Origin of the sequence: Streptomyces sp. NPDC050485 (assembly GCF_044458185.1) — a bacterium.
Lineage (GTDB): Bacteria > Actinomycetota > Actinomycetes > Streptomycetales > Streptomycetaceae > Streptomyces.
Genome location: NZ_JBITHR010000004.1, coordinates 111,232 through 166,489, shown reverse-complemented (window position 1 = coordinate 166,489; position 55,258 = coordinate 111,232). Strand labels below are relative to the sequence as shown.

At 70.5% G+C, this 55,258-nt stretch carries 53 protein-coding genes and 1 pseudogene (1 of these 54 cut by a window edge); 33 read left to right on the top strand and 21 right to left on the bottom strand.

Annotation, left to right across the window (positions count from 1 at the left end; all coding sequences use genetic code 11):
- Positions 1-124 precede the first annotated feature (124 nt).
- Entirely contained in the window at positions 125-373 is a 249-nt protein-coding gene (locus ACIBK6_RS10030; RefSeq protein WP_399050441.1) for a hypothetical protein, read from the top strand.
- Positions 374-401: 28 nt separating this feature from the next.
- On the opposite strand, the pseudogene ACIBK6_RS10025 reads toward ACIBK6_RS10030, so the two are convergent.
- Positions 402-524: pseudogene (locus tag ACIBK6_RS10025) on the bottom strand (IS5/IS1182 family transposase); the annotation flags it as partial.
- Positions 525-682: 158 nt separating this feature from the next.
- Between ACIBK6_RS10025 and ACIBK6_RS10020 the strand changes: the two are divergent.
- On the top strand, positions 683-1,246 hold the full coding sequence (locus ACIBK6_RS10020) for a dihydrofolate reductase family protein (RefSeq protein WP_399050439.1): 564 nt from the start codon (positions 683-685) through the stop codon (positions 1,244-1,246).
- 67 nt (positions 1,247-1,313) lie between these two features.
- On the opposite strand, the gene ACIBK6_RS10015 is transcribed toward ACIBK6_RS10020, so the two are convergent.
- On the bottom strand, positions 1,314-2,108 hold the full coding sequence (locus tag ACIBK6_RS10015) for a glycosyltransferase (protein ID WP_399050976.1): 795 nt from the start codon (positions 2,106-2,108) through the stop codon (positions 1,314-1,316).
- A 235-nt stretch (positions 2,109-2,343) separates the two neighbouring features.
- Between ACIBK6_RS10015 and ACIBK6_RS10010 the strand changes: the two genes are divergently transcribed.
- Positions 2,344-3,177 carry a DUF4142 domain-containing protein gene (locus tag ACIBK6_RS10010; RefSeq protein WP_399050974.1) on the top strand — a complete coding sequence of 278 codons (834 nt, stop codon included), beginning with the start codon at positions 2,344-2,346 and terminating at the stop codon, positions 3,175-3,177.
- 26 nt (positions 3,178-3,203) lie between these two features.
- Positions 3,204-3,986, top strand: coding sequence for a sortase domain-bontaining protein (locus ACIBK6_RS10005; RefSeq protein ID WP_399050437.1), 783 nt, complete (start codon positions 3,204-3,206; stop codon positions 3,984-3,986).
- A 63-nt stretch (positions 3,987-4,049) separates the two neighbouring features.
- On the opposite strand, the gene ACIBK6_RS10000 is transcribed toward ACIBK6_RS10005, so the two are convergent.
- Complete coding sequence (locus tag ACIBK6_RS10000) at positions 4,050-6,347, bottom strand: LPXTG cell wall anchor domain-containing protein (RefSeq protein WP_399050435.1); 2,298 nt, start codon at positions 6,345-6,347, stop codon at positions 4,050-4,052.
- Positions 6,348-6,543: 196 nt separating this feature from the next.
- Between ACIBK6_RS10000 and ACIBK6_RS09995 the strand changes: the two genes are divergently transcribed.
- A complete protein-coding gene (locus ACIBK6_RS09995; RefSeq protein WP_399050433.1) occupies positions 6,544-7,044 on the top strand; it encodes a hypothetical protein in 501 nt (166 codons plus the stop codon).
- 152 nt (positions 7,045-7,196) lie between these two features.
- A complete protein-coding gene (locus tag ACIBK6_RS09990; protein ID WP_399050431.1) occupies positions 7,197-7,721 on the top strand; it encodes a VOC family protein in 525 nt (174 codons plus the stop codon).
- Between the two features lie 91 nt (positions 7,722-7,812).
- Here ACIBK6_RS09990 and ACIBK6_RS09985 read toward each other — a convergent pair whose 3' ends face one another.
- Positions 7,813-9,402 (bottom strand): MFS transporter, encoded by a 1,590-nt coding sequence (locus ACIBK6_RS09985; RefSeq protein ID WP_399050429.1) that lies wholly within the window; start codon positions 9,400-9,402, stop codon positions 7,813-7,815.
- Positions 9,403-9,552: 150 nt separating this feature from the next.
- On the opposite strand from ACIBK6_RS09985, the gene ACIBK6_RS09980 reads away from it, so the two are divergent.
- From ACIBK6_RS09980 to ACIBK6_RS09965, 4 genes are all read left to right on the top strand, one after another.
- Positions 9,553-10,572: an Lrp/AsnC family transcriptional regulator gene (locus ACIBK6_RS09980; RefSeq protein WP_399050972.1), complete on the top strand. Its 1,020-nt coding sequence runs from the start codon at positions 9,553-9,555 to the stop codon at positions 10,570-10,572.
- Between the two features lie 121 nt (positions 10,573-10,693).
- Complete coding sequence (locus tag ACIBK6_RS09975) at positions 10,694-12,241, top strand: MFS transporter (RefSeq protein ID WP_399050427.1); 1,548 nt, start codon at positions 10,694-10,696, stop codon at positions 12,239-12,241.
- A 162-nt stretch (positions 12,242-12,403) separates the two neighbouring features.
- Complete coding sequence (locus tag ACIBK6_RS09970) at positions 12,404-12,589, top strand: DUF6381 family protein (RefSeq protein WP_399050425.1); 186 nt, start codon at positions 12,404-12,406, stop codon at positions 12,587-12,589.
- 180 nt (positions 12,590-12,769) lie between these two features.
- Positions 12,770-14,425 (top strand): protein kinase, encoded by a 1,656-nt coding sequence (locus tag ACIBK6_RS09965; protein ID WP_399050423.1) that lies wholly within the window; start codon positions 12,770-12,772, stop codon positions 14,423-14,425.
- 164 nt (positions 14,426-14,589) lie between these two features.
- Here ACIBK6_RS09965 and ACIBK6_RS09960 read toward each other — a convergent pair whose 3' ends face one another.
- Complete coding sequence (locus tag ACIBK6_RS09960) at positions 14,590-15,159, bottom strand: PadR family transcriptional regulator (protein ID WP_399050421.1); 570 nt, start codon at positions 15,157-15,159, stop codon at positions 14,590-14,592.
- An 86-nt stretch (positions 15,160-15,245) separates the two neighbouring features.
- Between ACIBK6_RS09960 and ACIBK6_RS09955 the strand changes: the two genes are divergently transcribed.
- From ACIBK6_RS09955 to ACIBK6_RS09945, 3 genes are all read left to right on the top strand, one after another.
- Complete coding sequence (locus tag ACIBK6_RS09955; RefSeq protein WP_399050419.1) at positions 15,246-15,677, top strand: nuclear transport factor 2 family protein; 432 nt, start codon at positions 15,246-15,248, stop codon at positions 15,675-15,677.
- 290 nt (positions 15,678-15,967) lie between these two features.
- Entirely contained in the window at positions 15,968-17,338 is a 1,371-nt protein-coding gene (locus ACIBK6_RS09950) for an FtsW/RodA/SpoVE family cell cycle protein (protein ID WP_399050970.1), read from the top strand.
- 119 nt (positions 17,339-17,457) lie between these two features.
- The gene (locus ACIBK6_RS09945; protein ID WP_399050417.1) at positions 17,458-18,111 is read left to right on the top strand and encodes a hypothetical protein; all 654 of its coding nucleotides are present in this window, start codon (positions 17,458-17,460) and stop codon (positions 18,109-18,111) included.
- 86 nt (positions 18,112-18,197) lie between these two features.
- Here the strand turns inward: ACIBK6_RS09945 and ACIBK6_RS09940 are convergent, their stop codons facing one another.
- A complete protein-coding gene (locus tag ACIBK6_RS09940) occupies positions 18,198-19,673 on the bottom strand; it encodes a condensation domain-containing protein (protein WP_399050415.1) in 1,476 nt (491 codons plus the stop codon).
- A 539-nt stretch (positions 19,674-20,212) separates the two neighbouring features.
- Between ACIBK6_RS09940 and ACIBK6_RS09935 the strand changes: the two genes are divergently transcribed.
- From ACIBK6_RS09935 to ACIBK6_RS09925, 3 genes are all read left to right on the top strand, one after another.
- Complete coding sequence (locus ACIBK6_RS09935; RefSeq protein WP_399050413.1) at positions 20,213-20,470, top strand: chaplin; 258 nt, start codon at positions 20,213-20,215, stop codon at positions 20,468-20,470.
- Positions 20,471-20,593: 123 nt separating this feature from the next.
- The gene (locus ACIBK6_RS09930) at positions 20,594-22,480 is read left to right on the top strand and encodes an ABC transporter ATP-binding protein (protein WP_399050411.1); all 1,887 of its coding nucleotides are present in this window, start codon (positions 20,594-20,596) and stop codon (positions 22,478-22,480) included.
- 404 nt (positions 22,481-22,884) lie between these two features.
- Positions 22,885-23,994 carry an alpha/beta hydrolase gene (locus ACIBK6_RS09925; RefSeq protein WP_399050409.1) on the top strand — a complete coding sequence of 370 codons (1,110 nt, stop codon included), beginning with the start codon at positions 22,885-22,887 and terminating at the stop codon, positions 23,992-23,994.
- Between the two features lie 73 nt (positions 23,995-24,067).
- Here ACIBK6_RS09925 and ACIBK6_RS09920 read toward each other — a convergent pair whose 3' ends face one another.
- Positions 24,068-24,724, bottom strand: a complete 657-nt coding sequence (locus ACIBK6_RS09920; RefSeq protein ID WP_399050407.1) for a peptidylprolyl isomerase — start codon at positions 24,722-24,724, stop codon at positions 24,068-24,070.
- 238 nt (positions 24,725-24,962) lie between these two features.
- On the opposite strand from ACIBK6_RS09920, the gene ACIBK6_RS09915 reads away from it, so the two are divergent.
- The 4 genes from ACIBK6_RS09915 to ACIBK6_RS09900 all read left to right on the top strand — a co-directional run bounded on the left by ACIBK6_RS09915 (position 24,963) and on the right by ACIBK6_RS09900 (position 29,421).
- On the top strand, positions 24,963-25,352 hold the full coding sequence (locus ACIBK6_RS09915) for a hypothetical protein (protein ID WP_399050405.1): 390 nt from the start codon (positions 24,963-24,965) through the stop codon (positions 25,350-25,352).
- Positions 25,353-25,542: 190 nt separating this feature from the next.
- Positions 25,543-26,613, top strand: a complete 1,071-nt coding sequence (locus ACIBK6_RS09910) for a permease (protein ID WP_399050403.1) — start codon at positions 25,543-25,545, stop codon at positions 26,611-26,613.
- A gap of 5 nt (positions 26,614-26,618) precedes the next feature.
- On the top strand, positions 26,619-27,356 hold the full coding sequence (locus ACIBK6_RS09905) for a TIGR03943 family putative permease subunit (protein WP_399050968.1): 738 nt from the start codon (positions 26,619-26,621) through the stop codon (positions 27,354-27,356).
- 337 nt (positions 27,357-27,693) lie between these two features.
- Positions 27,694-29,421: a TIGR03767 family metallophosphoesterase gene (locus ACIBK6_RS09900; RefSeq protein ID WP_399050401.1), complete on the top strand. Its 1,728-nt coding sequence runs from the start codon at positions 27,694-27,696 to the stop codon at positions 29,419-29,421.
- A gap of 10 nt (positions 29,422-29,431) precedes the next feature.
- Here ACIBK6_RS09900 and ACIBK6_RS09895 read toward each other — a convergent pair whose 3' ends face one another.
- Both ACIBK6_RS09895 and ACIBK6_RS09890 read right to left on the bottom strand, forming a co-directional pair.
- A complete protein-coding gene (locus ACIBK6_RS09895) occupies positions 29,432-30,790 on the bottom strand; it encodes a cytochrome P450 (protein WP_399050399.1) in 1,359 nt (452 codons plus the stop codon).
- 244 nt (positions 30,791-31,034) lie between these two features.
- Positions 31,035-31,580: a DUF4232 domain-containing protein gene (locus ACIBK6_RS09890; RefSeq protein WP_399050397.1), complete on the bottom strand. Its 546-nt coding sequence runs from the start codon at positions 31,578-31,580 to the stop codon at positions 31,035-31,037.
- Between the two features lie 533 nt (positions 31,581-32,113).
- Here ACIBK6_RS09890 and ACIBK6_RS09885 point away from each other — a divergent pair.
- Both ACIBK6_RS09885 and ACIBK6_RS09880 read left to right on the top strand, forming a co-directional pair.
- On the top strand, positions 32,114-33,289 hold the full coding sequence (locus ACIBK6_RS09885) for an alanine--tRNA ligase-related protein (protein ID WP_399050395.1): 1,176 nt from the start codon (positions 32,114-32,116) through the stop codon (positions 33,287-33,289).
- A gap of 162 nt (positions 33,290-33,451) precedes the next feature.
- Complete coding sequence (locus ACIBK6_RS09880; protein ID WP_399050393.1) at positions 33,452-34,072, top strand: L-threonylcarbamoyladenylate synthase; 621 nt, start codon at positions 33,452-33,454, stop codon at positions 34,070-34,072.
- Between the two features lie 83 nt (positions 34,073-34,155).
- On the opposite strand, the gene ACIBK6_RS09875 is transcribed toward ACIBK6_RS09880, so the two are convergent.
- Both ACIBK6_RS09875 and ACIBK6_RS09870 read right to left on the bottom strand, forming a co-directional pair.
- Positions 34,156-34,374: a ferredoxin gene (locus tag ACIBK6_RS09875; RefSeq protein WP_399050391.1), complete on the bottom strand. Its 219-nt coding sequence runs from the start codon at positions 34,372-34,374 to the stop codon at positions 34,156-34,158.
- A 5-nt stretch (positions 34,375-34,379) separates the two neighbouring features.
- On the bottom strand, positions 34,380-35,570 hold the full coding sequence (locus tag ACIBK6_RS09870) for a cytochrome P450 (protein WP_399050389.1): 1,191 nt from the start codon (positions 35,568-35,570) through the stop codon (positions 34,380-34,382).
- 111 nt (positions 35,571-35,681) lie between these two features.
- On the opposite strand from ACIBK6_RS09870, the gene ACIBK6_RS09865 reads away from it, so the two are divergent.
- Complete coding sequence (locus tag ACIBK6_RS09865) at positions 35,682-36,278, top strand: TetR/AcrR family transcriptional regulator (RefSeq protein ID WP_399050387.1); 597 nt, start codon at positions 35,682-35,684, stop codon at positions 36,276-36,278.
- A 450-nt stretch (positions 36,279-36,728) separates the two neighbouring features.
- Positions 36,729-38,213 carry a UDP-N-acetylmuramoyl-L-alanyl-D-glutamate--2,6-diaminopimelate ligase gene (locus ACIBK6_RS09860; protein WP_399050385.1) on the top strand — a complete coding sequence of 495 codons (1,485 nt, stop codon included), beginning with the start codon at positions 36,729-36,731 and terminating at the stop codon, positions 38,211-38,213.
- A 197-nt stretch (positions 38,214-38,410) separates the two neighbouring features.
- On the opposite strand, the gene ACIBK6_RS09855 is transcribed toward ACIBK6_RS09860, so the two are convergent.
- Entirely contained in the window at positions 38,411-39,082 is a 672-nt protein-coding gene (locus ACIBK6_RS09855; protein ID WP_399050383.1) for a DUF305 domain-containing protein, read from the bottom strand.
- A 99-nt stretch (positions 39,083-39,181) separates the two neighbouring features.
- A complete protein-coding gene (locus ACIBK6_RS09850; protein ID WP_399050381.1) occupies positions 39,182-39,607 on the bottom strand; it encodes a hypothetical protein in 426 nt (141 codons plus the stop codon).
- A 361-nt stretch (positions 39,608-39,968) separates the two neighbouring features.
- Between ACIBK6_RS09850 and ACIBK6_RS09845 the strand changes: the two genes are divergently transcribed.
- The 3 genes from ACIBK6_RS09845 to ACIBK6_RS09835 all read left to right on the top strand — a co-directional run bounded on the left by ACIBK6_RS09845 (position 39,969) and on the right by ACIBK6_RS09835 (position 42,106).
- On the top strand, positions 39,969-40,886 hold the full coding sequence (locus ACIBK6_RS09845) for a MurR/RpiR family transcriptional regulator (protein ID WP_399050379.1): 918 nt from the start codon (positions 39,969-39,971) through the stop codon (positions 40,884-40,886).
- 313 nt (positions 40,887-41,199) lie between these two features.
- Entirely contained in the window at positions 41,200-41,604 is a 405-nt protein-coding gene (locus tag ACIBK6_RS09840; protein WP_399050378.1) for a hypothetical protein, read from the top strand.
- Between the two features lie 334 nt (positions 41,605-41,938).
- A complete protein-coding gene (locus tag ACIBK6_RS09835) occupies positions 41,939-42,106 on the top strand; it encodes a hypothetical protein (RefSeq protein WP_399050377.1) in 168 nt (55 codons plus the stop codon).
- Between the two features lie 196 nt (positions 42,107-42,302).
- On the opposite strand, the gene ACIBK6_RS09830 is transcribed toward ACIBK6_RS09835, so the two are convergent.
- From ACIBK6_RS09830 to ACIBK6_RS09820, 3 genes are all read right to left on the bottom strand, one after another.
- Entirely contained in the window at positions 42,303-43,139 is an 837-nt protein-coding gene (locus ACIBK6_RS09830; RefSeq protein ID WP_399050376.1) for a helix-turn-helix domain-containing protein, read from the bottom strand.
- A gap of 194 nt (positions 43,140-43,333) precedes the next feature.
- On the bottom strand, positions 43,334-43,738 hold the full coding sequence (locus ACIBK6_RS09825; RefSeq protein WP_399050375.1) for a nuclear transport factor 2 family protein: 405 nt from the start codon (positions 43,736-43,738) through the stop codon (positions 43,334-43,336).
- A gap of 117 nt (positions 43,739-43,855) precedes the next feature.
- Entirely contained in the window at positions 43,856-44,662 is an 807-nt protein-coding gene (locus ACIBK6_RS09820; protein ID WP_399050373.1) for a maleylpyruvate isomerase family mycothiol-dependent enzyme, read from the bottom strand.
- A 357-nt stretch (positions 44,663-45,019) separates the two neighbouring features.
- Here ACIBK6_RS09820 and ACIBK6_RS09815 point away from each other — a divergent pair, with 357 nt between their 5' ends.
- Positions 45,020-46,159, top strand: coding sequence for a PP2C family protein-serine/threonine phosphatase (locus tag ACIBK6_RS09815; protein ID WP_399050372.1), 1,140 nt, complete (start codon positions 45,020-45,022; stop codon positions 46,157-46,159).
- Positions 46,160-46,283: 124 nt separating this feature from the next.
- Positions 46,284-47,072 (top strand): class I SAM-dependent methyltransferase, encoded by a 789-nt coding sequence (locus ACIBK6_RS09810; RefSeq protein ID WP_399050371.1) that lies wholly within the window; start codon positions 46,284-46,286, stop codon positions 47,070-47,072.
- Positions 47,073-47,136: 64 nt separating this feature from the next.
- Here the strand turns inward: ACIBK6_RS09810 and ACIBK6_RS09805 are convergent, their stop codons facing one another.
- Complete coding sequence (locus ACIBK6_RS09805) at positions 47,137-47,475, bottom strand: thioredoxin family protein (protein WP_399050370.1); 339 nt, start codon at positions 47,473-47,475, stop codon at positions 47,137-47,139.
- A gap of 235 nt (positions 47,476-47,710) precedes the next feature.
- On the opposite strand from ACIBK6_RS09805, the gene ACIBK6_RS09800 reads away from it, so the two are divergent.
- Both ACIBK6_RS09800 and ACIBK6_RS09795 read left to right on the top strand, forming a co-directional pair.
- A complete protein-coding gene (locus ACIBK6_RS09800; RefSeq protein WP_399050369.1) occupies positions 47,711-48,337 on the top strand; it encodes a hypothetical protein in 627 nt (208 codons plus the stop codon).
- 252 nt (positions 48,338-48,589) lie between these two features.
- Positions 48,590-49,624 carry a hypothetical protein gene (locus tag ACIBK6_RS09795; RefSeq protein ID WP_399050368.1) on the top strand — a complete coding sequence of 345 codons (1,035 nt, stop codon included), beginning with the start codon at positions 48,590-48,592 and terminating at the stop codon, positions 49,622-49,624.
- A 76-nt stretch (positions 49,625-49,700) separates the two neighbouring features.
- Here ACIBK6_RS09795 and ACIBK6_RS09790 read toward each other — a convergent pair whose 3' ends face one another.
- A complete protein-coding gene (locus ACIBK6_RS09790; RefSeq protein WP_399050366.1) occupies positions 49,701-50,972 on the bottom strand; it encodes an MFS transporter in 1,272 nt (423 codons plus the stop codon).
- A 101-nt stretch (positions 50,973-51,073) separates the two neighbouring features.
- Entirely contained in the window at positions 51,074-52,180 is a 1,107-nt protein-coding gene (locus tag ACIBK6_RS09785; protein WP_399050364.1) for a phosphodiesterase, read from the bottom strand.
- A 228-nt stretch (positions 52,181-52,408) separates the two neighbouring features.
- Between ACIBK6_RS09785 and ACIBK6_RS09780 the strand changes: the two genes are divergently transcribed.
- Positions 52,409-53,107 (top strand): hypothetical protein, encoded by a 699-nt coding sequence (locus ACIBK6_RS09780; protein ID WP_399050363.1) that lies wholly within the window; start codon positions 52,409-52,411, stop codon positions 53,105-53,107.
- A gap of 104 nt (positions 53,108-53,211) precedes the next feature.
- Here the strand turns inward: ACIBK6_RS09780 and ACIBK6_RS09775 are convergent, their stop codons facing one another.
- Together ACIBK6_RS09775 and bla are read right to left on the bottom strand one after the other, a co-directional pair.
- On the bottom strand, positions 53,212-53,556 hold the full coding sequence (locus ACIBK6_RS09775; protein WP_399050361.1) for a LuxR family transcriptional regulator: 345 nt from the start codon (positions 53,554-53,556) through the stop codon (positions 53,212-53,214).
- Between the two features lie 213 nt (positions 53,557-53,769).
- A complete protein-coding gene (bla, locus tag ACIBK6_RS09770; RefSeq protein WP_399050359.1) occupies positions 53,770-54,759 on the bottom strand; it encodes a class A beta-lactamase in 990 nt (329 codons plus the stop codon).
- Between the two features lie 297 nt (positions 54,760-55,056).
- Between bla and ACIBK6_RS09765 the strand changes: the two genes are divergently transcribed.
- Positions 55,057-55,258, top strand: partial view of a DUF4956 domain-containing protein gene (locus ACIBK6_RS09765; protein WP_399050357.1) — the start only. Its footprint extends 431 nt past the window's final position; only the first 202 of its 633 coding nucleotides appear in the window; its start codon is at positions 55,057-55,059; its stop codon lies beyond the right edge, outside the window.

Below are 55,258 nucleotides of genomic sequence, written 5' to 3'. Positions count from 1 at the left end.
ACGACGGGACCGACGGCACCGCCCCTCTCCCGCGGACGGCACCCCCTCCCCGCTACCAGCCTTTCGACAAGGCGGACGCGGGAGTTGATCGTTTCATCGCGACCATCTGGGTGATGGGGTGCGTGTGCACGTTGCCGCGTGGCCCGACGTGACGTTGCACAGCTTCCAACCAGCCATGCAGAAAAGGGTGATCATGGAACGCCGCATTCTCCGCGCCGCAGCCATCGCCATCGGGGCCGCCGCGCTCATTGGACTCATGGGTCCGTCAGCCAACGCCGCTGGTCTCGGCGGCACCGACGGCACGATTAATTCCGTGCGCGCCTTCGCCGACGGCACGATCGATGCCGTGGGTAACCTCGCCGGCCTGCGTTGAGGGCCAGGGCTGACACCCGTTACTCCCATGTCAGCTCGACCTCGTTCCCGCGCGCGCACTGTGAAGGGACGACACTGGTGGGCCGGCCGCCGTGACTGCCACGGCGCCGGCGGTTGGCCCGCTGGTCCCTCCGTTCTCGGAGGTCATGTCGTTAGGGGTTGTCGGCCGAGGCGTACCAGTCCTCACTGAGGTTTTCTCAACGAAACGATCTCGTGAGGTGACTCGGCCCAGGGGATCCCGCGAGCCTCGATGAGTCCTGCGGCGTCCGGCGGGTCGTACTGTCGAACCCGGTCCCGAGGAGGACTTCTGATGCGCAGCGTGACCTATTCGATGGGCGTCTCACTTGACGGCTACATCGTCGGGCCGGACGGCGACTTCAACTGGACGGCGCCCGACGAGGAGGTCTTTCGCTTCGTCACCGAGGAGATTCGAGAGGTCGGCGTCCACCTGTTGGGACGACGGCTGTACGAGACGATGCTGTACTGGGAGACCGCCGACCAGGATCCATCGCTCGGCGACTCAATGCTCGAGTGGGCCGCCATCTGGAAGCCGCTCCCGAAGGTGGTGTTCTCCACCACGCTGTCGGCGGTGCGGGGCAATGCCCGCCTGGCCTCCGGCAGCCTGGCGGAGGAGATCGAGCGGTTGCGGGCCGAGCCGGGGGAGGGCGACATCGCAATCGGCGGCGCGACTCTCGCCGCCGAGGCGGCCGCGTCGGGTCTGATCGACGAGTACCGGGCCAGGGTCTACCCGGTGCTGGTCGGCGGTGGCATTCCGTTCTTTCCCCAACGCGAGCGCCGGGTGGATCTCGAACTCGTCGAGACCCGCACCTTCAGTTCGAGTGTCGTCTACCTCCGCTACCGCGTGGCGCGCTAGCCGGCTCGACCGCCGAGCCCAGGGGGCGTCCGGCGGATCAGATGACCTCTTTGCCCTTGTGGCTCGTTCAGCAGCAGCACCTTCGCCATCGAACTGGGCACGTTTCAGGTCGAGACCGTGAAGTCCCGTAGCCGGGTGGGCAGTTGGCGGTCGGGGAGGCGGGGCCATCGGTACCCGGCGACCTCCAGGCCGGCGCGCCAGTCGCGGGGCCGCGGTACGACGAGCGGGCTGTAGCCGTGCAGGACGGGCCGGTGACGGCGTTCGCGCTCTCGGCGCTGGGCCCGCAGGCTGCGCGGGGGCAGTCCCAGCCGAGCGGCGCATCTTCCGTGCGGCCGGCGCGTACACGTGGTCCAGAGCCAGGTGCACGCCGTGCCCGGATGCCCTGTTGGCCAGTGCGCCCCCCGGTGCCGCCACCGGTCATCGGCGGAGCGAAGGCGCCTGTCGCGTGGATGGGCTGCAGATTGAGTCCGGCACTCGGCAGCCCGAGCCCGTCGGCGATCGCGTAGCCCAGCGGAGTCACCGAGCCCGCCAGGAGGAGCACGTCGCTGGCCTGCGCGGCCTGGAGGAGGTCGTCCGCCATCTCCCCGGCCAGTGACCTCGCCAGGGACACCACCCGGGCGAGCATTCCCGGACCGGTCCTGCTGTGGTGCAGCACCTGACCGCGAGCCGAGCGCAGTTCGGCGCGGGGGTCGATCGGAAGCGGGTGGAAACCGGCCGGTGAATCGGAAAGCGGGGGCTCGAAGCAGGCGTGCGTCACCACCGTGACGTGATGACCCCCCGCTACCAGCCCGTCCGCGAGGCCGGCGTAAGGAGCCGCATCGCCCCGAGAACCGACCGTCGTGATCGCCACTCGCACGGTCATCAGTATGCCGTCCACGACTCCTTCCGATCCGTACATCGCACCAGCGGGCTGCGGGCCGCCTGCCGGGAATTAACGGATCGTCACCTGTCACTGGCGGCCCCGGGCGCCGATCCCGCGTCCCGCGCCTGCCGCCGGGGGGCGGTACGGGGCGGCCGGGGTTCGGGAGCGGCAGCACGGCTCGGTGCGGGTCCGTCGGCAGGGCGAGCGCATCGCGGCGCTCCACGACGCCCTGGCGATGGACCGCGTTCAGGGCCAGGTGGGTGAATCCGCGCTCCGCGTGCGCAATGCGGCGTGTCGCGGTGGGACGTATCCCCTGGGGTGCTATTGCGGCGCCTGCGGGATCCGCCCGGCCGATGTCCGGCGGGCGCGAAGGGAGCGAGTTGTGATGCGTACTCGGTTGATGTCACTCGTTGCGCTGGCGGGTGCGGCGTCCGCGATATGCGCGGCGCCCGCGGCCGCTGCCGTGAGTGATCAGGACACGATGTTCGTGAGGTCGATTCATGAGGGCAACCTCGCGGAGATCGCCGCCGGGAACGACGCGCAGCAGCACGCGGCGACCACATGTGTGAAGACGGTCGGGTCGGTGCTGGTACGCGACCACAGCAAGCTCGACACCGGCCTGAAGGCCCTCGCCGGCAAGCTGGGCACCGAGTTGTCCGCCACGCCGACCGCGGCGCAGCAGCAGGATCTGGACTCCGTTCGGGCCCGCGCCGGGACCGCGTACGACTCCGCCTGGCTGAAGGTCCAGGACGACGCCCACGTCGGCGCGCTGGCTCTGATCGACAAGGAGATCTCGTCGGGCCGGAACACCGAGGTCAGAGCTGCGGCCAAGGCCGCGCGGCCGGTCGTGGCCATGCACCTGGCCATGGTGCGCGGCGGCACCTGTCATACGAGCAAGGACCCCGGAACGGTCCGGGCCGGCACCGGCGGCTACCTGGCCGCACCCACACCCGACACCGACACGTACCGAACGCTCGGGGCGGTGAGTCTGGCCGTCGGCGGCCTGCTCGCGGCGATCGGGGCCGCGTGCATGGTCCGCAGCCGCCGACGCACGGCGAAGAAACGCTGAACCTCGACCTCGAAGCGGGAGATGACGTGGCGAGGCCGAGAGGCGTGGCACCAGGCCGGACCACCGCCAAGGCCGCGATCGCCCTCGGGGCACTGGCGGCGGCTGCCGGATGGGCCGCACTCAGCCCGGCGGGGCCGGTGCGAGAGCTGGGCGAGGCAGGCGAAGTACCGCCCGTGTCCGCCGCCCTCACGGCACCGGTCGCGGGCGAAGTACCGCCCACGCCCGATACCGGCACGGCACCGGTCGCGGCCCGAGTACCGCCCGCGTCCGCTACCGCCTCAGCGCCCGTCTCGGGCGAAGTATCACGCGCGTCCGCCGCCCTCACGGCGCCGGTCGCCGACGTCGACCCGTCGCCGCCCGTGGAGATCCAAGGGCCGGCGGGCTGGCGCGCTCCGGTCGTCCCCGTCGGCGCCACGGGAGACGGCGCCTTGATCCTTCCGCAGGACGGGCGCGTCGGTGGGTGGTGGGCCCTCGGCGCACCCGTCGGCGCCGCCCGGGGAACCGTGCTCGTCGCAGGGCACGTGGACACACGCGCGGGGCTCGGAGCGTTCGCCACCCTCCACGGGCTGCCCCTGGGGACGAAGATCGGCATCCGCGCCGCCAACGGCCGCACCTACCCGTACGTGATCACCGCCCGCCGCATCTACCCGCAGCGCGGTCTCCCGCCCGACCTGTTCACCCGCGACGGCAGCCACCGCCTGGCCCTGGTCACGTGCGCGGGAAGGTACGACCGCGAGCGCGGCGGGTACGACAGCAACCTCGTGCTGTACGGCACTCCGGCATCCAGAGCCCTTACCCGGTCGGGCTGAAGGGGCGCCCCCGCCGGGCGGCGCCCCTTCAGGTTTCAGGACGGCGACGGCCGTCAGAGGGTGTTATGCGGCGTCGGCCGCCTTGTGGCGGCGCCACCATACGAGACCGGCGCCGGCCGCGAGGAGGGCGAGGGCCGCGGCTGCGATCTCAATGATCTGGGTACCGGTGTTCGCGAGGCCGCCGCCCCCGCCGTTGGCGCTCGGCGGCGCGGTGTGGCCGCCCTGGCCGGTGGGTCCGGGGTTGGGGGTGTGGCTCGACGGGGGTGTGGAGGGCTCACCGGTGTGGGTCGGGGTGGGTGTCGGGGTGGGTGTCGGGGTCGGGCCGCCGCCCGTGCCGGTGTGGCCGGCCGTGTTGCCGCCGAGGGCGAGCAGGGCCTTGTTCTCGGCGTCGTCCGTCATCGCCTTGACGGAGATGTCGGTGGTGCGGGGCAGGTTCTTGTGCTCGGCGGTGAACTTGGCCGGACTGACGTTCTGCTTCGGGGACTTGGAGAAGTCCACGCCGCCCATGACGCAGGTGCCGGGCTGGCCCGCCTTCTGGCACGGGTAGCTGTAGTCGCCCTGGGTGAAGGACTTCACGTAGTCCTTGTACGTCTGCTCCGGGGTCCAGGACGCGTTCTTCCCGCGCAGCGGCCAGTCGGCCACCCGGTTGCCGTTGATGATCGCGTGGTAGTCCGTCGGCGACTTCGCGTCCTGCTGGCGGATCCACTCGGCCGCGACCCGCGCGTTGTAGACGGCGCGCAGGTCGGCGTACTTGGCGTCGGTGTTCACCTTCTTCTCGATGTCCGGGACGATCATCGAGTCCATGAGCTCCTGCACCCGCTTGTGCTGGGCCTCGGTGAGGTTGCACGAGCCGTTGGGGCTGGGGGTCTTGACGTCCTGGGGGACGGAGTTGACCTTCAGCGGGGCGTCGAGGATGTAGAGGCCGCCGTCCTGCTCGCGGACCTCGGCGGGCTTGGGAACGATCCAGTTCCGTACGCCGTGGGTGCAGGGGATGTTCTCCGACTGGAGCTTGTCCCAGAGCTGCTTGCCGACCCCGGTGCGGGGGTCCATGTCCTTGGCGTAGTCGTGCTTCATCTCCAGGTCGGCCTGGAGCAGGACGCGGCCGGCGTCGGTCGTGCCGAACGTCTTGTCCATGATCTTGTCGGGCTGGTCCGGGTTGAGGTTGACCCAGAACTTCTCCGGCGTCAGGGCGAGCCAGGTGAAGAAGCTGTCGGAGATGAGCTCGGCCTTCTGCCGGCCGCCGTAACCGAGGCCGGCGGACTCGTCGACCTTGTTCGCGGAGAACGAGTAGTTCAGGCCCTGGCCCTTGACCGGCTTGCCCACGTAGCGGAGTTCGAGCGTGGAGAAGTCGACACCGCCGGGGCCGGGGACCCGCATGCCTTCGGGGTCGTTCGCGCGGATGATGTCCATCTGCCGCTTCATGTCCGCCGGCGTCGCGGGCGACTGCCGGATGGCCCCCGAGCCGCGGCCGATGCTCTTCAAGGTGTCCTGGGCGGTGTACTGGCCCGGCTCGAACTCCGGTACCGGGGTGGAGACATGCTCGTACGTCGTCACCCGGCCCTCCCCGGCGATCTGCTTGAGCTTGTCGATGTACTTGACCGTGTCGTCCGCTTGCGGCTTGCCGAAGGCGTACCGGAGCTTGTAGTCCTTGAACTGCGGGTCCTTCAGGAACGCCTGGTCCGCCGGGGCCTGCCGGGAGTTGTGAAGACCGCCGGACTTGACCTCGACCGCCTCTTTGGTCCTCCGGTTGAACGCGTCGTAGCGCCGGTCATAGGTATCGCCGGTGTCCGGGTCGGTGACCTTGACGGTCTCCTCGCAGATCCAGTCCGGTCCGGTCAGCCCGAGGTCCTTGACGATTTTGCCGTGGAAGGCATCGCCTCGCGGTTGGCGCCCGTAGACCTCGATGTACGCCTGGCTCAGCCAGTTGGCGAAGCCCCCGTACATGGTGTCCGTTCCGCCGTGACGCGTCAGGTAGTCCTTGTACGTGGCGTAGACCCGGTCGGGCGTGCCCTCCTTGTACTTCTTGTAGGGCTGGTCCAGCTTGCCGAGGATCTTGTCCCGCTCCGCCGGATCGTCCGGCAGGGTGAGGCCGTCCATGGCCTGACGCTGATTCGGGAACCCGTAGGAGTCCCAGTCGGCCTCGGGCCGGACCGCGTCCCCCTTCGCCCACGGCAACTTGCCCGGATCCGTCGGGTTGCCGGTCAGCTTGAACATCTCGTCACAGCGCTGCGCCTTCACCGCTGCGTCTGCCGTGCCCTGGAGCTGTGGCAGGCCGCTGGCGGAGAGGATGCCGACGGTGGCGAGAGCGACCGCGGCACGTGCCCACACATGGTGTCGGCGGTGGGATATCGGAAGGTTCACTCGAACCGGTCTTCCCCGGGAGCCCAGACATGGGCGGAGAGAGCTGCGACACCAGGGGCCCCCGTGCTCAATGGTGTCGCGCAGCACCACACGCTAGCTCCCCGAGCCACAGGAGTCCCACAGTTTTCCCCGTCCGCCGTCTCCCAACTCCCCTTCTCCACAGGACCCTTACGCCTCTCCCGTAGGCTCTGGCCCCATGAGCGAGCAGCAGTGGACGGACCATCCCCGGCTCAGGGCCTGGCTGCGGGAGCAGGAGGCGGCGTTCCCGCGGTGGGCCGCCTCCCATCCTGGCGTCTGGGACTTCTCCGCGGACTCGGTCGACGAACTGGAACGGGTGATCAGGGCGGAGTTCGCCGCCGGGGAGTGGGAGGAAGTGAGAGCCGCCCGGCGCACACCCCAAGTGACCGTGCCCGCCTGGTACTTCGGCGAGGTGTGCGTGCGGGCGGGTGCGGTGTGGAAGGTGAACCCGGCCGCGCCGACCGACCCGGACGCCTGGGACGGCCCCTTCGTCGGCGTCCCAGGCGACCCCATGGAGGACCCGGACCACGAGGACCTCTACGAGGACGACGACTACCTCCCGGCCTCGGTACCCGTGCCCGAACTGCGCGACATGTTCCTGAAGAGCCCGCCGTGGCGCCTTCGCAACGTCGTGGAGGAGTTCGAGGAGTGGCGGCGGGGTGCGGGCGGCAGCGGGTGACCACGGTGGGGCGGGGCGCGCCGACGGCAGCGGGTCCGCGCGTTGATGGGGAGGGGCCACCTCATTGCTCTGAGGACCGAAGCTGACCTATTCGCCTCCTAGTGTCGTCCCGTCGCACACACTGAAGGCGCCACAAGAAAGGGCGTAAGCCGATGAACCGCACTGCACCCGAGGGCTACACCAGCGTCGCGCCGTGGGTGGTCACCGACGACACCGGTGCGCTCCTCGACTTCATCACCGCCGCGTTCGACGGCGAGGAACTCGGACGGGTACGGGTCGAGGACGGCAGCATCGGCCACGCCGAGATCCGGGTCGGTGACACGGTCGTGCTGGCCTTCGACCGACGGCCCGACTGGCCGGTGCTGCCCTCGCTGCTGCGGGTCTACGTCCCGGACGCCGACGCCGCCATGGCCGCCGCTCTCGCACATGGCGCACACGTCATCACCGAGGTCGCCGACAGTGCGTGGGGGGATCGTGGCGGCAGGGTGCGGGACCCGTTCGGCAACGTGTGGTGGGTGATGAGCCGGGTCGAGGAGGTGGCACCGGACGTCGCCTGGCAGCGGCTGTCCGAGCCGAAGTACGCCGAGGCGATGCGCGTGGCCCAGGAGACGCTCGACGTCGCGCTCAGCGGCCGGCAGTCCGGGCAGGCGAGCACCCCGCGGCGCCCGGCCGACTGAGACCCTCTCACCCCGAGCCCCGACGGCGGTCGAGCCCTGTCGAAGCCACACCCCGCAAGGGCCCGCAGTGTCGACCTCACTGGGCAGCGGTTCACACCGGTGAGGACTCCGAGTCCTGCCGGGGGCGAGCCGCCGGGGCGGCCGGTGTGCCTCCGCTGTGTGTGCCTGCGGCCGTGCGGTTCGACGGTCGTACCAGCGTCAGGACGATGAGACCGCCGAGCGCCGCCGCGAGGGCCGCCAGCAGGAATACGCGGTCGAGGCCGGTGGCGTAGGCCTGGTGCACCAAGTGCCGCGCCGCGTCGTGCTGTTGCGCGGGCGCCGCGTCCAGCAGGTGCTGCGCCTGCCCGGCGGCCAGCGCGGCGGCACCCTTGGCGGGGTCCGCGACCGTGCCGGACCCTGCGAGCGCTGCGGCCGTCCGGCTCGTGAAGACCGCGCCCAGGATGGCGATGGCCAAGGTCATGCCCAGTTGGCGAAAGGTGTTGACCGCCCCGCCGGCCATCCCCGCTTGCTGTGGCGGCACCGTGGAGGTAGCGGCGGAGACCAGCACCGGAGTGGCCAGGCCGACGCCGATCCCGGCCACCACAAGCCCCCAGATGAGGGAGGTCCGGCCCGCGTCGGCCGTCATTCCCGTACGCAGCAACAGCATGCCCGCCGCGACCAGCAGGAGTCCCGCGCCGATCGGCAGGCGCGGAGCCAGCCGCTGGATGTGCCGGCCGGCCAGCGCCGCCACGAGGAACGACGACGCGGCCAGCGGGGTCAGGGCGAGGCCCGCCGCGACCGGGCTGAGGCCCAGGATGGACTGAAGCCACAGGGAGACCAGTACCAGACAGCCGAAGGCGCTGCCCTGCAGCAGCAACGCACCCGTCATCAGACCCGCGAACGACGGACGGCGCAGCAGTGCCAGGTCCAGCATCGGGACACCGCCGCGTCGCGCCGTGCGGTGTTCGATCACCACGAAGCATGCGAGCGCCAGCGCGGTGCCGGCGAAGGTCGCCAGGATCTCGGTCGAGGTCCAGCCCGCCTCCCCGCCGCGGATGAGTCCGTAGGTGAGGGTGCCCGCGGCGGCGGTGAAGGCCGCCGCGCCGGGGACGTCGATGCGTCCCGCCGCCTCAAGGGATCGGGTACGGGGCTGGTCGGGGCGCACCACGCGCAGCGTCATGGCGATGGCGACGGCTGCGATCGGCAGATTGACCCAGAAGATCGTCGGCCAGTTGATGTGCTCGGTGAGCAGTCCTCCGAGCAGGGGACCTGCCGCCGCGGCGGCGCCATTGGCCGCGCCCCACACGCCGAAGGCCGTGCCCCGGTCCCTGCCCTGGTAGGAGGTGAGCAGGAGTGCGGGGGCCGTGGCGAACATGGCGGCACCCCCGGCGCCCTGCACCACGCGGGCGGCGATCAGCACGTCCGCGGTGGGGGCCAGGCCGCACACGAGGGAGGCCAGGGCAAAGAGTCCCAGGCCGTAGACGTAGAACCGCCGGTGGCCGAACCGGTCCGCCAGGGAGCCGGAGGCCAGCAGCAGGGCGGCGAGAGCCAGGGCGTATCCGTCGATGACCCATTGCAGCGAGGTGAAGGAGGCGTTGAAGTCGTCGGCCATGCTGGGCAGTGCCACGTTCACGATGGTCACGTCCACCAGCAGGATGAACGCGCCGAGGCAGACTGCCGTCAAGGGCCACCACTTGCGCATGTCAGGTTCTCCGTTTCGGATCGAGAGGGCGGTCCGGGACCGGATACGAGCTCAGGTCCCGCCGTGATCCCTTCGAGCGAGTTTTGGGCACGGCAGGCACATCAATAAGCCAGCGCCCGCTGTGTGCGCGGATCCGACATCATGAATGCTGTGAAGACGTATCTCGACACCCTCGGCCATCCGGATCGCGAACTGTCGGATGAGGACATGGCGCTCGCCCAGGCTCTTCAGATCAACGGGCGGGCCTCGTTCCGGGAGATCGCCGACGCCCTCGCGGTGTCCGACCAGACCGCCGCGCGCCGCTGGTCACGGCTGCGTTCCGCCGGGAAGCTCCGCGTCCTGGGCCTGACCGATCCGCTGCGGCTCGGTGACTCGCTCTGGGTCGTACGCGTGCGGTGCACGCCGGATGCGGCCGCTTCCATCGGGGAGGCGATGGCCAGACGTACGGACACCAGCTGGGTCAATCTCAGCTCCGGCGGGACGGAGATCTACTGCGCGGTGCGGACCCGAGGCCCCGGTCCCGAGGAGTCGCCGCTCCTGCAGAAACTGCCGCGCACCCCCCAGGTGGTGGACGTTTCGGCGCACTGCCTGCTGCACATCTTCTTCGGACAGGACCTCAGCTCGATCAACAAGCGCGGTCCGCTGACGGCCGCGCAGATCAGAGCGCTCGCTCCCCCGGTCGCCCCGCTGCGCGCCCCGGACGCCATGCCTGCGGTGACACTCACCGACGGCGACCGGCACCTGCTCGACATGCTGGCCCGTGACGGCCGGGCGGCGCCCGCCGAACTGGCCGCCGCCACCGGCCTGTCCCCGTCCACCGTGCGCCGCCGCATCACCGAACTCCGAACGTCCGGGGCTCTGTACTTCGACGTCGAGTACCACCCGGACCTCTTGCGGCAGAACTTCCGGGCCGCCCTGTGGCTGGAGATCGACCCGTCCCGCCTCGCCGAGGCAGGCGCGGCACTCGCCGCACACCCCGAGGTGTCCTTCGCCGCCGCCGTGACCGGCACGACCAACCTGTACGCCAGCATCGATGTCGCGACCGCACAGCTCTTCTACCGCTACCTCACCGAGTCGGTGGCCACCCTGCCGGGCCTGCGCCACACGGCGACCGCCCCCGTCCACCGCACCCTGAAAGGCCCCGGCCCCTACCTCCCCACCAGGCCATGACCGGCGCCAGGACGCGGCGGGCGGCGGGGGCTTGATCGACTGGTGACGGCCCGGGCCCGGGCATACGGTCGAAGGGTGGACGGGACCGTCCACCGCCCCTCGTGCGAGGGCAAGGTCCGCCATGACGCGTTCGCAGCCGACACCCACGACCGAGACCGCCGCCCCCGGAAGAGGAAGCGGGGGCAAGGGGATCGCGCTCCTGGTCATCGCCTCGTGCCAGTTGATGGTCGTGCTCGACGTCACCATCGTGAACATCGCGCTTCCGCACATCCAGCGCGCACTCAACTTCTCCACGACGAGCCTCGCCTGGGTGGTCAGCGCGTACACGCTCACCTTCGGCGGGCTGCTGCTGCTCGGCGGCCGGGCCGGGGACATCCTCGGCCGACGCAGGGTGTTCGTCTCCGGGGTGCTGCTCTTCGCGTTCGCCTCGCTGCTCGGTGGACTGTCGCAGAGCTCCGGCCAGTTGCTCGCGGCGCGCGCCCTGCAGGGTGTCGGCGGCGCCATCGCCTCGCCGACCGCGCTGGCGCTGATCACCACGACGTTCACCGAAGGACTCGAACGCAACCGGGCGTTCGGCGTCTTCGCGGCGGTCTCCGCGGGCGGCGGCGCGATCGGTCTGCTCGCGGGCGGCGTCCTCGTCGAATGGCTCGGCTGGCGCTGGGTGCTCTTCGTCAATGTGCCGATCGCCGTGCTGATCGTGCTGGCGACTCCCCGGCACATCAAGGAATCCGAGCGCCATCCGGGCCGCTTCGACCTCGTCGGAGCGCTGACCTCCACCCTCGGCATGGCCTCGCTGGTCTACGGCTTCATCCGGGCTGCCCAGCAGGGCTGGCGCGATCCGTTCACGCTGGGGTCGTTCGGTGCGGCCGCGGTGCTCCTCGCCACGTTCGCCATGGTGGAGCGCCGCTCGCAGCAGCCGATCACTCCGCTGCACATGTTCGCCGACCGCAACCGCGCGGGCACGTACGGGATCATGCTGAGCCTCGCTGCCGCGATCTTCGGCATGTTCTTCTTCCTCACGCTGTTCGTGCAGAACGTGCTCGGCTTCAGTCCGCTGCGGGCCGGTCTCTCCTTCCTGCCCATCAGCGCGATCATCGCGGTCGGTGCGGGAACGGCCTCCCGGCTGCTGCCCAGATTCGGCCCCAAGCCGTTCATGGTGACCGGTGCGATCCTGGCTGCCTCAGGACTGTCCTGGCTTACGTTCACGAACGTCCGCTCCACCTACGCGGGCAGCATTCTGGGCCCGATGCTGGTGTTCGGCCTCGGCATGGGCATGAACTTCGTCTCGTTGACGCTGATGGCCGTCTCCGGCGTCCCCCGGCACGAGACGGGCGCGGCCTCCGGCATGCTCAACGCCAGCCAGCAGGTGGGCGGTTCACTGGGGCTTTCCATTCTGGTGACGGTGTTCGGCACGGCCAGCCGCAACGAGGCGACGGTCCAGGTCCCCAAGTTCCTGGGCCAGGCGGGCGCCGCGCAGCGCGTCATGTTCCAGCGCACGGGAAGGCTCCCGCCTCCGTGGAGCGATCAGGTACTCACCTCCGGGGTCTCCACGGCCTTCGTCATGGCCGCGATCTTCGCGCTGCTCGCCGCGGTGATCGCCCTGCTGGTCATCCAGGTCCGCCCCGCCGACCTCGCACGCTTCCAGGGCGCAGCGCCCCCCGGCGGCTGAGGCCGCCCTCACGGTCCTCATGGCCGCTCTCGATTCCAGCCCCCACCGAACGGGCGTCCCCCTGCCCTGCGGAAATAGCTGTGCGTAACCGTTCGGGATGCGGAGTGACGAGGGCCCTGTTTCGCTGATTGCACCCGCTCTCCCCAGATCTCAGGAGTGATCATGAGCGTTGCAGACGAGTCCGGCCGCGCCCGCCAGATGCGCGAGAAGGCACAGGAGATGCATCAGGCCGCCGAGCGCGCCCAGGACCCCGAGGAGCGTCAGCGGCTCAAGGACAAGGCCCGCCGGCTCGAGGAGCAGAGCAAGCACGAGAAGGACCTGGGCAGCAGCGGCATCGACCCCATGTGACGGTCCGCCCGCACGGACACCGGGCCGGTGGCCTCCCCTGCACCCCTCGTGGCGCGGGAGGCCACCGGCCCGGTGCTGTCGGATACGGCGCCGTACTCGCTGACGGGCGCACGTCAGCGTCCGTCTACTCTTGTGCCGCCAAGTGGTGAAGTGACGGTCGGCCAGGGATGGGAGCATGCGGTGCGAGCGGGGGAAGCGAACGACGGGGAGCTGATCGGCAAGGTACTCGGGGGGCGTTACCGGGTCACCGCGACGATCGGCCGCGGCGGCATGGGCGTGGTCGCCCGGGCCGTGGACGAACTCCTCAACCGAGAGGTCGCCGTCAAGATCCTGCGGGCGTACACCGACGCCTCCGCGCCCGAACTGGCCGATCTGCGCGCCCGGATGCAACGGGAGGCGCAGGCCGCCGCCCGTATCCGGCACAGCGGTGTGGTCACCGTGCACGACGTGACCGAGGAACAGGGCCTGCCGGTCATCGTCATGGAACTCGTCGACGGGCCCTCCCTGGACGAGGTGCTGGCGGAGCGCGGCACGCTGGAACCGCGCGAGGCCGCGGCGATCGGCGCCAAGTTGATGGACGCGCTCGATGCCGCGCACCGGGTCGGCGTACTGCACCGGGACGTGAAGCCGGGGAACGTGCTGCTGGAGCGCGGCGGCCGGGTCGTGCTCACCGACTTCGGCATCGCCACCATGGACGCGTCCGGCGACGAAGCCATGTCCAAGCTGACCCGCAGTGGTGAACTCGTCGGCTCCCTCGACTTCCTGCCTCCGGAGCGCGCGCAGGGCCGGGAGCCCGGCCCCGCTTCCGACATCTGGTCGCTCGGCATGACGTTGTACGCGGCGGTGGAGGGGACCTCGCCGTTCCGCCGGACCTCGGTGTGGTCCACGTTGGCGGCGATCGTCACCGAGCCGCTTCCGGAAGCCCGGCAGGCGGGAGCGCTGACGCCGGTGCTGCGGGCGCTGATGGCGAAGGAGGTGGAGCACCGGCCCACCGCCGACCAGGCGCGCGAGATGCTGGAGCGGGTGGCCGCGGGCAGCACCGTGGACCTCGCGGCGCCGCCCGCCACGCCCGCGCCGGCTTTCGGGCCGCCGCCACCGCCGCTGCCCTCGGCCGGCGCAGCGCCCTACCCCCAGCCGCACTCCCCCTACCCCGCCTCCACGGTCCCGCAGTACGGCGCACCGCCCGTCGGGCCCGCCTCGGGCGGCAGCCCGGCCGCCGACGGCCGCGCGCGGCGACGCAGCCGTACGGTCATCGCGGCGGCGGCCGCCGTCGTGCTCGCCGGAGGCGGGATCACGTACGCCCTGACCAGCAAGCAGGCAGGCGCGGACGGCGGCGGGACCCAGGCGGCAGGGCCCGGAACCGGCGCATCGGCGGGCAGTGACGGGCCGAGCCAAGGCGGACTGATCGACGGCAGCGGCTCCCCCGGCGCCGCCGCGTCGTCCAAGGAGTCCCACAAGGGGAAGCAGTCGGCCGGCCCTTCGCAGCGGCCGGGCCCCACGGCGACGCCGGGCGCCCCGGGCGGCGGCAAGGCAGCGCCGAGCGCGAGCCCCAAGTCCAGCCCGACGTCTACGAGTTGCACCGGCTGGAGCCACCGCGACCCGGCTCCGGGCTCGTACGGCTACATGGCAGGTGACTACCACCTGGAGTCCGGGCCGTACGAGACGTGCCCGCAGGTCACCCTGGCCAAGTCCGGTACGAAGCTCTGGTATCACTGCTACGTCGTCAACGCCTATGGCCACAAGTGGACTTACGCCCGCGTGGCGGGCAGCGACACCTCGGGCTGGATGTCCAACGACAACCTCACCCGCCAGAGCGGCCCGTCGACCCGCTGCTGAGCGCTCTGCCGGGAAGTGCGGTCGGGCGGCTGCGGGCAGCCGAGCCACCATCACGGCCGCGTACGACCTGCTGCGCGAGGGCGGCTACGCGCGCCGTCCGCCGCCGGTCCCGCAGTTCACCGTGCCCTCAAGGGCGCGATACCGCACCGGACTTCGGCACGTACTCACCGCTCGGCACGACTCGCCTGCCTCTCCCGCAGTACGGCCGCGATCCGCAGGCACCAGTCCCGGTGCTCCTGCTCGAAGGCGAGACCGCGCAGACACGTCAGATACGGCCCGATCCGCTCGCCGAGGCGCAGGAACTCCTCCTCGTCCGCGTCGCCGCGCATCTGGCGCAGCAGCTTGCCGAGGAGATCGATCTTGGCTTGGGCGGCGGCGGCCCGCTCTTCGAGCTGACCGATGACCGGCGCGGTGCCGATGCGGTCGGCGGCCTGGACCTTGACGAGGAGATCGTCGCGGATGAACGAGGGCTTGGCGGCAGTGGCGGCGAACTGCTCCAGCTCGGCCCGCCCGGCGTCGGTGACCCGGAACAGGCGTTTGTTGGGGCGGGTCTCCTGAACCACCTGCCGGCCGGCGACCAGGCCTTCCCGCTCCAGCTTGGTCAGTTCGGCGTACAGCTGCTGGGGAAGGGCGTGCCAGAAGTTGGCGACGCCGATGTCGAACGCCTTCGCCAGCTGGTATCCGCTGTACTCGCCGTCCAGCAGTGCCGCGAGCACCGCATGCCGCAGGGCCATGTGGGCCACCCCTTCCCTTTCCTCGTCCGCGGCTGCATCATACTCAAGAAACTGACTAGTCATATTCTTGAGTATGGGGAGCCCGCATGGAGACTGCCGACCGGTTTCGCACCGCCGTGGAGAAGCGCGATCTCGCCGCGCTGGACGACCTGTTCACCGACGACATCCGGCTCTACAGCCCGGTGAAGTTCGTCCCCTTCGAGGGCAAGGAGATGGTGCTCGGGCTGTTCGGCGTCCTGCTGCGCACCTTCGAGGACCTCCGTTACGTCGGACGCTTCGAGGGCGCGGCCGAGACCAGCGCCGACGGCGAGGAAGCCCCGTCGGTGATCCTGCCGTTCCGGGCCCTGGTGAACGGCAAGCAGATCCACGGCATCGACCTGCTCCAGTTCGACGAGTCCGGCCGGGTCAAGGAGTTCACCGTGATGGTGCGCCCCCAGTCCGCCGTCCACGCCCTGGGCCAGGCGGTCCTCGCCGGTCTCGTCGCCGACGGCCTCGCCCCGGCCCCCGCCGACGGCTGACGGACACCCCGCCACCACCCCGGTGCCCCCGGACGGGACCGATGGGACGTACCGTAGACCCGTTAGTTGCGTAATGTCGCAAATTTGCGTGTGTCTATGTGCCTATGAGGAGGGCCACACAAGGAACCGGCTCCTGCCGCCCGCCGTCTTTCGGCGCGTGATCGTCACGTGTGGCGGCGACACGAGGATCCTGGGCCTGTGGCTCTCCAGGGTGGAGGTTTTCTGTGCGGGGACTGACGAACGCGACCCGGTCGCCGTCCGAGGGGTCAGAGGACGACGCCGGGCACACGATGACGTTCGCGGCGCTCGCACACGCGCCCAACCGGCGGCGCACCGAGGCCTGGCTGCTCGGCTTCGTCGTCCTGATCACGGTGGGCGGCTACGCCTTCACTGGTCTGTCGATGGAGGGCCGGCTGCCCTCGGGGCTCACCGGGTTCGCGGTCGCCGTGCTGCTGCTCGCGCTGGTCCCGCACCTGGCGGTGCGGCGCTGGGCGTCCCGGGCCGATCCGCTGCTCCTGCCGCTCGCCCTGCTGCTCACCGGCCTGGGCCTGGTCCTGATGCACCGCCTGGACATCACCTACGCGGCCAAGCCCCATCTGAAGATCTCCCAGGCGGGCAGCGGGCAGCTGATGTGGACGGTCATCGGCGTGGCGGTCTGTGTCGGGCTGCTGCTCGTCCTGCGCGATCACCGATGGCTGCAGCGGTACCTCTACGTGATGATGGCCGTCGCCCTGGTGCTGCTGATGGCGCCCGCCTTCTCCAGCGCCGACCAGTTCGGCGCCAAGCGCTGGATCATGATGGGACCGCTGTCCGTGCAGCCGGGCGAATTCGTGAAGATCATGATCGCGGTGTTCTTCGCGGGCTACCTCACCGTCAACCGCGACGCACTGGCCCTGACCGGCCGCCGCTTCCTCGGCATGCGCCTCCCGCCCGGCCGGCAGATGGCGCCGATCGTGGCGATCTGGGTGCTGAGCCTGCTGGTGCTGATCTTCGAGCGCGACCTCGGCACGTCCCTGATCTTCTTCGGGCTCTTCGTGATCATGCTGTACATGGCCACGGAGCGGACCAGTTGGGTGGTGTGCGGTCTGCTGATGGCCGTGGTCGGCGCGGCGGTGGTCGGTTCGATGGAGCCCCACGTCCACGGCCGGGTGGTGGCCTGGCTGCACCCGATGGACGCCTTCACCCCGGCGGGCCAGAAGGCGGGCATCTCCGAACAGCTGGGCCAGGCTCTGTTCAGCTTCGGCAGCGGCGGCATCACCGGGACGGGCCTGGGCCAGGGCCACCCGGAGCTGATCGGCTTCGCCGGCAACAGCGACTTCATCCTCACCACCGTCGGCGAGGAGCTGGGCCTGGCCGGGGTGATGGCAGTTCTGCTGCTGTACGGACTGCTGGCCCAGCGGGGGTTGAGCATCGGCCTGGTGGCGCGCGATCCGTTCGGCAAACTCCTGGCGGTCGGCCTGGCCAGCGCCCTGCTGCTCCAGGTCTTCGTCGTCACGGGCGGCGTCATGGGCCTGATCCCGCTCACCGGCAAGGCCCTGCCGTTCCTGGCGAAGGGCGGCTCCTCGATGGTGGCCAACTGGCTGATGGTCGGCCTGTTGATCCGCATCAGCGACAAGGCACAACAGCGCCGCGAACCGGCCATGCCGGCGCCGCAGCATTAGTTCCGCTCCCCCGGAGCCGGTCGGCACGTGAACCCGTTCCCGGCCGGAACCATGAGGTGTTCATGTCGCGTCCCCACGGGTGAATCGCGTCGTCAGTCACCCACGGAGGAAACAACACCATGGTCGAACGGGGCAGTACGGTCCCCTCCACCCAGAACCGGAAGCGCGGGGGATGTCTTCCGACCCTGGTGATCCTCGCGGTGATCCTCGGCCTCGGCTACGGAGCGTCCAAGCTGTTCGGCGACGACAGCGGGAAGTCGTCCCACCCCTCCTCCTCCGCTTCCCATGACAGCGGGCAGTGGAACGTGGGCGACTGTGGCGGCCCCGATCCCGCCGACGCCCCGAACGGCTACAAAGCGTTCGGCTGCGGCGACAGCGGCGCGACCTTCAAGGCCCTCGCGGTCGAGAGCGCGAGCATCCTGCCCGACGCCATCCAGTGCCCGGCCGGTACGGATCTGATCATCCAGGTCAGCGTCAGCTACGGCAGCAGCAAGAGCAAGGGCGGCGGCATTCCGACCAAGACCGTGTGCGGGCGCAACCTCTCCGGGAACCACCCCGGGGACCCGGGCGCCGGGGGTGGCCAGCTGGTCAAGGGCGACTGTGTGACCTCGACCGCGAAGGAGGTCCCGTGCGCCTCCTCCGGCGCGGCGGCGTACAAGGTGCTCGACCTGGTGAAGGAGGCCTCCCAGTGTCCCGCGGGCACCACCGAGCCCATGCGTCTGACCATGGCCATCGGCAGGCCCTACGACGTGATCTGCGCCGCGAAGGCGTAGCCGTCCGGGGCTGGTTCAGGCGCGGGGGCACGGAGACCAGGCCGGGCCCCTCGGATTCGGATCGCGCACCACACCGGCTCCCGGATTCAGAACGGGAGCCGCGACGTCGCGGTGCTCAGCCTCGGGACCGGGACCGGGCGCTGCCCGTACCGCCTGACGCTCGCGAGCGAGGGCGGGCTGCATCGGGCGACCGAGGTGATGCGTTCGCGCAGCTGCTCCGCGTACCGGCGCATGTTCTTGTACGCGATCTCCGTGTCCGGGTAGCGCATGGCCAGTTGCAGCCCGCCGTGCAGGCGGGTGAACCACGCACACACCTGGTCGCCGTAGGAGACCCTGAGCAGGGCGTACGCCTTCAGCTCGTCCCACTGCCCGGCCCCCGGGATGCCCCGCGCGTCGACGAAGGAGACGATCGAGTAGAGATCGGGGGACGTCGGACGGAAGTCCGAGCCGAGCAGCCGGAGCACCCGCGCGATCGGCAGGTGTGCCAGTGCCTTGTTGGCCCGCAGCGCGCCGTGCACCATCTTCAGCGCGTCATCGAAACCGAGTGCCTGCGCCACCGGAATCTCGATGGGCGCTCCCCCCACGTACCACCCCACCGAATCGTTCCAGCGGGACTTCGCCCTGGTGTGGAGGGGGACGACCGTGCGGTAGACGGGTTCACCGCCGATGTCGTGCACGATGAGACTGGTGGCCGCCAGGATGCCCACCTGGCTGCCGCCGAAGGGGCGGCAGTACGCCGCGAAGCCGGCGGCGTCCGCGTCGTCCACGAGCATCTCGTGCAGGAGCTTCTGCTCGGGCAGCCCGCCGCCGGGCTCCAGGCCGAGATCCACGGGGAAGGCCGGCAGCCTGCCGTCGCACCGGGTGATGAACTCCCGCCAGCGCGACACGATCGCATGGGTGTCGTCGACCTGGTCCGCGCTGGCCCGCTCGATCTCGCAGAAGTCGACGTAACTGCCGACCGGGGCGGCCTCGTCGGCGCGGCCTTCGGTCCCCGCCGCGTACAGCTCATGGATCTCGGCGGGGATGCGCTGGAGCGAGTACGCGTCGACGTTGCTGTGGTCGAAGGCCATGTAGACGCTGGTGGACTCGTCCCGTACCACCGCCGCGTACAAGAAGTTCGGCCAGCCCAGCGCGTCGGCCGCCACGTCGAACCGGTCCTGGAGGTGCCGGCTCAGTTCCCCGGCCCGCGGGAAGTCGCCCACCACTTCCCGCCGCAGCGCCACGGCTTCGGACGCGGCCGTGAACCGGCGCATGTCGTCGCCGACCCAGCGGAAGCCGCTGCGCAGCGTTTCGTGCCGAAGCGTCCAGGTCCGCAGCGCGGCTTCCAGCACGTCGAGATCGACGGCGCCCGGGATGTCGAAGGCCGCACCCAGCCAGGTCGGGACGAACAGCCCGTCCTCGCGCACCGTGCGCGCCGTGCGGATGTGTGATTCCTGCACATACGCCGGGGGCCGGGTGTCGTCGGGCTGGCTTGTCGCGGCCTCGACCATGAGGGGGTCGAGCGTCCACTCGACCAGCCGCCCGGGACGGACCTCGCAGCCGTGAATGTCGGTAATTCGCACGGGAGTCTTCCATTCACAGACTGTCGGGGGACACAGGCGGGAAGCAGCGCCGGAGCGGCCGGATCCATCCGCGGGAACACCCGGCGGGTCCGGCTTCCGGGGCCATGAGGCGACCGGGGCAGGGCTGCCGTGCGGCCAGGGGCGGACCGGCGCCGTCGGCGGACCGCGCCCCCCTCACGGGCGCGTCAACTCTCGGCCGGCTGCCGCCAGTTCGGGGAGCGGTCGGGGGAAGGGCGGCAGCCGGACACCGCGGCCCACGAAATACGGTCATGCGGTGAACAACGCGCGACGAGCGCCCCCAGGCACGCAAAACCACCACATCGAGTCGCGTCCCCGGCCCCGCGCCCTCGCGCTCCCGCTGGAGCGAGGCCAGGGACGTCTGTCGCTCCCGGCACCCGCGCGATGCGGGGCGCCGCCGCCCGCCGCACACAGGCCCCCGGCTGAGGGCCGCGTTCACCCCATCGGGTCACGCGAGTGTCCCTGAGGCCCGAGCCCGGAGACGCTGCACGTGAGTAACCCTCACATCCAGGAGGAAACACATGCGTATCCGTACCGCAGTCGTCGCCGCCGCTCTGGCCGCCACCGCCGTGGTCGGCGGGGCCGGCGTCGCAGCCGCCGCCGACCCCAAGCCGCCGACTGAGAACTCCCCGGTCGGAGTGGCTGAGAACTCCCCCGGGCTCCTCTCCGGCGACGTCATCCAAGTACCCGTTGATGTCGACGCCAACGTGTGCGGCGACAGCATCGACGTCATCGGGCTGCTCAACCCGGCTTCCGGCAACACCTGCAAGATCAAGTGACCGCCCCACCACGCCGCCCCGCCCCGGACCAGCCTCTGGATTCCGGTGCGGGGCGTCGGGGTGAGTGCCTCTGTTCCGCGAATTTGTTGACCTCAAGCTCGGTAGAGGTCGTACGTTCTGCGCATGAGTATGGAAGCCACCGCGTGGACGCAGCTCCACAACGTCATGACCGCGCAGCAGGACCGACGTCCCTTCAGCCGAGCCACCCTGCGGCGCATCGCCGTTTTCGCCCGTCCGCACCGCCGCCGCATCGCGCTGTTCCTCGTGCTGAGCGTCGCCACGGCTCTGCTGGCAGTGGCCACTCCGCTCCTCGCCGGGCGCGTCGTGAACGCGATCATCGGCGGGAAGGACACCGGGACCGTCACCCGGCTCGCTCTGCTCATCGCCGCGATCGCGGTCGCCGAGGCGGCGCTCGGCATCGTGAGCCGGTGGCTGTCGGCGACGCTCGGCGAGGGGCTGATCCTCGATCTGCGGACCGCCGTCTTCGACCACGTGCAGCGGATGCCGGTCGCGTTCTTCACGCGGACCCGCACCGGCGCGCTCGTCAGCCGCCTCAACAACGACGTCATCGGCGCCCAGCGGGCGTTCAGCAACACCCTGTCCGGTGTGGTCAGCAACCTCGTCACTCTGCTGCTCACGCTCGGCGTGATGCTCAGCCTGTCCTGGCAGATCACCCTGCTCGCGCTGGTGCTGCTGCCCGTGTTCGTGCTGCCCGCGCGGCGGATGGGAACCCGGATGGCACGCCTGCAGCGGGAGGCCGCGGAGCACAACGCCGCGATGGGGACCCGGATGACGGAGCGGTTCTCGGCACCCGGCGCGACCCTGATCAAGCTGTTCGGGCGGCCCGCCGACGAGTCCGCCGAATTCGCCGCCCGGGCGGGCCGGGTGCGGGACATCGGCGTCCGTACGGCGATGGCGCAGTCCGCGTTCATCACCGCCCTCACCCTTGTATCGGCGCTCGCGCTCGCCCTCGTCTACGGCCTCGGCGGCTACTACGCGCTGCACGGCACCCTGGAGGCGGGCGCGGTCGTCTCGCTGGCCCTGCTCCTCACCCGCCTGTACGCGCCGCTCACTTCGCTCGCCGGGGCGCGCGTGGAGGTGATGAGCGCGCTGGTCAGCTTCGAGCGGGTCTTCGAGGTCCTCGACCTGAAGCCGCTCATCGCCGAGAAGCCGCAGGCACGGGCGGTTCCGGGCGGTCCGGTGTCCGTCGAGTTCGACAGCGTGCGGTTCGGCTACCCGCCGGCCGACAAGGTCTCCCTCGCTTCGCTGGAGGAGGTCTCCAGCCTGGACACCCGGGGCGGCACCGAGGTGCTGCACGGCGTCTCCTTCCGCGCCGAGCCCGGCCAGATGGTGGCCCTGGTCGGGTCGTCCGGCGCGGGCAAGTCGACGGTCGCCCAGCTGCTGCCCCGGCTGTACGACGCCGATGAGGGCGCGGTGCGCCTCGGCGGCATCGACGTGCGCGAGCTGACCGCGGACTCGATCCGCGACACGATCGGGATGGTCACCCAGGACGGCCACCTCTTCCACGAGTCGGTCCGTGCCAACCTGCTGCTGGCCCGCCCGGACGCCGAGGAGGAGGACCTGTGGGACGCGCTGCGCAGGTCCCGCCTGGACGGTCTGGTCGCCTCGCTGCCCGACGGGCTCGACACCGTGGTCGGCGAGCGCGGGTACCGCCTGTCCGGCGGCGAGCGCCAGCGCCTGACCATCGCCCGCCTGCTGCTGGCCCGTCAGCGCGTCGTCATCCTCGACGAAGCCACCGCGCACCTCGACAACACCTCCGAGGCGGCGGTCCAGGAGGCCCTCGGCGAGGCGCTGGAGGGCCGCACCGCGGTGGTGATCGCGCACCGGCTCTCCACGGTGCGTTCCGCCGACCTCATCCTGGTGGTGGAGGACGGCCGGATCGTGGAACGCGGCACGCATGACGAACTGCTGGAACTCGGCGGCCGCTACCAGGAGTTGTACCGCACCCAGTTCGAACGCCCCGGCGGCGCACCCGCGGAACTCGGCTGACCGGGGCGTACCCGTCGCAGGCCGGCCGTGGCCCGGCGGACACGTACCGTGCCGTCGCCGGGCCGCCCCGGTCGTACGGCGTTGTCGCCCCCGGGCCGGTCAGTCGCCCGTGCCGCCGAGCAGCCGGTCGACATCGGCGACCGCGCCCAGTGCCCCCCGCCCCGCAGGCCGCCGACGAACGGGAAGCTGCGGCCCGCCCGAACGGGGAGAAAGCACCCCCACGGCGCGCTCGATGTTCTAGGGGGCAGTCCGGCGGCGCCGCCCTGCCTCGTCCAGCCGAAACGCGGGCGACCGCGGTGGAACGGATCCCGCCGGATCCCGGTCTAGTTCCGTGCGCACCCCTCAAGGCGGTGCAGCTGGGCGGCGCGCCCAGGACGTCCTTTTGCAGAGAGTGCTCTTGATCCATGGGGCTGACAAGTACCACCGTGCTGGCATTGGCCGTGCTGTGCACGGCACTGTTGTCGATCGTCGTCATATGGCTGTGGCCACGCCTGGCGGCACAGAGCTGGGGGCCGGTCCTGGGACGGGTGGGTCTGCTCTGCGCGGTTCAGCTGCTGCTCTTCTCCTCGGTGGGGCTGGCGGCGAACAACACGTTCCTCTTCTACGGCTCCTGGGCGGATCTGTTCGGCCAGCAGGAGGGGGTGGGGGTCCTCGACGCGAAGTCGGCCGGCAGTCCGGGAGTGAAGCTCATCGGGAAGCAGAAGGTCGACGTCCCGGGGGCCGGAAAGCCGAGCATAGGCGGCGAGGTAGAGAAGATCGCGGTGCAGGGAGAGCGGTCCAGGATCGTCAGTCCGGCCTATGTCTATCTGCCGCCGGAGTACTTCCAGAAGGGGTACGAGAAGAAGTCCTTCCCCGCCATGGTGGTGCTGACCGGCTTCCCCGGCACCGCCGAAAACCTCCTCAAAGGGCTGAAGTACCCGAAGACGGCCTGGACGCTGGCCAAGCAGAAGAAGACGCAGCCGATGATCCTGGTGATGATGCGGCCCACCGTCGCACCGCCGCGCAACACCCAGTGCATCGACATCCCCGGCGGGCCGCAGACGGAGACGTTCTTCGCCAAGGACCTGCCCCAGGCGATCTCAGGCACGTACCGCGTCGGTACGAAGCCGCGGAACTGGGCTTTCATCGGCGACTCGACGGGCGGCTACTGCGCGTTGAAGATCGCTCTGGAGCACCCGGAGGCGTACGCGGCCGGAGTGGGCCTGTCCGCGGACTACAAACCGGACGTCGACATGGATTCCGGTGACCTGTTCCACGGGAACAAGCACGAGCAGAACCGGTCCGACCTCTTGTGGAGTCTCGACCACCTGCCCCAGGGCAACTCGTCCTTCCTGGTCACCACGTCACAACAGGGCGAGAGCAATATCAAGGAGACGCAGAAGTTCATCGCGAAGGTCAAGAAGCCCGCACACGTCTCCTCGATCACGCTCGACTCCGGCGGGCACAACTTCAACACGTGGCTCAGGGAGATCCCCCCCTCCCTGGAATGGCTCAGCAAGCGGCTCACCGGCTGAGCCGCCGCCGGGCGCCCGCGTGGTGTGGGGCCGGGACATACCCGGCGCCCACCCGGCGCACGGATCAGATCCGCTATGTGTGCTTGATCTGAACGCGTTTGATGTTCACCGGCAGCGTCGGGTAGCCGTCCCCGGGCCCGTTCTGGTCGTCCTCGCCACCCGCCGCGATCTTCTGCAGCACGTCGAGTCCCGCGGTGACCCTGCCGAAGGGCGTGTAGGCGGGCGACAGTTTGGTGTCCTTCCATACGAAGAAGAACTGGCTGCCGTTGGTGTTGGGTCCGGCGTTGGCCATCGCCACCGTCCCGGCCGGATAGGTGGCGCCGGTGAGGTTCTCGTCCGGGAAGGAGTAGCCGGGCCCGCCGCTGCCCGTGCCGGTCGGGTCGCCGCACTGCAGGACGTACAGCCGCGCGGTCGTGAGCCGGTGGCAGTGCGTTCCGTTGAAGTAGCGCTTCTCGGCCAGGAACCGGAAGGAGTTGGTGGTGCACGGCGCCTTGTCGGTCAGCGCCTTGAAGGTGATGGCGCCCTGGCTGGTGCGCAGGGTCGCGCTGTAGGGGCGGGCCGCCTTCACCGGGTCGAAGTCCGGGATCCCCTTGTAGTTGTCGGCGGGGACGGCCGGGGTGTAGGTACAGGCAGCCGCCGGTACCGGAGCCGCTGCGGCAGTGGCCTGCGTCGCCGTGACGAGCGGGAGCAGGAGGGCGGCGGCGAGTAACGCGCCTTGTCTACGGAGCACTTGACGGAATCCTTCCGGAAAGAGCGTGGCATGGCCGCATCATCTCTTCCCCGTCACCCACCCGGCATGCGCCACCGGAGCCACCCCGTTCCCGTCCACCACTCGGGCATCCCGGAACACCGCATTCCCCATCAACTGCCGTACGTATTACGGACGTTCTTCGATCCGAGTGGAACGGATCCGCCTCATCGACTGTCTTACAGGGCGTACATCCCATAGGGAACGAAAGGGGAACAGCGTGTACGTACCTGGCATGCGCAAGGTCGTCGCCGCGGGAGCGGTGGCGGTCCTCGCCGGAACGGGGATCCTGCTCGGCTCGGGCGCGGCTTCGGCGGCGACGCCGACGGCCGTCAGCGTCTCGGCTCAGCAGGTGCACAGTGCCGTCCCGGTGGCCGAGCCCAAGGGCAAGGTCGTCGCCAAGGGCGGCCTGTGGGTCCACCAGGAGGCGAACACCACGTCCAAGCGGCTCAACCTGCTGTCCCAGGGCACGGTCGCCGCACTGCAGTGCAAGAAGGCCGGCCAGGACGTGGACGGCAACAAGCTCTGGTACAAGCTCGGAGCGGGCAAGCCCGGCTGGGTCGCCGCGCGCTATGTGCAGAACCTCGCCCCGGTGCCGTACTGCAAGTGAGCTGATCCGCATCCCGGCGGCTGTCTGACCAGCAGCCGTCAGCACCACCACGGCTGCCCCGCCACACCGTTGGCGGGGCAGCCTCAGTCGTGAGCGGGAGCCGCACCCCGACCGGGGGCCATCGGAAGACGGCCGCTAGGCTTCCGGCCCGGTCCCGCTGAACGGTGGCGGGCGGACGAAGGCCGGGGCCGTGACCGACGAGACAGCCAGCCGTGTGAGTACGGCGCCCGACGCACCCCCGCAGGTGGCTCAGCGCTCCTCACCCAAGCACGCGTCAGCGGTGCTGGGCCGGATCCTGCGGGTCGGCCTCGACGTGTCCGTCGGCGTGCTCGCGCTGGCCCTCATCGCGGGCATCGCCGCCCTGGTCCTGCCCGGTCTCCTGGTACGCCTCGATCAGCCCGCGCTGCAGGCGTGGTGCACGGTGCTGGCCGCCGTGGTGATCCAGGGCGTGCCGTTCCTGCTCCTGGGCACGGTGGTGTCGGCCGCGGTCGCCACCCTGGTTCCGGACCGGGTGCTCGCCCGGCTCCTGCCCCGCAACCCCGTACTGGCCGTCCCGGTCGCGGGCGCCGCCGGGGCGCTGCTTCCCGGGTGCGAGTGCGCGTCCGTGCCGGTCGCGGGGAGCCTGATCCGGCGCGGGGTCGCGCCGGCCGCGGCGCTCACGTTCCTGCTCGCCGCGCCCGCGGTGAACCCGGTCGTGCTGGTGGCCACCTCGATCGCGTTCCCGGGCCGCCCGGAGATGGTCCTGGCCAGGCTGCTCGCCTCGCTCGCCACCTCGATCGCGATGGGCTGGCTGTGGCTCCGGCTCGGTCGCCCCGAGTGGCTGCGGCTGGCCAAGCGGCCCCGGCCGACCGCCGACCGGGGCCGACTCGACGCCTTCACCCGCGCTCTCCAGCACGATTTCCTCCACGCGGGCGGATTCCTCGTGCTCGGCGCGGCGGCCGCGGCGACCTTCAACATCGCGGTACCGCCATCGGTACTGGAGTCCTTCGCCGGCTCACCATGGCTGTCGGTGCTCCTGCTCGGCGTCCTCGCCGTGGTGCTGTCGATCTGCTCGGAGGCGGACGCCTTCGTCGCGGCCTCCCTGTCCGGGTTCTCCCCCACCGCCCAGCTCGCGTTCATGGTGGTCGGACCCATGGTCGACCTCAAACTGATGGCGCTTCAGTCCGGCACCTTCGGCCGCGCCTTCGCCCTGCGGTTCTGCACCGCCACCTTCGCCACAGCCCTGCTGGCCAGCGCTCTGATCGGGGGGTGGCTGCTGTGAGGCGCATGGTTCCCGCCGCACTGCTCGCCCTGACCGGCTGCGCCCTGCTGCGGATCAGCCTGCTCAGCGATCTCTACCTGCGCTATGTGAAGGAGGGGCTGCGGCCGTTGCTGATCGCGTCGGGGGCGATCCTGCTCCTGCTCGGCCTCATCGCGGCCGTCCGTCTGCGGTACCAGGACGGCGAAGAGGGGGCGGCGCACGACCACGAGGAGGGGGCGGGGCACGGTGGCGAGGGGACGGGGCACGGCCACACCCATTCCGCCGCGGGTCCCAAAACCGCGTGGCTGCTCGGCGTGCCCGCGGTCATGCTCCTGCTGTTCGCCCCGCCCGCCCTCGGGTCGTACACCGTCGCGCGGGACGGGTCCGGCGCGGTGGCCAAGCGAACGGCCTTCGCGCCCCTGCCGACGCGGAGTCCGCTGGCACTGTCACTGACCGACTTCACCAGCCGCGCCGTCTGGGACGAGAAGGGTTCCCTGAAGGGCCGTACGGTCCGTCTCACCGGGTTCGTCACCCCGCACAACGGCACCGCCTGGCAGCTCAGCCGGGTCGTCGTGAGCTGCTGCGCGGCGGATGCCCGGGTGCTGAAGGTGGAGGTCTACGGAGTGGCCGCGCCGCCCGCCGACAGCTGGGTCACCGTCACCGGAACGTGGCGGCCCGACAGCAAGGCCCCGGCTCTGGACGCCGCCGGGCTCGAACGGATCCCGGAGCCCAAGAACCCCTACCGCGACATCGCCCGGCCCTGACCGGCCCTCAGCGGCCGTGAACTCCCGTGCGTGGAGCGCCCGCATGTGCAGCACGTCGCCCACCTCACCGGTGAAATCAAGCCCACGCACGGCGACTCGCGGTCGGCCCGCACCGCAATCGCGCCGGCTCGCTCCGAGCGGGACCAGGGAATGACTACCGCAGGTAACCATTCCCTCATCAGCTCCCTATGCGGTGGCCCAGCACACCTTCTCTTGTTTCCCTCAAGTTTCCTCCCGGCACCTGTACATACGACTACCGGCCAGTAGTGTTGCGCCGCGCGGTTACGCCCGGAGGGCGGCCGCGCCCTCAATTGCCGGCATTACCAGGGGGATACCCATGCGCGGGATGAGCCGCCGTCAGTTCGTGTCCAGCATGTCCGCCGCGGCCGCCGGTGCCGCCCTGTGGTCGGCGGCGGCGCAGGACCGGGCCCTGGCGGCCACCGCCGCGCGGGCCGTACGGATCGGCGGGACCACCCTCGAACAGGCCGCGCTGCCGGTCGGTTCCGGGGCGTACAAGCGCCTGGTCGCGGGGCCGGGCTGGCCGCTCGTGGTGCGCGGCGAGCTGGCCGCGGCCGGTGCGGGCCGGGACGACCGCCGGACCGGGCTCGCCTCCTTCGTCCAGTTCACCGACATGCACCTGGCGGACACCGAGTCCCCGGTACGGTTCGAGTACCTGGCCCAGTACAACGACAGCGCGCACCGCCCGCAGGAAGCCCTGACGGTGCGCGGCGCCTCCGCTCTGGTCGAGCGCGTCAACGCGGTGCGCCAAGGCCCGTACACCGGGCTGCCGTTCGGCATGGTGATGGCCACCGGCGACAACACCGACAACCACGAGCTCATCGAGCTGGACTGGTATCTGAGCGTCATGAGCGGCGGCCGGATCACTCCCAGCAGCGGCGACCCCTCGCGCTACGAGGGCGTCCAGAACTCCGGCAGCACGGATTACTGGAATCCCGAATCGTCCCTGCGGGACGCCTACAAGGCCAAGGGGCTCCCGCAGATCCCCGGATTCCTGTCCGGGGCGGGCCGTCCGTTCGACGCGCCGGGCCTGAGCGTGCCCTGGTACACGACGGTCGGCAACCACGACGACAGCATCGAGGGCAGCCTGCCCGACCTCGGCCTGCTGAACGACCTGTACACCGGCGACCGGAAGATCGAGGGCTGCGACGACGCCACCGCCGCGAAGCTCGCGTACGCCCTGCGGCACGACCCGGCCCAAGCCGTGCTCCTGCTGGGGCAGTTGCTCGGCAACGGCGGGGTGATCCGCGAGGTCACCCCCGACGAGCGCCGCCGGCCCTTCACCCCGGCCGAGTTCGCCAAGGCACACCTGAACCCCGCCCACACCGGCGCCGGACCGGTCGGCCACGGCTTCACCTCGGACGCGGCGAGCAGCGGCCACCTCTACTACACCTTCCCGCTCGCGGGCGGTGTCCTCGGCGTCAGCCTGGACACCACCAACCGGGCCGGATTCGCGGACGGTTCACTGGGCACCGCGCAGCTCAAGTGGCTGGAATCGGTCCTCAAGTCGCACAGCGGGCACTGGTACGACACCGACGGGAACGTGGTGCGCGGCGGGTCGAGCGACTCGCTCATCGTGCTGTTCAGCCACCACACCAGCGCCACCATGGGCAACCTGCTCCCCGACCCGTACCACCCCTTCGAGGCACGGCACGACGGCAACGCGCTGGTCTCGCTGCTCCAGCGCTATCCGAACGTGGTGGCCTGGGTCAACGGCCACACCCACGAGAACCGGATCACCCCGCACGGCCACGCCGTTCCCGAGCGCGCCTTCTGGGAGATCAACACCGCGTCGCACGTCGACTATCCGCAGCACGCCCGGATCATCGAGATAGCCGACAACGGCGACGGCACACTCTCGCTGTTCACCACCCTCATCGAGTCCGCCGCGCCCTACACGACGGACTTCGCCGACACGTCCGACCGGGGCCTCGCGGCCCTGTACCGCGAGCTGTCGTACAACGACCCGTACGCCACCCCGGCCGCCAAGCTCGGCTCGTCCGCCGACCACAACACCGAGCTGTTGCTCACTCGGCCGGGCAAGTAGCGTCCCAAGGTCAGCTGTTGGCGGCCCTGCCGCGCGGCTGGCAGGTCATGGCCAGCGGGCCGGGGCCGAGGGTGCCGCGGACCCGGATGCGCAGGGTGGCTCCGGGGTCGGGGTGCACGGTCCAGCGGGTGCAGACGGTGGCCAGCGCCAGGGTCATCTCGACCAGGGCGAACTGGTCGCCGATGCACTTGCGGTTGCCGCCGCCGAAGGGGACCAGTGCACCCCTGGGGAGGCTGTCGCCGCTCTGCTTGAGCCAGCGGTCGGGGTCGAAGCGCTCAGGGTCGGGGAACAGTTCGGGCCGGTGGTGGAGGAGGTAGGCGCTGTAGAGCAGGGCGGTGCCCGCCGGAAGGGCCTGCCCCGCCAGGGTGGTGTCGGTGGTGGTGACACGGGTGAAGAACCAGCCCGCGGGATACAGCCGCAGGACTTCGCTGATGACGCGTTGGGTGTAGGTCAGACCGTCGAGGTCGGCGGGGGTGGCGGTCCGGCCGGCCAGGGTCCGGTCGACCTCGGCGTGCAGCTGTTCCTCGACCTCGGGGTGCTGACTGATCAGCCAGAGGGCGAACGACAGGGAGTTGGCCGTGGTCTCGAACCCCGCGCCGATCATGACCATCAGCTGGTCGCGGACGTCCACTTCGGACATCGGCTCGCCCGTGTCGTCGTCGTGCGCGGCCAGCAGCATGGCGACCAGGTCGTCGCCGGGCGGCGCCGCCCGGCGCGCGGCGATGATGCCGTCGATGGCGCGGTGCAGGCGGTCGCAGGCGCGCCGGTAGCGGCGGTTGCCGGGAGTGGGCAGCCGGTAGAGCGGGCCGAGCGGCAGCATCACCCGCTGGTAGATGCCGTCGATGACGGTGTGCAGGCTCTGCTGCACCTCGGCCACGGCCTCGTCCTCCGCCTCGGCGGCGAGCACGCTGCGGGTGACGATGCGCAGGGTCAGCGTGGTCAGCGCCTCGGTGACGTCCAGCCGCAGGCCGGGCCGCCAGCGGGCGGTCATCCGGTCGACCTCCTCGCCCATGACCACCGCGTACCGCTCGATCCGGTCGGGCTGGAAGGCGGGCTGCATCTGGCGGCGCTGCCAGCGGTGCTCCCGCCAGCCGGCCATGGGCAGACTGCTGCCGAACAGCACCCGGGCCTTGTCGAAGAACGGGCCGCCCTTGTCGAAGGTGCGGGAGTCGGTGAGCATGCGGTGGGCGGCTTCCGGCGCGCATACGACATAGGCCGGCGAGGGCCCCATTCCGATCCGTACGAGGTCTCCGTGCGCCGGGAGCGAGGCCAGGAACTCCAGGGGCCGGGAGTGGAGTTGCCAGGCGTGGCCGAGCAGCGGCCAGGCGCCGGGGGCCACTCCCGTTCGCGGCAGCGGGGCGGTGGTCACAGCGGTATACCTCCGGCGGGAGGAACGGGCCCGGTTCCGGGCTGGTGGCTACGGCACCCCAGCACCTCCCCGTTGACGAGGCCCAGAACCCGGCGCAAAGCAGCACGGAGGGCGCACTGCCGGACGCACCCGGGTTCAGAACAGCGCCCCGGCGCGCTCCCACGTAACCCCCTCGGGCCGAGCAGGGTGACACCGCACTGGTACGTGTTCACCTGGGCGAGGTCGCGGAGACCTCCGGAGTGGGTCAGCCGGCGCCGATGGGTTTGACGTAGCTGCCCGGGTGCGTGGCGCCCTCCTGGTTGAGGATCTCGCCGCCGTAGGGCCACGTGAGCTGAAAGTGCTGCTTCTCGCTGGGCGGCGTGACGATGAGCATGCCCGGTTCTACGCGCTGCGCCGCAGGAGTGCCGCCCTCGGCGGGGAGCAGGGTGAAAAGGAAGCTGGTGTGCGCTCCCGGCTTGAGGGTGACTTCGGTGGCGGCCTTCGAGGAGCGCGGCAGCGACACGGTGTGACCGGCCGTCAGGTTGTCCTGGATGTCGACACCCGGGAAGCCCTGGAGCGTGCAGCTGCGGCTGCGGCTGCCCACGTTCTTGAGCCACACGGCGGCCTGGGTCTGGCTCCCCTTCTTGTCGGGAACGCCTCCGCCGTCGGTTCCTACGGGAATCGGTGTATGTGGCAAACATCTCGTCGCCCGCCGCGAAGGGAAGGCAACCCCGGCGCGACTTCGCCCCTGCGCACCGAGGCGGAAGGCGTACCGGGGAGGTGCGATGGGGCGTGACCAACTGGCCTTCATTCAGGTGGAGTTGGCGCACCGCACATCCTGGATCGCCGTCCGTCACCGTCCAGAATGGACCTGTACACGCCCCCGGCCCGCTGCCATGGTGACCGTATGGCTCCCGGTGGCCGGCCTCAACTGGCAGGGGCAGCCGTCGCGGGAGTTCCGGGCCGCCTCTGCCGCCACCGGGAAGATGCCCGGCGAGTGGGGCCGCAGGTTCCCCGGTACTCCCCCGCCGGGCGAGCCACCCCCACTCGCCGGGCCCACACGCAGCCCCGGGTGCCCGGGCTGCGATAGCAGCCCCCCTCCCCTGCGGAAATTCACGGGCGCGCCGGATCGCCGGCGCGCTATCGTGAGCGGCATGAAGGTCATCACCCGCATCTGCACCGCGACCGCGCGAGCGACCAGCTCGCCGGTTGCCGCCGTCTGACCTCATCTCCCCTCCCTCGGCGACCGGAAACGGCCGCCGGTGGATGTCGGATTCCTTTTCGCGTCCCGTGCTCGCGGTCCCTTTCCGGCTGCCCCGCACCCGCAGCGAAGGATCCGCAGCCATGAACACCGAGTACGTCATCCGCACATTCGTCGAGTACTTCCAGCAGCGGGACCACCGGCGCATCACGGGATCGTCCCTGCTGCCGCCGCCCGGTGACCCCGTGCTGTTCACCACCTCGGGCATGCATCCGCTCACCCCGTATCTGGAGGGCAGACCCCATCCGTTGGGGCGGCGCCTGGTCAACGTCCAGCGCTGTCTGCGCACCACCGATCTGGACAAGGTCGGCGACACCACCCACCTGACCGTCTTCGAGATGCTCGGCACCTGGTCCCTCGGCGACTACGAAGGCCCGCGCAGCCTGGGCTGGGGACACGATCTGCTCGTCAACGGCTTCGGTATCGATCCAGGGTCGCTGCACGCCACGGTGTTCGGCGGCGACGAGCACTGCGGTCCCGACACCGGTTCGCTGCGCACCTGGGAGGAGCTCGGGGTACCGGTCGAGCTGACCACCGACGAGAACTGGTGGTCCAACGGCCCCACTGGTCCGTGCGGCCCCGACTCCGAGATCTTCGTGTGGACCGGGGACACACCGCCGCGGTCCACACCGACCGGCGACGACCGGTGGGTGGAGGTGTGGAATCACGTGATGATGCGCCACCACCGCCGCGACGACGGCACGCTCGACCTGCTGCCCCAGCCGAACGTCGACACCGGGCTCGGCCTGGAACGGCTCACCGCCGTCCTGCAGGGCAAGCGATCGGTCTACGAGACCGACCTGTTCGAACCGTGGCTGCGGTCGGTCCCGCCGCTCTGGCAGCTGGACGAGCAGTCGCTGCGCCTGGTCTGCGACCATCTGCGCTCCAGCGTGGTCGTGATCGGCGACGGCGTCCTGCCGTCCAACACCGGGCGCGGATACGTACTGCGGCGGCTGGCCCGCCGGGTGCTGACCACCCTGTGGCGCGGCGATCCCTCCCGCACCCTGGGCGACCTGCCCGAGGAGCTGATCCAGCACACACTGGACCACTTCCGTCAGCCGGAGCACACCGGCCGGATCCGCGACGTACTCCTCGACGAGGAGCGGCGTTTCACCCGGCTCCTCGAACGCGGCCGCAGCATCCTGTCCCAGCCCCGCTTCGCCACCCCGCTCGCCGAGGACGACTACGCCTACCTCCACGACACCCACGGCTTGCCCCGCGATCTCGTACGCGGCCTCCGGACCGGCACGGTTGGCTGACGCTGTGTCAGCCAACCGCCTGTCTGGGGGAGGACCGGCCGAAGCCGGTCGGCCCTCCTCCGGACAGCCGCCATAAGCAACGTCACAGCCGCATACCAACCATCACAGCCGCCACAACCGTCGCAGCGGTCCGGGCACTGGCCCGGACCTTAGACTCGGCGAATGGCAAAGTACTTCGACGTTCACCCCGAGAATCCCCAGCGGCGCACCATCAGCAGTGTGGCCGACAGCATCCGTTCCGGCGCGCTCGTCGCGTACCCGACGGACTCCTGCTACGCCTTGGGCTGCCAGCTGGGCAGTCGTGACGGGATCAACCGGATCCGATCGATCCGGAACCTGGACGACCGCCACCACTTCACCCTCGTCTGCCAGAACTTCGCGCAGCTGGGTCAGTTCGTGCAGATCGACAACGACGTGTTCCGTGCCATCAAGGCCGCGACGCCCGGCAGGTACACGTTCATCCTGCCCGCGACGAAGGAGGTGCCGCGCCAGTTGCTGCACCCGAAGAAGAAGACGGTCGGGGTCCGGATTCCCGACCATGCCGTCGCTCAGGCCCTGCTCGCCGACCTCGGCGAACCGCTGCTCTCCAGCACCCTGCTCCTGCCCGACGAGGACGAGCCGCTGACCCAGGGCTGGGAGATCAAGGAACGCCTCGATCACGTGGTGGACGCCGTACTCGACTCGGGCGACTGCGGCACCGAGCCGACCACGGTCATCGACTTCTCCAGCGGCGAGCTGGAGATCGTACGCCGAGGTGCGGGCGACACCGCGCGGTTCGAGTAGCCGCTCGGTGATCCTCTCGCGCCCGCAGTGCCCTGAGGCAAACCCCCCAGGCCTGCGGAGGCTCGCCCCGGCGGTCGCCGTCGTCAGTCCCGGCGGGGGCCGATCACCCGGCTGCCGTCGGACACCGTGATCGCCTGGGCCGGGCAGGCGTCGGCGATGTCGAGGATCCGCTCGTCCGGTTCGATCCCGTCGTCGAGCACCCGGGCATGCTCGCCGTGCAGCGCGAACACCTCGGGGGCCGCCCCGGCGCACATGCCCGACGCCAGGCAGAGCTGTGGATCCACGCGTACGGTCCAGGTCATGGCGCTCACCACGCGACCGGCATGACGCGCGGTCCGCGGACCAGCATCTCCGACTTCCAGGTCACATCGCCGGCCGGTTTCAGCCCGGGGAAGCGGGTGATGAGCGCGCTCAGCGCCTCCTGGAGCTCCAGCCGGGCCAGCGGGGCACCCAGGCAGTGGTGGACTCCGTGGCCGAAGCCGAGGTGCTGATTGCCTTCGCGGGCGATGTCGAGCACGCCGGGGCCGGTGAACCGCAGCGCGTCGCGGTTGGCGGCGCCGGTCGCGACCAGAACCGGGGTACCGGCCCGTACCAGGGTGCCGCCGACCTCGACGTCCTCGGTGGCGTACCGCGGCTGGCCGGCCCCGCTGCCCAGCGGGACGAAGCGCAGCAGTTCCTCCACAGCGTTCGCGATGAGCTCCGGCCGGGACCTGAGCCGGGCCAACTGGTCGGGGTGGTCGAGCAGGGTGAGGGTGAAATTGGGGATCTGGGAGGCGGTGGTCTCGTGCCCGGCCACCAGGACGGCCACGCAGAGATCGACCAGTTCGAGTTCGGAGAGCCGGTCTCGGCCGTCGCGGGCCTCGATGAGCGCGGTCATCAAGTCGTCCTGCGGGTCCTGCCGGTGACGGTCGATCAACTCGCCCATGTAGGCGCGCAGTTCGTCGCGGTTGGCGTCGAACTCGGCGGCGGTGAGAGAGCTGGTCGACAGGGCGGCGTCGCTCCATACGCGAAAGCGGGGGCGGTCGGCTTCGGGCACGCCGAGCAGTCGGCAGATCACCGCCACGGGAAGCGGCAACGCGTAGCGGTCCACGAGGTCGGCGGGTGGCCCCTCGGACTCCATGCCGTCCAGCAGTTTGGCGGTGAGTTCGCGGACCTGGGGCCGGAGCTTCTCGACCTGGCGGACGGTGAACGCCCTGGCCACCAAGGAGCGCAGCCGGGTGTGGTCCGGCGGATCCATGCTGAGGATCCCGCTGTCGCGCCGCCCCTCCGACTGCCGCGGCTCGTCGTGCAGGACGCCCACGGCCCGGCTGAAACGCGGGTCGCCGAGGACCAGCCGCGCGTCGGCATAGCGGGTGACGAGCCAGGCGGGCTCACCGTACGGCAGCTGGACCCGTAACAGGCCCGGCAGTTCGCGTACACGCTCGTACTCGTCGGCGAGCTGGAGCCCGTCGGAGGTGTTGAAGGGATAGGCGACGGGGGTGAAGTCAGCTGTCGTCACTGCGGCCTCCCGGATGTAAGCAGCTGCTTACAACCGTAGGACCGGTCGCTGGGGCGGTCAACGGCGCATTGTGGCCGTTATCCTGACGGGCCGTCTGAGAGGACCGTCCACATGGAAGAAGCCCCCGACTCGCAGGCCGGCGAGCGCCGCCGGGACGCCGGAGCCACCCGTCAGCGACTGCTTGAAGCCGCCCGTGACCTGTTCGCGGAACGGGGCTACGAAAAGGCGACGGTCCGCGACATCGCCGAACGGGCGGGGGCCAACCAGGCGCTGCTGTTCCGCTACTTCGGGTCCAAGCAGGGCCTGCTCACCGAGGTCGTCGCGCGGGGTGGCCTGGAACAGCTGCGCGCGACGCCGCCCGAGGAGCTCTTCGAGACCGCGCTGCGCTCGATGCTGACGAGCAGCGCCACGGGTACGGCCGACCGTTCCCTGGAGGTCTATCTGCGCTCCATCGGCCGGGGCGACGAGGCGGCCGGGACCCTGCGGGAGCTGGGCGGGCAGTATCAGAGCGCCCTGGCCGCGCTCTCCGGAGCCAAGGACGGCGCCCTGCGTGCGGATCTGGCCATGGCCTGGCTGCTGGGCATCGGCCTGATGCGCACGGTCGTCGCCCGCGAGCCCCTGGCGAGCGCGGACCCGGACACGGTCTGCCGCCTCGTGCTCGACACCCTCGACCATCTGTGGTCGGCGCCGGAGAGCGGGACGGAGTAGGAGCCGGCCCCGCTCTCCGCGCCGGGCGGGCCCACTCGCCACGGGACTGGGCCCGCTCGAAGGGGCGTACAGTCGCTGCATGGGGCGTACACGTGGTGAGAGGCAGGGGTGGCAGCGGGCCACCCATGTGCCGGGCCCACACGCTCCGCGTTCAGCCTGTGTGTGCCGTGCGGACGCGGCTGCTGTCCAGGCGCCCGAGACGGGCCGCTTGGCGCTGCACGGCCACGGTTAGCGATTCTCGACCGTCCCTGCCCGGGACCGGGTTTCCCGCCCGGTGCTCGTTGCAGAGCACCGCAGGTCTTCTTCAGGACTGAGCCCTCACGTCCGGCTCCCCCTCACGCGTGTCCGCGACACCTGCTCCACATCATCACCGCAGCTTCCGGCGCACCGTCGGCGCTGCCGCCTGGCGACGGCCGCACGACCGGGTCGAGCCACCTCGAAGGGATCATTGTGAAGCTGAGCGAGCTGCTCGCAGGCCAGGAGTACCAGGTCCTCCGGGGTGACCCGGACAAGACACTGATCACCGCGGCCATGACCTTCGACGCCCACCGGGTGACCCCGGGTTCGCTGTTCATCGCCGTGCCCGGCCACCGTGAAGGCGGCCCGGACGCCGTGGCACCGGCCCTCGCACGAGGCGCCGCGGCCGTACTCGTCGACGGCGGTGCACCGATGATTCCCGAATCGGTGTGGGCGGCCTCGGGGGCGTGTGCCGTGCGGGTGCCGGACACCAGGAAGGCAGCGGCGGTCGTGGCCGCCCGCTACTTCGGCGAACCGGGACGGGGCATGGACATGGTGGCCATCACGGGCACCAACGGGAAGACATCGGTGTCGTACATGGTCGAGTCCGCGCTGCGGCTGTCCGAGGGCGCGCGGGTGGGCGTCATCGGGACGGCCGGCAACCGGATCGGTGACGAGCCGATCCCGATGCCGCGATCGGTGCTGACCACGCCGGAGTCACCGGACCTCCAGTACCTGCTGGGCCGCATGCGCGACCGGGGAGCCGACAGTGTGGTGCTGGAGGCCACCTCCATGGCCCTGCTGACACACCGGGTGGACGCCACGTTCATCGACGTCGGGGTCTTCACCAATCTGACGCAGGATCACCTGGACGACCACGGAACCATGGCGAGCTACCGGGACGCCAAACTCCGCCTGTTCCAAGGGCTTTGCCGGCACGCCGTGGTCAACACCGACGACCCCGTGGGCAGCAGGATCCAGGCGTTGATGCCGGGCAAGGTGACCACGTACGCCCTTGACGTCCCGGCCGACTACCGGGCCACCGACCTCAGTGTGGACGCACGCGGCACCCGGTTCACCCTGCACCACGACGGGCGCAAGTATCCGGCCGCGATCCCCGTGCCGGGCCGGTATTCGGTGGCCAACGCGCTGGCCACCATGGCGGCTTGCCACGTCCTGGGGCACGAACTGGGCCCGCTGGTCGACGCGTTGGACCGGATGCCTCCCGTCCCGGGCCGCTTCGAGCGGTTCCGGACCCCGCGCGGCACCTCGGTGATCGTGGACTACGCCCACTCACCCGACTCCCTGAACAAGGTCCTCACCACCATTCGCGGTTTCGCGCGCGGACGGGTCATCACCGTCTTCGGCTGTGGTGGAGACCGGGACACCACCAAGCGTGCCGACATGGGGACCATCGCCGGAACCCACTCCGATCTGTGTGTCCTCACCTCGGACAACCCCCGCAACGAAGACCCGGGGGCCATCCTGGACCAGATCACGCCGGGCTTGGCGGCGACCGGCACGCCGTACGAACGATTCGCCGACCGCCGCGAGGCCATCGGCTTCGCCCTGTCCGCCGCGGGCCCCGACGACACGGTGCTCATCGCCGGCAAGGGCAGCGAGCCCCACCAGATCGTCGGCGAGGAACTGATCCCCTTCAGCGACATGGCGACCGTGCACGAACTGGCGGGGTCATAGCGGCCACCTCGCGGGCGCGGTTCTTCGACTCCGGCCGGCACCCCTACAGACCAGGGCGGCGGCTGGGACACCAGCTGATGCCGGCGCACCCGAACCGGGCAGTGTGGGCCGGTCCCAGCGGACCGGCCCACACACCTGCGGCCGCGCCCTCCCCGGCAACGCGGGTCGACGTCATGAGGAGGGCCACCGCAGCGCTGCTAAAGCCGGTCGATGATCTGGTTCATCTTCTCGATCTCGGCGGTCTGTGCCGTGATGACATCGCCTGCGAGCTTCTTGGCGTCGGTGTTGGCGCCGCTGCGCTGCTCGTTCCTGGCCATGGCGACCGCGCCCTGGTGGTGGCCGATCATGAGCTGGGCGAACTTCTTGTCGAAGTCCTTGCCCGTGACCGCCTTCAGGTCGCTCATGTCCCGGTCGGACATCATCCCGGCGGTGCCGGACGAGCCGGACGAGCCGTGGTTCATCCCGGGCATGGCCCCCATCGGAGCCGACGGGAGCGGCTTGCCCCAGGACTTCAGCCAGCCCTTCATCGTGGTGATCTCAGGGTCCTGGGCCCGCTCGATCGCGGTGGCCAGGTCCTTGACCTCCGGGTCGGCGGCGCGGCCGTCGGCGAGCTTCGCCATCTCGATGGCCTGCTGGTGGTGCGGGATCATCTGCTGCGCGAACGCCACGTCCGCGTTGTTGAAGGTGCCGCCGGAGGCCGGGGTGCCGGTCGAGCCGTGGTTCATGCCGGACATGGCCGCGCCGTCGGACTTGGCGTTGTCGGAGGAACCGCAGGCCGCCAGCGTCAGGGCGAGCGCGGCGACGGTGCCGGCGGCCGCGAGCCTGCGGTGGCGGGCAGCGGAGGACAGAGAAGCGTGAGCTGCGGACATCAAAGGTTCTTTCCAGGTGGACACGCCACGTCTGCGGCGCGCGAATGGGCAGGCCGTTTCGTCCGGTCCGGCCGGGCGGCCGAACCGGATGGGTGCCTGTCACGTCCGCGCGATGCACACCTGAAGGAGCAGACCTCGGCCGCCGAGCGGGGGTCCGCGTCGGCCCGGCCCACACAGGCTCGTACGACACCCGGCGAGCCATCGCACGACCAGGACCAGCCCACCGAGCGCCGCGAGCAGACCCGTTGCGGCGAACGGCAGCCGGTCCCGGGCGGGGGTGGACACACATAGCTCCCCACCCGTCCCGGTGAGGACAGCGGTGGCGGTGGTGGCGGCGCCCATGCGCTCGCCCCACATGGCCGCATCGCCCACATCCAGGGGTGCGGTGATGGGCATCGCCATCTCGCCATGACAACCCGCGGCGGGATTCGTCGGAGCCCCGTGCATGGAGAACAGCCCGAACAGCAGGGCGCAGAGCACGAGCAGCCGGGCCGGCCCCGTCCTGTGCGTCCGCCTGCGGTCCACGGCTGGCTCGGCCCTCTCTCGATCCTGTACGAGTCATGCGCTCTGTGCGCTCGTGTACGGGTCCTGCGCTTCAGGGGCCGACCATACCCCCACCGGGTTTACCTCGGCCGCAGCGCCACGTGTTCCGGACCGCCCATGGTCTCCGAACCTGGTGCCCGCCATGCCGAGCCGTACCTCCTGCTGACCCGCCGTCAGCAGTGCGTCGGCGGCGCGTCGGCGGATCCGCCGAAGCCAACTGATCCCCTGTCAGGCATCAGCGCCGCACGCCGGAAGTGTCCAGGTCAATGGTGGAATCCGGGCCGGACCGCCACGAGGGTGAGCTATGTTTTGAGCACACATGGCATGAGAAGGAGGCCCGCCGGTGTCATCGGGGCAGCAGGCACGCGCCCAGGCGGCTGCGATCACGCCGAGCGGGCGACCCTCGGACCAGGGGCGCGCCCCGGCGGACCGGGTCCGTGCACTGTTCGACGGCCACCGCCTCTCCCCGGGACAGCGGCGCATCGCCCAGTACCTCATCGATCACCTCACCGAGGCCGCCTTCCTCTCGATCACCGAACTCGCGGAACGGGTCGGTGTGAGCCAGCCGTCCGTGACCCGGTTCGCCGCCTCCCTCGGCTTCAGCGGCTACCCCGCCCTGCGGGACGCACTGCAACCCATCGCCCTGAGCGCCGTCGCCCGCTCCCCCGGGAGCCGCGAGGAGAGCCGCCACAACGAGCTCCAGGCGGCGGTGGACGCCGAGATCGAGAACCTGGAGAACGTGCGCCGGCTGGTCGCCAACACCACCCGGGTCCTGGAGATCGGCCGCGAGCTGGCCGGCTCGGTGCCGCTGACCGTCCTCGGGCTGCGGATCTCGGTGTCGCTCGCGGAGTACTTCGCGTACGCCGCCCGGCGCATCCACCCCGATGTGCGGCTGGTGACGCGCGGCGGCAGCGTCGCCTATGACGCGCTGCTCCAGTCCCGTTCGGCGGGCGGGACCTGGGTGCTGGCCTTCGCCATGCCCCGGCACGCCAAGGAGACACTGGCGGCGCTGCGGGCGGCCCGCAGCGCCGGGCTGCGCATCGCTCTGATCACGGACACCACCCTCGGCCCGCTCGTCGACGAGGCCGATGTGGCCCTCACCGCCGGTACCGGCTCACGGCTGGTGTTCGACTCGTACGCGGCGCCGGGAGTACTCGCCGCGGCCCTCCTCCAGGCGATGGCCGACGCCGACCCGGAGCGGACGCAGGCCCGGCTCGAAGAGTACGAGCAGGCCGCCGACCAGCACGGTTTCTTCCTCTAGGCCCGATTCGCCGGGCCCGCTCCGCAGGATCTTCACACCCTGGGCGCGCATGAATTTTTTCATACCCTTGTTTACTCAACGGTATATATGTTTACTGAATGACGGCGACCACCGATCCCCCCACGCCAAGGAGAGCGACCCCAGTCCCTCTGAGAACGAACAGCCAGCGTGACGCCCCTCCTCCTCACGTCGCGCTGGATGTCCGATCCAGGCTGTCGGATCCGGTGGATGCCCATGGCGGCCTCGGCTAACCCCTGAGCCGAGGCCGCCCCCCTCTCTCGATCAGAGTTCGTCATCATCGGAAGCGACGAGAATGCCCTCTACGGCCCCCGCCCCCACGCTCAGCCCGGACTGGCCCTGCCAGGTCAAATCGCCCGGGACTCGCGACTGGGAACGCACCGCCACCCGCTGGCTGCGCGACCTGCTGCCGGCCCGCTACGCCGGCTACTCGCCGCTCACCCGCCACCACGTCCTCCTCGCCCGGCACGCCCAGCTCCAGCTCCAGCACGAGATCCGTGCCGTACGCGTGGCCCTCCAGACCAGCCGCGCCGAACTGCCCACCCTGGGCGTGGCCGAGTCCGTCATCGAGAACACCATCAGGATGTACGCGCTGGAACTGGAGCAACTGGGCCGCCTCGCCCGCGGAGTCCGGCTCGTCATGGAGGCGCTCATGGACGACAGCGCCTCGCAGCGCAGGATGTACGCACAGCGGCGGTGACTTCGGGCCCCCGGCCATCCGGTCAGCGCTTCAACTCCCTTGCCAGACCGGGCAGTTCACGTACGCATCGCACGGCATCCATCGCTCAGGCCGGCAACGCTCCCCGCTCCCCGGCCGACAGGTCGAGCCGGGTGCGGTGGTCAGGGTGAGTGCGCGCGGGAAGCTGCCACCGGAGGTCCACCGGCGGGCATTCGGCACCCACTGACGCCACCGACATCCGGCCCTGGTCGTGGGCCCGGCCCTGCTCCTGGCCAACATGCGATCTTCGTACGTACGTGCGAGGTTGGTAGTGGCCCGGCACACCCTCCGACGTGCCCGACAGGAGGCCACCACCATGGGCAAGAAGCAGACCCGCCAGAACCGGGGAGCACGCACCGGCGGCCATGAACGCATCGCCACCTCCGAAGTGAAGGAGCAGGCGAAGCCCCCCACCGTGCACGAACCCGAGCGCCCGACGCCAGAGGTCTCCCACAAGCAACCGCGGAAGTTCGGCCACAACTAGCGATTCGGCGACCGGCTGATCGGTCGCTGCCGCGGGCGGCAGTCCCTACGGTCCCTCGTGCCCGGCGCCTGCCACGCTCATGGTGGTGGGCGGCGCGGCCGCATGCATGATGGTCACTGCGGCCTGGACCCACGATGCCAAGAAGCTCGCGTGGCCCGAACCGCAGTGAGGGCCCCGCCCGAGCGCGGCGCGGAGGTTACCCCCGCGTCGAACCCACGGCCGCCTGCCAGTTGGTGGTGCGGAGCACCTCCGCGGTCTCGGGGTCGGCCGGGAAGAAGGATTCGATGGCGAGCTCGGCGACGGTGATGTCGAGCGGCGTGCCGAAGGTGGCCATCGTGCTGAAGAAGGCGAGTTCCCGGCCCTCGTACCGCAGCCGGAGCGGGACCGCGATCTCACCGGGGCCGGGCAGTTCGACTCGGGGCTCCGGCTGGTCGCAGGGGTAGCGGATCAACTCGTCGTAGAGTCTGGCCAGTTCGGGGTCGGCCGTCATCGTGACCTGCTGGCGCAGTCGGCTCAGCAGGTGGGCGCGCCACTCGCCGAGGTTGGCGATCCGGGGCGCCATGCCCTCGGGGTGCAGGCTCACCCGCAGCAGGTTGACCGGCTCCTCCAGCAGCCTCGGAGCGACGCCCAGTCCGAACAACCAGGCCGGGTCGTTCGCGTCCACCCGGTTCCAGTAGCGGTCGAGGACGACGGCCGGATACGGTTCGTGGGCGGCCAGCACCTGGCGCACCATGTCCCGTACGGCCGACATGTGGGGCGCCTCCAGGCCGGTCTCCCGGTAGACCGGGGCGTACCCGGCGGCCAGGAGCAGCGGGTTGCGTTCCCGCAGTTCCAGGCCGAGGGCCTCGGCCAGCCGCAGTACGGTGTCACGGCTCGGCGCCGAGCGGCCGTTCTCGATGAAGCTCAGGTGGCGCGGGGAGATCTCCGCCCGGGTGGCCAGGTCGAGCTGGCTGAGCAGGCGGTGCTTGCGCCACTGCCGCAGTAGATCACCGAGGGACCGCACAAGCGGCGGGGCCGTCGTCGTCACCGTCATCTGCTCCTCACCTCGGTCTTCCAACGGACGTCCAGGCGTTCACCCGGGGCCATTCTGCGTCAACTGGCCCCGTACGACCGCATGTTCACGGAGCCGGCCGATACGTCAGCCCGGCCGACCGCGCACAGCCGGGCGGGATCGGCCCCGCCCGGCTGCCTCGGGACAACTGGTCCGCCGGGCCCCGGCGGACCCGATCAGACGTCGAGGCCGACGTGGACCAGTTCCTCCATGCCGGTGGGCGCCTTGTCGATGAATTGATGGTCGTTGGCCATGCGGCCGTTCTCGTCGAGAACGACCACCTGGGTGCCGACCGCCTCCGGCTCCGACGCACCGGGGAGCGTCATCTCCCAGGTGTAGCGCACGGCGTCCTGGCTGGTGTCCAGCTTGACCACCTTGAACGTGTAGCCCTTGGTGACGAAGAGGTCGTACGCCTGCGTCACCGCGGCTTCGACGCCATCGCGACCGCGGAATTCCACGAAGGGATTCTTGTAGATCGCGTCCTCTGCCCAGAGCTCCGAAATAACCTGGCGGCGCAGTTCGGCATTCGGCTCCTCCCAGCTCGCGACGTACTTTTCCACGGTCGCTTCGATGTCACTCATGACGCTCTCCTCGCGCGAAGGGGGTGGGATGTTCCGGCCGACGCAATCAACTGGCCCGATGGCTTGAGAGTGTCATCGGAGAGAGACGCCCGTCGATTACCTCGGAGGTCATAAAACTCAGAACTCGGAGTTCGCGAACCAGTGTGTGAGCAGCTTGTCGTCCCCAGTGGTCTCGAAGGCTTCCGCGCTGCGGTCGAGGCGCCCGTACATGAGGAGCAGCAGATCGGCGGCGGCGCCCTGGACGGTGGCGTCCGCCGGATGTGTCGCCTCCGTATCCGCGGCCGTGCCGTTCTCGACGAGCCCGAAGCCGTCGGGGCGCAGGCGGACCAGCCAGTCGCCGGCCCTGTCGGTGCAGCGGAACCGAATGGTTTCGCCGTGGCCGCGCAAGTCGGCGGTCTTGGGGGCGAAGGACGCGGCGAACGGCAGGTTGGCCAGGAACTCGTCCACCCCGTCGGCCGCGAGAGCGGGGTCGATCACCGGTCGCAGGCCGACGGCGATGTCCGCGTCGGCTCGGTGCACCAGCGTTTCGAACAGCATCCGGCGGATCCAGAACCTGGCGTGGGGATCGGCGCCCCACACCCACATCGGGGCGTCCGGGTCGGTGGCGGCGAACGCCTCGGCCGCCACCGCCGAGCTCGCCTCCAGCCAGCCGGGGTAGCCGTCTTCGCTCGGCGGCAGGGCCAGCTCCACGTCGCGGCTACGGGGCCGTTCCTGGACGCGCTGAAGCAGCAGAGTGGAGAACCAGCGCTGCACACTTCCCGTATGCCTGACCAGGTCGAGCAGGGTCCAGCCGGGGCAGCTGGGCACGGGGGTCGCCAGGCTCGCCCCCTTGACGGCCGCCACGAACCTGGCGGTCTCCGTCAGCACGGCGTCGCGGTGGATCGCGGGGGTGGACACCCAGCGGGAGTCATGTGACCTGTCCATATGGCTTGCTCTCCGTGTTCGCTTGGTCGGCCGACTGGCCCGGATGGGCCCGCGCTTCAACCGGTGCCGGTGTTCGCAGTGTGTGCCGAGCACACACTCTTCCGCGCGCTCGGTCCTCTGCGTGATCAGTCTCCCCCCTGGTCAGTCGCTCCCGTGCTACGGGGTTCGGTCCGTTGGATGGCGATCGACATACGGTGGTGAGCGGCGTACGGGGGTTCGGCCGGTCGGTCGTGATCGACGGACCGCAGCCCGCATCGATGCCCCTCTCCATCCACGCGGGTGGCTGCACGGGCGCCGCGGTTTCCCGGTCGGCCAGGCGTGGCCGGTGCGGAAGGCAACGCGGTGTATGCAGGAGCGATGGATCTTCAGCCACGGCGCGCCGGTCGCCACAGCTCGCGGACACCGCGTCATGCACTGCTGGCGGTACCGCTCGCGCTCATCGCACTCGTCACGGTGGCCGACATGCTCGCACCGCCCGCTGTGCACCTCGGCCCGTTGCTGTCGGCCGCTCCTGCCGTCACCGCCTCCTTCGCCGGGCCCCGCGTCACGGGGGGCATGGGCGCCGTCGCCGTTCTGGCCCAGGTGGTCGTCGCGATGGTGCGCGGCAGCGTCACGGATCTCAACCACGCCTCCCAGATCATCGCGCTGATCCTGATCTCGGTGTTCGTGACGCTCTTCGCCCATCTTCGCGAGGTGCACGAGAAGGAACTGGTACAGCTGCGGTGGGTCGCCGAGGCCGCTCAGCAGGTGGTGCTGCGACCGCTGCGCGAACGGATCGGCCCGCTGCGCGTCGCCAGCGTGTACCTGGCCGCCGAGGCCGGCGCGCAGATCGGCGGCGACCTGTACGCGGCCGCCCGGACCCCCCACGGGACCCGGCTCATCATCGGTGACGTACGGGGGAAAGGCCTTGAGGCCGTTGGGGACGCGGCCCTCGTCCTCGGCGCCTTTCGGGCCGCCGCCCATCAGGAGGCCAACCTTCCGCAGCTGGTCAGCTACCTGGAGCGGGCGGTCGCGCCGGACCTGGAGGACGCCCACGCCGCCGGCAACGAATCCGAGGGCGAGGCGTTCATCACCGCCGCCCTGCTCGAGGTGCCCGACCACGGGCGGGAGCTCCACCTCGTCAGCTGCGGCCATCCCCCGCCCCTGCTGCTGCGCGGCAACCGCGCGACTCCCCTCGCGGTGGACCAGCCGGCGCCGCCGCTGGGTCTCGCGGATCTCACCGAGCACCGGCTCTCCGCGCAGCGCTTCCCCTTCGAGCCGGGTGACATCGTGCTCCTCTACACCGACGGCGTTCTCGAAGCTCGCGACGAGGCGGGCAGGTTCTACCCGCTGGCCGACCGTGCCGCCGCGTGGGACGGCACCGGTCCCGATGACCTGCTGCGCCACCTCCGCGAGGACCTCCTCGCCCACACCGCGACCCGCACATTGGGCGACGACGCCGCCATGGTGGCCATCGAAAGGCTCTCTCCCGCACCGCCTCCGTCACAGGGTCACTGACCCGGCCCGGCAGCTGCCCCTATGGACGCGCCACACACAGCGCATGGTGGCGTGCGCGCCGCGCGGGTGGAGCCGATGATGGACAACGTGTGCCGCGTACGCATCCGAGAGACGGGACCACGCGATGCCGAAGGACCAAGCGGGCGAGCGGTCGGCTTCGCGCCCGGGCCCGGCCTGGTCCGGGCGCGAGGGCGCGGAAGCGTTCGCATCGTTGGAGGCCACGACCGACTGGCTGCTTGGTTATCCGTTCGTCTTCCGGGCGCTGGCCGAGAAGAGCCCACCGGACGGTGCGCTGCTGGATTTCGGCTGCGGGCCGGGGCACGTCGCCGACCACGCCGCCCGGCGGCTCGGCATGCGGATCATCGGCGTGGACGCCTCCCCCGAGATGCTCGCCCTGGCCCGCCGACAGGCCACGCCCGGTGCCGAGTACCACCTGGTCACCGACGGCCGGGCCGGTGAGCTGTCCGATGCCTGCGCGGACGCGGCCATGTGCAACCACGTCCTTGCCTCGTTGCCCGACGAGCAGGTCGTCCTCGGCGTGTTCGGTGAGATCCACCGGCTGCTGCGGCCGGGCGCCCCGCTGGTCCTGCTGACCACGGACCCGGCCTGCGGCGGCATCGAGTACACCTCGCTGCGGGTCGGCGAGCCCGGTGTCGCCTACCGGCCGGGCCAGCCCCTGGTCGTACGCCTGCGCCGCACCGACGGGACCTGGGAGACCGTGCGGAACCACGCATGGCCGCCCGCCACGATCCGCGCCCTCCTGGAGCGCGCCGGGTTCACGCCGGTGGCGCAGCACCACCCGACACCGGACGAGGCGGAGGACATCGCCGACCCGGACCATGTGCGCGGCCACGACTGGGCCGCCGAACGGCTGTGCCCGCCGCTCGTGGTGACCGTGGCGACCAAGGCCTGACTCCAGCCGTCATGCACCGGGCTGCCCGGTCGCGGACGGTTCGGAGGTTGCTGTCGCCGACGGCTCAGAGGTGGGTGTCCAGGAAGTGTTTCACCGCGGTCCGGTCCATGGGGCCGGTCTCGGCCGCTGTCACTTCGTCCCGCTCGATCAGGACAAGGGAGGGTGCGGCGGTGACTCCGTACCGCTGGACGGGGCCCGGGCAGCGGGTCATGTCGGCCTTGACGGCCGTCAGACGCCCCGCGTACTCCTGCGCGATGTCGCTCACGACCGGATCCATCTCCTTGCACGCCTTGACCGCTTTCGGCCAGGTCCCGCAGAAGTACGCGAGGACGGGGCCGTCGGTCATCGCAAGGATGAAGTCGAACTCTTCGTTCTCCAACGGCTGGTGGACCCCGCGAGCCATGGCACTCCTCATGTTCCGATCGTTGCAGCGGCTCCCATCATGACCGTACGGGCCCCACCTGCGGCAAGCGGGAGGTCCCACATACGTATCAGCACGTCCCACATACGTATGGGGCAGGTCATGGAACGGTTACGAGCCTGGCGGTACCCCGCGTTCCTGCACTAAGAAGTGTGATCACAGAGATCGCTTGACGGTCCACAGTCACACATGGGGGAGAACAGTGAGCAGTTTCGGCATGCGGCGGACCGCATACGGCGCCATCGGTCTGGCGGTCACCGGGGTGTTGGCCCTGAGTGGCTGCCAGAACGGCGACGACAAGGGCGGGGGCGGCACTGCGTCCAACCCGCCCGCCAGCGGTTCCGCCCAGCCCGCGCAGCCCAGCGCGTCCGCCCCCGCCGCAGACGGCGGCACGGCGAAGGCGGGGCAGAGCTTCAAGATCGGTCAGCCCGCGCAGATCCCGTTCAGTTCCGGCAAGACCAAGGGCACGATAGCCCTCACCGTCACCTCGATCGATCAGGGTCAGGCGAGTGATCTGGCCCAGTTCAAGCTGGGTGACCAGGCGAAGGGGAAGGTCCCCTACTACGTCCGCTACTCGGTCAAGAACGTCGGCACCACCGACCTGTCGTTCGCGTCGGTGGGCCACATGAAGGGTCTGCTCGGGGACGGCACCGAGGCTCAGGACCTGATGTTCATCAGCAAGTTCGACAAGTGCCCCACCAACACGCTGCCGAGTGGCTTCACCAACGGCCGGACGCAGACGAGCTGCGCCGTCGCCCTGGCGCCTTCGTCCGCGACGCAGGTCACGTCCGCCGAGTACTGGGGTGACCCCTTCACCCTCGGCCAGGGCATCTACTGGAAGTAGGGCCCGGCTCCGGTTCATCGACTGGAAGAAGCACTCGGCCACACCCGTCATCCAAGCCCCCGCACCGGACCTCCGGCGCGGGGGCTCCCACATGTCGAGCCTCGGACGCTGGGGGCTGCCCCATGTGTGTCAGGGGCGAGACGGGTCCGCGCGTACGGATCCGGGCAGGGCCCGGCGGGGTTCACCGCCGGGCGGGGGTGTGGGGCGGATACTGGCGGCGTTCCGTACGCCCCCGCGTCCGAGGAGCCTGCCATGGCCCTGCCTCCCCCGCTCCGCCAGCACCCGCCCGGGCCTCTCGCACGCCGTTCGCTGCTGCTGGGCACGGCGGCGTGGTGTATGTGTGCCGCCGGCTGCTCGAACGAAGCGAAGTCGTCGTCGCCCGCGGGCACTTCCTCTTCTCCCGGCTCACATACGACAGCGGTCGCCGCGTCGAGCCCTGGTCCGGAACTGCCGGCGGCGGTGGTGTGGCAGCCGGGGCCGGGCGAGATCGAGCCCGCGGCCAAGCTGGCCGCCGTCCGGCTCGTGGAGGCGCTCGGCACCTGGCCGGCCGGGCAGGGAGGCGGGCGAGCGGCGGCGGCGCGGGGCGCCGCGCTGGGCATCCCTTCCACGCTGGCCTCCCAATTGGCGGGCCAGGCAGGCTCGTTGATGCCGACGGCGGAGGCGGCGGTCGTCCGCGTGATCGACGCCCAGTACGGCGGGATCCTGTCCGACACCGCGAGCGTCCTGGTGGTGTGCGACCAGCCCACCCGGACCGGCAGGACCGTCCGGCCCGGCGGTACCACCGTCGACGTACGGCTCAGCCGCACCTCGTCGGGCTGGGGCGTCACCGCGCTGCACCTCGCGTCTCCCGGCCCGCCCGGCGCGCTGGACGAGGCGGCTCGGGAGGTGTTCGCGCAGTCGCGGATCGAGCTGCCGCCCGCCTCCGCCGCCGACATCCGCAGCGGGGCCGTGCACGACAGCGTGCTGCACGCGATGCTCCAACTGGCGGGCACCTACCGGCTGTCGGTGAGCGTCGTACGCTCCGGACACCCGCTGGACGTGTTCGGCACCAACCGCCCCAGCGACCATCCGCTCGGCAGGGCCTTCGACGTGTGGCGCATCGACGGCCATCCCGTGGTGGACCCGGCGACCTCCCGCACGCTGATCACCGAATTCATGCGGGCCGCCGCCACGGCCGGTTCGTACAACGTCGGCGGCCCGGTACAGCTCGCGGGCGGCGCGACGGCGAACCAGTTCTTCTCCGACGACACCCACCACGACCACGTGCACATCGGATTCACCATGTGACATGCGCGCGAGCAACCGTCGGTGCCGCGCGTCCGGGGCACCACGGACCCGCCGTGGTGCCCCGGACGCGCGACCATCAGACAGCACTTCCGCGCCGGGCGGGGAAACCGTGGGTGCGGGCGGCCAGGACCACCGCCAGGACCGGGGCCAGCAGGACCAGGATGCTCCAGGGGAAGGAGGCGGACCCCAGGGCGCCGAGGAGGACACCGCCCACGATGCCGCCGCCCGCCATCGCCACGTTCCACAAGGTCACCAGCATGGCCTGCGCGGCATCCAGGTGCTCGTCGCCGCCCGCGTCCCCCACCGCGGTCTGCAGCAGCGTTGGGGCACCGCCCCAGCCCAGCCCCCAGAGTGTGACGGCCGCATAGACCATGGCGGGACTGTCGGACAGCACGGCCAGGAGAGCGGCCGCCGCCGCGATCAGCAGGATGCCGGCAATGGTCAGGGTGCGCAGTCGGCGGCTGATGTGGGCACCCACCGTCCAGATACTCAGGAGCGAGGCCGCGCCGAACACGAGGAGCACCAGGTCGGTGGAGCCGCCCATGCCGAGTCCGTCGAGGAATGTCGCGATGAAGGTGTAGAGGATGGTGTGGGCGAGGACGAATACGAGGGTGACGAACAGGACCGGAGCGACTCCGGGGACGCGCAGCGCCCTGAGCATCGGGGTCCTGTCGCCCTGACGCCGGCCGGGGTAGTCCGGGACGGCGGCGCCGATCCAGCCGAGGAGGGCGAGGGTGAGTCCGGTCATGACCAGGAAGGCGGCCTGCCAGCTGAGGGCCTTGCCCAGGAAGGTGCCCGCCGGCACGCCCAGCGACAGGGCGACCGGAATACCGGACATGGCTATCGCGATCGCCCTGCCCTGGAGGTGCGCGGGGGCCAGTCGGCGGGCGTACCCGGCGAGCAGCGCCCAGGCCAGCCCCGCGGCCACGCCGGCGACGAACCGCGCCGCCATCGTCAGAGGGTAGTTGCCCGAAAGGGCGGTGACCGTGTTGGCGACGGCGAACCCTGCCATCGAGGCCAGCAGCAGCCGCTTGCGCCGCCACCGCGCGGTCGCCGCGGTCAGCGGGATGGCAGTCAGCGCGGTACCGATCGCATAGACGGTGACGGTCTGCCCGGTCGCGGACTCGCTGACCCGCAGGTCGGCGCTCATCGCGGGCAGCAGTCCGGCGGGGAGGGTCTCGGTCAGGCTGGTGATGAACACGGCCATGGCCAGCGCGAGAAGAGAAAGAAGAGGCAGCTTCTGTGTCTGCTTCTGCGTCTGCTTCTGCGTCTGCTTCTGCGTCTCCGCTCGCTGACTCTTGACGGCGCTCCGAGGATCAACTGCGGTCTGTGCTTCGCTTATCGACATGAGGCAATCCTCAAACCCTCACACTGATGTGAGGGTCAACGAGGGTCGATGTGACGCCAGTCACATGGGTGCCGCCGTGCCGGAGCTGTCCGCGCGCACTGTCAATAGAGGGCGATGGGTGCGGCCGCGTGGCTGACGGGCACGGTGTGGGTGGCCCACATGGTTCCCGTATGGAGATGGAGGAGGAACGAGGTGGGTTCCGCGAGGTAGTTGGGAACTTCGTTACGCAGGGCGAGGCCGCTCTGGAGGTAGGTGCTGGGAGCGATGGCCAGGGTGCTGCCCGCGAAGGCGGCGGTGACGGATCGATGGGCATGTCCGGCCAGGACGCGCGCCACACGCGGATGACGGCCGACCACATCTGCCAGGCGATCGCCGTCGGTCAGTCGCATCCCGTCCAGGAAGGGGATCCCGATCGGAATCGGCGGGTGGTGCAGGCACACAAGCGCCGGAACGTCGGGCCGGTGAGCAAGTTCCTTGTCGAGCCAGGCCAGTTGGGCCGCCCCCAGACGCCCGCCGGGCGAGCCGGGCACCTTCGAGTCCAGCACGATGACGGTGACGGCGGGGTGGTCCACCACATAGTGCGTGTCTTCCGTACCACCCAGGAGGTCGGTGCCACCGAAGGCGTCCACCAGAGCCCGGGGATCGTCGTGGTTGCCCGCGACCAGATTCAGCGGCAACGGGAATCCGCCGATCACTTCACGCAGCGCCGCATACTCCTCGGGACGGCCCCGGTCGGCGAGATCGCCCGTGATGACCACAGCGTCCGGCAACGGATCAAGAGCGAGAACACCGCCGAGCGCGCGGCTCAGGCCTGCCGCCGGGGCGCCGGCCAGTGCGCCGGTGGTGAGGTGCGGGTCGCTGAGATGGGCTATGGACAGGGTCATACTCGTACGCTTCACCATCGGGATCCCCGGTACACCGATCACGCTCAGGGCGAAAGCGGCCACATGGTTCCGCGGTGAAACCCGGCCGCCTCCCATCGGCTGCGTCAGCAGGCTCATCGGGCTCAACTGGCTTGCGTACGCGCCGAGTTCCGCCGGGCCTGCTGGAGGGTGATCCTGCTGGGCGGCGAAGAGCGACCGCAGGTGCTTGCCGTTGACGATCGCGGCCACCGCGCTCAGAACGAGTCCGCACACCGCCTGTTCGGCCTTCAGCTGGTCTTCTCCGGACGGCCGTTCCAGGGTCCTCCGTGCGCGCCCCGCGCTCATCGCCCGCGCGAACGAGACGTGCCGGGCCGGCCTCAGGGGCCTGTCAGGGGCCGCCCCGTAATGGAGTCAGGCCTGCCGCGGACCCGACCTGGCCTCGGCGAACCGGGGCCGGCCGGGAGCGGTATGACTGTTCCCTCTTGGGGGTGACCCGGCGTCCATTCCTTCCGATGGGTGATGCGTACACCGTTATAAAAGGCCCGTCCTGTTGATCAACAGATGGGCTCCACCATGTTGAAGGCAGCTCTGCGCGTCCTGGCCGCCGCCACCCTCGCCTCCGCTTCCCTGACTGTCGCCGCCCCTGCTGACGCGACCGTCCACCGCACGGTCACGGCGAAGGCACCGGCCCCCGACACCGGTCCCTGCGGGCCGGCCGGCTGGTTCCGTTCCTGGGACTGGTGGCGCACCACGACCTCCCCGGCCATCGCTCCGGCCGTCTGGCAGGCCGCGGCAAAGGAGAACTGGCAGTGGCGCGACGATGCCAACACGCTGTGGCGGGGCGACACCCGGGACAACGTGCAGCAGCTCTTCGACGACGGGTTCACCCCGCGAGGCGAATCGCTCACCCCGCTCGCCGAGTACATCGTCAAGGGCGGCGGCCAGAACACCGCGCATGTCAGCACCAGTTGCGAGAAGTGGGTGGCGGAGAAGTTCGCCACTTACGGTGCGGCGAAGACCGGGTGGGTGTACGAGATCGAGGCCCCCGGCGGCATCGACGTGAACGCGACCGCCCACCTCAACGGGTACCAGTCGCCGTACCTCTGGAACAAGGAGATCGACTTCCCCGGCGGCATCAGCGGCGAACACATCAAGGGAGCCTGCAAGTACCGGCTCGTGAAGACCGACCCGGCGACCAAGGTCAACACCTACGAGAACCTCGGCTGCCAGACCAACCACCACTTCCAGCCCGTACTGACCGCGACGCACTGAACCCACGCGGACAGCGCCGGGGGCGGGCGCTCGTGGTAGCCGTGGTGGCGGGCGGACAGTCCGCCACCACGGTGGCCGCCCCGCATCACGACTCGACAGCCGGGTCAGGCCGGACCGGGCCGGGACATCGCCACCGTCAGCAGGAAGGCCGAGTCTTCGAGCGCCTCGACGGTGTGTGCCGTGGCGGGCACGACCAGCAGATCGCCGTCCCGGCCCTCCCAGGTGTCCGCGCCGGCGGCCAGCCGGATCCGGCCCGACCACACCAGCAGGGTCGCCTCGCCCCCGAGCCCGTGTTCACCGTGCGTGCTGCCCGCGGTCAGGGCCATCACCGTCTGACGCAGTACGCGCTCGTGCCCACCGACCACGGTGGAGGCACCGCGCCCCGACGCCGCGCCCCGGGCGGCCGTCAGCTGCGCTCGGGCGATTGCTTCCAGCGAGAACTTCTCCATGCCGTGCTCTCACTTCCTTGTGCGAGGGGTGCCGTTCGATGGCGCCACGCGGGTATGCGGCACCAGGCCGACCCTGACAGAACCGGGCATCAGCAGCACGCCAGGACGCGCCGGGAGGCTGCCGGGGAACGTATGCGATCCTCAGCTCCTCGTTGCGTATGAGGGGGACCGGATAGTTGATGGGCGGCGCGATGGGCTGGGCTGCCCTCGTCGTCAGGGGGTCCGCACGCCGAGGCCGCGCACCAGGGCCTTCGCGGTGGCGGCGATGGCCGCGTTGTCGGCCTTGGCGTCGGCGGTCGTGTGGTTGGTGTAGATCGCGATGATCACGGGGTGGCCCGACGGCGGCCAGGCGATGGCGATGTCGTTGGCGGCTCCGTAGGAATCGCTGGTGCCGGTCTTGTCGCCGACGGTCCAGTCCTTGGGCAGCCCGGCCCGGATGCGCTCACCGCCGGTGACGGTGGCGCGGAGCCAGCAGTTCAACTGGGCCCGGTCCTTGGGCACCAGGCCGTTTCCGAGGGAGACCTTGCCGAGGTCGCGCCCCATGGCCGCGGGGGTCGTGGTGTCGCGCTGTTCGCCCGGCTTCCAGTAGTTCAACTCGGGTTCCCGGCGGTCCAGTCGGGAGACCGGATCACCGAGGGAGCGGTAGTAGCGGGTCAGGCCCCGCGGGCCGCCGATCTGGTCGAGCAGCAGATTGCCCGCCGTATTGTCGCTCCGGGTGATGGCCGCATGGCAGAGTTGGGCCACTGTCATCCCCTTCTCGCCCTGCCCCTCGGTGACCGGCGAAGTGGGCACCTCGTCGCTCTGCTTCCAGTGGACCACCTTCTTCAGCAGCCCCGGCTCCGAGCGCCGCCCTCTGTCGAGAACAGCGGCGCAAACCATCGCCTTGAAGGTGGACAGGGAGGGGAACTTCTCGTCGCCGCGGTACGTGAGGGTCCGCCCGGTAACCGTGTCGAGGGCGTACGCCCCGATCCGTACCTGATGCGTCGCCTCAAGGCGCTTCAGTTCGCCGTTCACACCGCGCGCGTCGAACGGGCCCCGCACCGACGGGGTTACGAGGGTGCCGCCCGGACCCCGGTCCGCGGCCTCGGCCGCCTGCACCGTGGACGCGGTGCCGGTCGTGAGGACCGCGAGGGCGAGCAGCGCGGCGGGCCACTTCGTACGGGAACGGCGCGGGAAGGCAAGGCGTGTCATGTTGTCTCGCATGGCCCCAGCACAACAGGCTCGGGCCGCCGCCGTCCAAGAGCCTTCGGGTGAACGCGGCCATAGCGATCTGCCTATGCCGCCTGCTGAGGGTGGTCGCGAGCTGACATCGGGGCCCGAAAACATAGCGGATTCGACCGTGCCAAGAGGGCCGAACGGGACAGCCAGGGTGCCGTATTGGACATTTACCACTCGGATACATCAATGATCCGTTGCGTTCGCTGACAAGGTGGCGAACGTTCACCCTCCGGCCTCTTAGAGTCTGGGTTCTCTTCCGGCACACGCACAGGGAGCGAAGCCATGGACTCGTTACGTCACCTCGCCACCCATCTGGGGCTCGACCTCAGCGCCATCTGCCTGCTCACGTTCGCGATCTACTACCCGCGGCACCGGCGCCGCGATCTGGTGCCGGCGTATCTCGCCCTGAACGTCGCCCTGTTCACCATCGTCGCGGCACTCGCCGAGGTGGGCGGCAAGGGCGGTATGGCGCTGGGCTTCGGCC

Coding starts and splice junctions, on each gene's coding strand:
- ACIBK6_RS09885 (WP_399050395.1), top strand. CDS start 32,114: ATGAACACCGAGTACGTCATCCGCACATTCGTCGAGTACTTCCAGCAG.
- ACIBK6_RS09855 (WP_399050383.1), bottom strand. CDS start 39,082: ATGTCCGCAGCTCACGCTTCTCTGTCCTCCGCTGCCCGCCACCGCAGG.
- ACIBK6_RS09995 (WP_399050433.1), top strand. CDS start 6,544: ATGAGCGAGCAGCAGTGGACGGACCATCCCCGGCTCAGGGCCTGGCTG.
- ACIBK6_RS09905 (WP_399050968.1), top strand. CDS start 26,619: ATGGTTCCCGCCGCACTGCTCGCCCTGACCGGCTGCGCCCTGCTGCGG.
- ACIBK6_RS09975 (WP_399050427.1), top strand. CDS start 10,694: ATGACGCGTTCGCAGCCGACACCCACGACCGAGACCGCCGCCCCCGGA.
- ACIBK6_RS10015 (WP_399050976.1), bottom strand. CDS start 2,108: ATGACCGTGCGAGTGGCGATCACGACGGTCGGTTCTCGGGGCGATGCG.
- ACIBK6_RS09985 (WP_399050429.1), bottom strand. CDS start 9,402: ATGCGCAAGTGGTGGCCCTTGACGGCAGTCTGCCTCGGCGCGTTCATC.
- ACIBK6_RS09835 (WP_399050377.1), top strand. CDS start 41,939: ATGGGCAAGAAGCAGACCCGCCAGAACCGGGGAGCACGCACCGGCGGC.
- ACIBK6_RS09785 (WP_399050364.1), bottom strand. CDS start 52,180: ATGAGCGCGGGGCGCGCACGGAGGACCCTGGAACGGCCGTCCGGAGAA.
- ACIBK6_RS09875 (WP_399050391.1), bottom strand. CDS start 34,374: ATGACCTGGACCGTACGCGTGGATCCACAGCTCTGCCTGGCGTCGGGC.
- ACIBK6_RS09990 (WP_399050431.1), top strand. CDS start 7,197: ATGAACCGCACTGCACCCGAGGGCTACACCAGCGTCGCGCCGTGGGTG.
- ACIBK6_RS09925 (WP_399050409.1), top strand. CDS start 22,885: ATGGGGCTGACAAGTACCACCGTGCTGGCATTGGCCGTGCTGTGCACG.
- ACIBK6_RS09795 (WP_399050368.1), top strand. CDS start 48,590: ATGGCCCTGCCTCCCCCGCTCCGCCAGCACCCGCCCGGGCCTCTCGCA.
- ACIBK6_RS09930 (WP_399050411.1), top strand. CDS start 20,594: ATGAGTATGGAAGCCACCGCGTGGACGCAGCTCCACAACGTCATGACC.
- ACIBK6_RS09775 (WP_399050361.1), bottom strand. CDS start 53,556: ATGGAGAAGTTCTCGCTGGAAGCAATCGCCCGAGCGCAGCTGACGGCC.
- ACIBK6_RS09880 (WP_399050393.1), top strand. CDS start 33,452: ATGGCAAAGTACTTCGACGTTCACCCCGAGAATCCCCAGCGGCGCACC.
- ACIBK6_RS09900 (WP_399050401.1), top strand. CDS start 27,694: ATGCGCGGGATGAGCCGCCGTCAGTTCGTGTCCAGCATGTCCGCCGCG.
- bla (WP_399050359.1), bottom strand. CDS start 54,759: ATGCGAGACAACATGACACGCCTTGCCTTCCCGCGCCGTTCCCGTACG.
- ACIBK6_RS09800 (WP_399050369.1), top strand. CDS start 47,711: ATGCGGCGGACCGCATACGGCGCCATCGGTCTGGCGGTCACCGGGGTG.
- ACIBK6_RS09830 (WP_399050376.1), bottom strand. CDS start 43,139: ATGACGGTGACGACGACGGCCCCGCCGCTTGTGCGGTCCCTCGGTGAT.
- ACIBK6_RS09970 (WP_399050425.1), top strand. CDS start 12,404: ATGAGCGTTGCAGACGAGTCCGGCCGCGCCCGCCAGATGCGCGAGAAG.
- ACIBK6_RS09960 (WP_399050421.1), bottom strand. CDS start 15,159: ATGGCCCTGCGGCATGCGGTGCTCGCGGCACTGCTGGACGGCGAGTAC.
- ACIBK6_RS09815 (WP_399050372.1), top strand. CDS start 45,020: ATGGATCTTCAGCCACGGCGCGCCGGTCGCCACAGCTCGCGGACACCG.
- ACIBK6_RS09935 (WP_399050413.1), top strand. CDS start 20,213: ATGCGTATCCGTACCGCAGTCGTCGCCGCCGCTCTGGCCGCCACCGCC.
- ACIBK6_RS09945 (WP_399050417.1), top strand. CDS start 17,458: ATGGTCGAACGGGGCAGTACGGTCCCCTCCACCCAGAACCGGAAGCGC.
- ACIBK6_RS10010 (WP_399050974.1), top strand. CDS start 2,344: ATGGACCGCGTTCAGGGCCAGGTGGGTGAATCCGCGCTCCGCGTGCGC.
- ACIBK6_RS09955 (WP_399050419.1), top strand. CDS start 15,246: ATGGAGACTGCCGACCGGTTTCGCACCGCCGTGGAGAAGCGCGATCTC.
- ACIBK6_RS09810 (WP_399050371.1), top strand. CDS start 46,284: ATGCCGAAGGACCAAGCGGGCGAGCGGTCGGCTTCGCGCCCGGGCCCG.
- ACIBK6_RS09890 (WP_399050397.1), bottom strand. CDS start 31,580: ATGAAGGCCAGTTGGTCACGCCCCATCGCACCTCCCCGGTACGCCTTC.
- ACIBK6_RS09840 (WP_399050378.1), top strand. CDS start 41,200: ATGCCCTCTACGGCCCCCGCCCCCACGCTCAGCCCGGACTGGCCCTGC.
- ACIBK6_RS09820 (WP_399050373.1), bottom strand. CDS start 44,662: ATGGACAGGTCACATGACTCCCGCTGGGTGTCCACCCCCGCGATCCAC.
- ACIBK6_RS09865 (WP_399050387.1), top strand. CDS start 35,682: ATGGAAGAAGCCCCCGACTCGCAGGCCGGCGAGCGCCGCCGGGACGCC.
- ACIBK6_RS09790 (WP_399050366.1), bottom strand. CDS start 50,972: ATGTCGATAAGCGAAGCACAGACCGCAGTTGATCCTCGGAGCGCCGTC.
- ACIBK6_RS09780 (WP_399050363.1), top strand. CDS start 52,409: ATGTTGAAGGCAGCTCTGCGCGTCCTGGCCGCCGCCACCCTCGCCTCC.
- ACIBK6_RS09805 (WP_399050370.1), bottom strand. CDS start 47,475: ATGGCTCGCGGGGTCCACCAGCCGTTGGAGAACGAAGAGTTCGACTTC.
- ACIBK6_RS09825 (WP_399050375.1), bottom strand. CDS start 43,738: ATGAGTGACATCGAAGCGACCGTGGAAAAGTACGTCGCGAGCTGGGAG.
- ACIBK6_RS09950 (WP_399050970.1), top strand. CDS start 15,968: ATGACGTTCGCGGCGCTCGCACACGCGCCCAACCGGCGGCGCACCGAG.
- ACIBK6_RS10020 (WP_399050439.1), top strand. CDS start 683: ATGCGCAGCGTGACCTATTCGATGGGCGTCTCACTTGACGGCTACATC.